Origin of the sequence: Acinetobacter sp. NS-4, assembly GCF_037402435.1 — a bacterium.
Lineage (GTDB): Bacteria > Pseudomonadota > Gammaproteobacteria > Pseudomonadales > Moraxellaceae > Acinetobacter.
In genome coordinates, this window is record NZ_JBBEUE010000003.1 from 57,672 (window position 1) to 115,342 (window position 57,671).

Sequence of the window (57,671 nt, forward strand, 5' to 3'; positions counted from 1 at the left end):
TGATATGGAGTGGATTTTTATTGATGGCTCTCACGTACGTGCTCATCAACATTCTGCCGGTATAGCAAATCAATCTATTTCTAAAAGTGTAGGAGGAAACTCCTCAAAAATACATTTGAATGTTGATGCACATGGCAATCCTATTGATTTCATGATTACCGATGGAACCACACATGATGTCAAAGTTGCACCTGATTTAATATCAACATTAGATTTAAAAGAGACAAAATTTGTATGCGCAGATAAAGGCTATGATTCAGAACCGCTGCGTGAACAGATCAGAAAAACAGGAACAAAAGCGAATATACCAAAGAGAATAAATAGCCAATCGAACAATGATCATATGGACTGGTATTTATATAAAATCAGGCATTTAGTTGAAAATATGTTTTGTAGATTAAAGCAATTTAGAGGAATAGCTACTCGATATGACAAGCTCAAAAGAAATTATCAAAGTTCTGTTGCTTTAGCCTGTATATTTTTATGGCTACCTTTATAGTTTTAATTATGAACAGTAAATGTCAACAGACCCTATTTATATATCAAAAAAGTCCGCATATTGCGGGCTTTTTTATTTAAAGCAGTGACTGAATCATTATTTTTTTCTTAATTTAATCCAATATCCGTTGCATCAACACCAGATCACGCCATTTACCAAACTTCTGCCCCACCTCAGGCATATAACCCGTCTGCTTAAAACCTAATTTTTCATGTAACACAATCGATGCCTGATTTTCATGATCAATCGCAGCCACCATCACATGAATATGATTTTGCCGTGCATGATCAATCAGCTTGAGCATTAAGGCTTTGCCTAGACCTTGTCCGATAAAGTCCGGATGAATAAAGACCGAATGTTCAACTGTATGTTTAAACCCGGTAATTTGACGGAAAGAAGAATAATCGGCATAGCCGGCGATGTGTTTAGTCTCTGAATGTTCAGCGACAAATAAAGGAAACTGTTGTTTAGTAAGGGTTTTAAACCAGCTCTGAAAATCCTCAATAGACTTTGGTGTGCTATTCCAGGTCGCAGTACCATTTAAAATTTCAGCATTGTAAATTTTCAGGATGTGTTCAAGGTCTTGTGGTTGAGCGGGACGAATCAAAAAACCCATGAGTGTATGCCGAACGAATCAATAGACTCTGGATTTTAGAAATAAACCTGATTTTCAGCAATAAAAAAAGCAAGACCGAAGCCTTGCTCTTTTCAACGTTCAAAACGTGGTGCTTAGAAGTGGTATTTGACCAAAGCACTGACATCATTTTGATCAACGCCTTGAATACCAAATTTGTTGTTCCAAACCGAGTGTTCGATACCAACATATAATTTAGTTTTAGGTGAAATATGCTTACCTACATTCCATTTGTACTGGCTGGTCCAGTTCAGCTCGCTTGCTTGAGCGCCTTTTTCAGCTGTTGACCAATCCAGGAAGGCATCTACAAGGAAATCTTCTGAACCCAATTTAAACGGAACAGCATAAGTGATCGTCATTTGATAATCATCTTTAGTTTTGTCGTTATCCGCTTTATAGAAGTTTACATTGGCATATTGGGTATATGGAATATCTAAAGAGAAACCCACACCATACAAGAAGTTGTTAAATTCTTGGTTTTGATCATATCCCGCATTGTGTTCCCAAGTTGTCGCAATAAGGACATCTTTAATTGGACCAAAAGAAAGATCTTTTCCAGATACTTCGCCTAAGCTTAAACGTGGCGCTAACTCGAAATATGTATTTTGTTCATCATTGCCATCCAATTGATGGTCAACGAAGAAGAATACATCAGAATATTTAAGTTTAGCTGCATATTCTGCAGTCACGGTCGTGCGGTCTTCAGTACCTACTTTATAGTGATCACCATAAAGACCAGTCAAGCTGAAGTCTTGCCATACTACAGGTGAAGCTTGAGTGAGCGCAGCAGTTGAAGCCAATGCGCATGTAGCAAAAATTTGTGTAAGTTTCATCAAAAAATATCTCCCCCGAGAAGCAAGCAAAGCATACAGATTCTTTAGCAAAAATAAAGCCAAAATTGATCAATGGTTAAAAAAATAGTCTGCTTTTCTCAGAGTACTCCTGATTAAAATCAAGACACCGCTTTGATACCTAAAAATACATATTGATAAAAAAAGTAAAGCAGTTTGAAGAAGGCATTTTATCCGCAAAGAAATAATGTGATATTTATCAAATTATTTAGAGGGGAAAGTCAAATTCCTTATACGTTATAGGGCATTTAAAAAAATATCAAAATACTACTTGCATAAGCTTCACCTAGACCCTTATATTCAAAGCATAAGGACACGAATCTGCAGAGTTAAAAGTGTTCATCATTCAATGTGGAGGAACTCGTTCCAAACTAGGTTGAAGATGCTCAGCGCTGTTGTTAACAGCAAGGTGAAACGTGCCAAGATAAGAAGTTTTGCACAAAAAGATTTGATGAATAAAGAGGATGAAATTATATGAACATTGAAATTCGTACCGATAAAAACATCCAAAATAGTGAGCGTTTAATTACTTATGTTCGTGCAGAACTGAATGCTGAATTCCAACGTTATAGCGAACGTATTACCCATTTCTCGGTTCATTTTAGCGATGAAAATGGTCCCAAAGGTGGTGCAGATGATATTCACTGCATGATCGAAGCACGCCCGGCAGGTTTGAAACCGGTAGTGGTGAACCATCATGGTCATAATATCGATACTGCCATACATGGAGCCATTGACCGCTTAAAACGCAGTTTGGAACATTTATTTGAGAAAATAGATGACCCTCGTGCCGCGGTGCCGGTACTTGCTGAAACTGCAGAAGTCAGTGATGTGGACGATGTAAATGATTAAGCAACATCTTGCTTAAAGAAAAAAGCTCTTCGGAGCTTTTTTTATGGGCGTTTTAATACGCTATTCGGGGCAGGGCAACAGAAATAAAAAATATACTCCTTATACATTTAGCTAAAACAAATGACAGTTTATTCGGCATAATAGTTAGAAAATGATTGAAGAGTATTTTCTCCATGTTAACAGCACAACAACAAGTCTTTGTACAGGCAATAGAAGAGCTGGATCTTGTTCTGGTACAACGTCTTTTGGCAGAAGGTCTCGATCCGAATTTTATTGATCTGGAAAAAGGTCCGGCCATTTCTGTCTGGTCCGATGGTTTGTTCAAATGGTGGGAGCATATTTGCGAAGCTTATGAAGCCGGTTCACCTTTATCTGAACAAGAAAAACAGCAGAATCTGGCAGTTCATCTTGAAATTTTAGAGGCGCTTATTCAAGCCAAAGTCAATTTACATTTGTGGGATGCCGAAGAACTGTATGGTCCATTATGGGATGCTGCCAGCTCCGCCTGCGTGCCTGCAGTGAAACGTTTACTGGATGAAAAAGTAGATCCCAATACCAAAGATGAAGATGGTCAGACCATACTATCTTCGATTAGTGATTTATTCTTTGATTGTGACTTTGATGAAATCAACTGGTCAGAAGCATTGGCCGAAGAAAAGCAAACTTTAGAATTGCTCCGTAGTTATGGGGCTAAAATGACTAAAGAATTAACATAATCAGTGAGACAATTCATGCCAGTCCTAAAAACAGTAAGTTTCATTTTTGCAGCAGGTTTTAGCATCAATGTGATGGCTGCCAACTTTTCTTTTGACCGTCCGGGTACAGGAATTGGTACAGGTATTACTCCAGTCGGTCAGCTGGCATGGGAACAGGGTTTACCAAGCCTAAACTACTCAGAAAGTACTGATGAAAACGGGCTAAAGGTTAAAAACACCAGCTTAAATGCCGACATGTTATTGCGTACCGGTTTAGCCAAAGATCTTGAAGTGCAATTGGGCTGGCAAGGACCATCCTGGTTAAAGACCAAAACGGCAGGCCAGTCCATTGAAGAAGACGGTCTGGGTGATGTCAGCATTGGGGTAAAAAAGGCCATTAATCTGGATGATGAAAAGCTTTCTATGGCTATTTTAGCTGAAGCTATTCTGGCGACTGGTAATGATGGTTTTAGTAATGAAGATGATATTTACAGCCTAACCTCGGCTGTGGCTTATGATTACAGCGATTTAATTGCTACTTCCATGACCATGCGCTATGAAGTCCAAAACAGCAACTGGGCAGTGACTGCAGTACCGACCATTGAATATAAAATCACTGACAAATTGTCAGGTTTTTCTGAACTGGTCTATCGCAAAGTCGAAAGTCAAGACTATGAATATGCACTGGGTTCAGGACTTGTTTATGCGCTGAATGAGCGCGTGCAAATGGATGCCAGTATTGGTGTGGACTTAAATGGTCGAGATAAAAGCTACCAATCAGGTTTGGGTGTTTCATTCCTATTTTAATTAAAAAATAAAAATTCATATGAAAAAGCATTTTCAAGACTTGGGCGTGTGGTTGTATTCCGCTATAAGCGGATTGATGTGTAGTGTTATTTTATTATGTTCCATGACACTACAGGCACAAGAGCAATTGCTTGCACCTGAGGATGCTTTTTCTTTTAGTGTTGAATCTAGCAGTACACATGAAGCCCGACTCAACTGGACAATTCCACAGGGTTATTATTTATATCAGCACAAATTTGAAGTCCGGCAAGGGGCACAAAAGCTGGCTTTGAAATTGCCGCAAGCCACCGATTTACATGATGAAAATTATGGTCGCACCCAGGTTTATTTTCATCAAGTGCAATTTAATATTGCTACCAAAGCCTCCCAAACCTACCGGGTGACGTGGCAGGGCTGTGCCCAAGACCGGATCTGCTACCCGCCACAAACTGTCGAATTCCAGACCGATATTGACGGCCTGGTGCTGCTGCAAAATCAGGCCAGAGCAAGTAAACGCCTGCTTGATCTTTCCTCATCTACAAACAGTTCTACCAATGGGAATCCAATATTAAGTGCTACGCAAAATAGCATCAAGGTGACTGAAAAACCTGTCCCATTAGATACTGCAAAAGATCAAATGTGGTCGGAAACATTAGCCGAAAGCTCTTTCGTTTATGGCTTATTGTTATTTTTCGGCTTGGGGATACTCTTGGCCTTTACTCCGTGTTCATTGCCGATGTTACCTATTTTGACCTCCTTAATTGTACGCGATAGCAAAGGCTTAAAAGCCTGGATGATTGCTTTGGTCTTTGTCTGTAGCATGGCGATGGTTTATGCCATTTTAGGTTTAATTGCATCCTCGGCAGGACTGAATTTTCAACGCTGGTTGCAACAGCCTTCTACCCTGATTGCTTTTAGTGTGCTGTTTGTGCTGTTTGCCCTGAATTTATTTGGGCTGTTTGAAATTAAATTACCGCATGCTTTGGTAAACCGTTTAGATCGGGTGCATTCACTGCAAAAAGGCGGGAGTCTGCTGGGTGCAGGTATCATGGGAATGATCTCTGCACTGTTGGTCGGCCCTTGCATGACCGCGCCGCTGGCTGGGGCACTATTATTTATTTCCCAGACCCAAAGTCAGTGGCAGGGGGCAATCTTGCTATTCACCTTGGGTTTTGGCATGGGAACCCCCTTACTTCTGGCCAGCGTATTAGGTTCCAGGGTGCTGCCTAAAGCAGGGCTGTGGATGCACCAGATTAAGGTGTTTTTTGCATTTATCATGTTGGCTCTGGCGCTGTATTTTATTCGTCCGTTAATTTCTGAAGCTTGGTTACAATGGTTAAGTTTGGGTTTAGGTCTCTTTTTTATTGGATATTTAAGCATTCGAATAATGCGGCAAACAGCTCCATTCAAATGGCTGTATATTTTGGCCTTGCTCGTGGTGGTTCCGTATTTGGCTTATACTCAATATCAGCATAGCCAGCGTTTCTTTATCACCCAGAGCAGTACCCAAGCCAGTTGGCATGTGGCGAAAACTGCCGATGAATTTCAGCATATCCTCGCCAATGTACCTGCTAACCAAGCCATTATTATTGATGTCTATGCAGATTGGTGTGTAGCCTGCCAGCCAATTGAACATCGTGTTTTAAAATCTGCACCGGTGCAGCAAGCCTTAGAACCTTATTTTCTGATTAAGCTGGATTTGAGTGACTACGATGCAACGCATCAGGCATTATTGAATCAATGGGATATTTTAGGGCCGCCGACCTATTTATTCTTAGATGCGAAGCGGCAGGAAATCCGTGGTTTACGTCTAACTGGAGCTTTTAGCGAAGCTGAATTACTGAAACAGCTCGATCTGTTTCAGCAGCATAGAGGACAATAATTTCATGTATCAGCTCTATATTGCCAATAAAAATTATTCCAGCTGGTCCATGCGCCCGTGGCTGGTGCTGAAAGCTTTCAATTTACCGTTTGAAGAAATTATGCTGCCATTTCCGCCGGAGCGTAATACCGGTACTTTTAAACAGGATGTTCTGGCGATTAACCCGAATGGTAAAGTGCCGGTATTGATCGATCATGACTTGATGCTATGGGATTCACTGGCGATTTGTGAATATCTGGCAGAACGGCATCCCGATCAGCATTTGTGGCCGAAAGATGTCAAGCAGCGTGCCCGTGCACGTTGCATTACAGCGGAAATGCACAGTGGATTTACCAGCTTGCGTAATGCCTGTGGCATGAATATCCGTGCCAGTTTGGCAGAGGTCGGCAAACGTTTGTGGCAGGACGATGCCGCATTGCGTGACGATGTGACCCGTATCGAGCAGATCTGGTCAGAACGTCAAGATGTGAACGGTTTTTTATGTGGTGAATTTTCAATTGCCGATGCATTTTATGCCCCGGTCGTAACGCGGCTGATGACCTATGCCTTACCGGTCAGTCAGTCGACACAGCAGTATATGCACACCATGCTGCGGCATCCTGCCATGAAACTGTGGATGGATGCTGCATTGCAAGAAGATGCCTGGGTGAATTATTTAGAGTCGTATCAACAGCAGTCGCTTTAGCAGACTTTGGGTTCAGCAAGACACTCTTCCTGATAGCATTTGACCTGATTGCGTCCGCAGGCTTTGGCTGCATAGAGTGCCTTATCTGCCTGGCTTAATAATTGTTGCGAATTCAGCATTTTGCTGGATAGCGCAATGCCAAAACTTGCGGTAATCGGAATGATCTGTCCCGATTCACTGCATAAATGAAGCTGTTGAATGGCCTGACGACAACGCTCGGCAATAATTTGTGCCTGTTCCAGAGAAGACTGATTCAGAATCAGAATAAATTCTTCCCCACCCAAGCGACCGACCACATCACTATCCCGAATAAGCTGTGACAGGATTTGGCTGACCTGAATCAGGGCTTCATCGTCTTTATCGTGCCCGTATTGGTCATTAATGCGCTTAAAATGATCCAGATCAATCAGAACCACTGCATAAGATTTACTTGGCTTGCGTTCCAGTTTTTCTAAACAGTAATTGATGCTGCGTCGGTTAAGCGCATTGGTTAGCGGGTCAACCTGATTTAAATGCTGAATCAACTTTTCTCGATGCCGCCACTGACTCAGTAAAATTTCAAATAAAATAAGGCAGGTAATTAAAATCGGCACGATGAAATACATCATCGTAAGCACCCAAAACATATTTTGGTAAGGCATGGTGTCCAGATGAAACAACGGACCGTAACTGATTTGACCTTGCAGACTTAAATAGCCACAAGCGAATAAAAATAATGTGGCTGGGATGAGAGCGCAATAAACGATTTTACGGGTAAACAGTACTAAGCCTACAGTGACCAGACTCATGTAAGTGATCATGGTGGCGGGACTGAGCACGCCCACGACATAACCATCACGACATAATGGAATGACCAAAATTCCCACGGATAAATAGGGTAACCATTGCTGTACCCAAGCTTTTTTACGCCATGCCGAACATGGGTAAATCAGTCCAATAAAGATGGTCAAAATCAGGATATTCAGTTCCAGCTGTAGTTTGAGCAAGGGTAAATTTACCCAGTGCCATACCTCGGGGGATAACAGCACGAAAACTTTCCAGATAATCCAGATCATATGCACCGCACTACCTAAAATCAGCATCAAAATGCATTTATTCAGGACACTCCAGTTCATTACCACGCCATCTTCTAACAGATATTTCGCAATTTTTTCTTTGAACGAGAAAGTGATATTCGGTGAATAGATTGGCTTCATTCGATAGAGATAATCCCGGGTTGGTAAAATTGTGAATTAATGTGAAGTAAGTCGATTTATTTTTATGAATTCACAACATAGCATGTTTTTTTAGCAATAGTAATGCCTGTTTTTTGTACTTTTTGGTCTCAAGATTAGTTAGGCTGAATTATTATTGTTTTAAATATGGAACGTTGTGTTGTGTATAAGCCTATTATTCTATTTTTGTTGGGAGATTAAAATGCCTACATTGAATAAATAGAGATGAAGGTAACAGGCATGAAAGTTTTACATATCGATTCCAGTATTTTAGGTGATGCTTCTGTTTCACGCCAATTGAGTCAGGCGATTGTCACTCAATTGCAAGCCAAGCATGCAGATGCAAGCGTAGAATATCTGGACTTGGCAAAACAGCCCATTCCACATTTAACCGCTGAAATTTTGATGGGGCAAGATGCTGAACAGACAGCCTTGGGTGAAAAAATTATTCAGCAGTATCTGGATGCAGACGTAGTCGTTGTGGGTGCGGCGATGTATAACTTTGGCTTGCCTTCTACTTTAAAAGCTTGGATTGACCGTATCAGTGTGGCAGGTAAAACCTTTAAATATACTGAAAATGGTCCTGTGGGTTTGGCCGGTGAGAAAAAAGCCTATATCGCCAGCAGCCGTGGCGGTGTGTATGGTGAAAATAGCCCGGCAGATTTCCAGGAAGGCTTTTTAAAAACTGTATTTAATTTTACCGGTGTGAATGATGTGGAAATTATTCGTGCTGAAGGTGTCAACATGGGTGCAGAGTTAAAAGATCAGGCAATTGCCAGCGCTTTAGCTCAGGTAAAAAGCCTGTAATTTGAAATTCTCCAATACATGATTCCTCTTTGGTCAGCTGCGGCTGACCTTTTTTATGGAAAATGTTTGATCGCGAATTAAATTTAACTTTGATCCAGGGTATGGGCAAATTCGGCCAGATCGGCCATGGCCTGCTTGGCTTCATCAAACCAGGCATGGAACATCTGAAAATTGTGCCACATGCCGGTATAAAGTTTAAATGTTACCTGTACGTTGGCCTGCTCTGCTTTTTCTTTAAAGCGCTGCGCATCATCCAGTAGAATTTCTTTCGATCCCACCTGTACCAGCGTTGGAGGTAATCCGGTCAAATCCGCAAACAGGGGAGAAATAGAAGGATGTGATTTATCCATAGCTTTCGGTACGTAATAATCAATCCCTGTTTCTAAGGTTTCAATAGACAATAGCGCATCATGTTTCTGGTTGAAGCGTAAGGATTCACTGGTCAGGGTTAAATCTAAAAAGGGTGACAACAGCATCAGACCACTGGCTTGAGGCAGCTGTTCATCACGAATTTTTAGCGCCAAGGCTAAAGCCAGATTGGCACCACAGGAGTCGCCGGACAAAATAATATCTTTGGCCTGTATACCTTGGTCGAGCAAAATATTGTAAACATCAAACAGTGCATCCAGGGCTTCAGGAAAGGGCTGTTCAGGTGCCAGAGGATAATCCACATGAATCACCTGCATTTGAGTGCGTGCCACCATGTCGGATAAAAATGCCCGATGGGTATTTAATGAACCTAAATAGAAGGCACCGCCGTGAACATATAAAATGAGTTGAGTGGCTTCATTTACTGGTTTGATTTCTTCTGCATGCAAGCCGGCAAGACGAAGAGGGCGAATACTGACATCTTTATTCTGTGGGAATAAGCGGCACATTTGTTCTATGGCAAAACGTGCCGTGCTTGGCGGTAAATTAAATTGACTTGGTGTGCGGATGGTTGTTTTTAAAAAGCTTTCAGTAATGAGTTGTTTCCATACAGGATCTATTTTCATATTCTTTCCATCTTGTTATTTATCGGAGCTTTAGTTTGCATATTTACCAACACAAGTTACAAGGTTACACTATATGGTCACATTCAAGAATTGCATTATTGTTGTGACTTTTTAATACTAAGGCTATCTATTACTAGATTAGGGAATGAAAAAAAAATGAAAAAAATTGCACTTGCATTAGGATTGCTCGGATTAACAGTTTTGGCAAATGCTGCTGATCCTTTAAATGGCACAGTTTGGAAAACGATTGACGACAAAACAAAACAACCAAAAGCAATCGTAAAATTTACTGAACAAAAAAATGGCACATTGTCTGCAAGCATTCAAAAAGTTTTGACACCGGGCGAAGAACAAGCATGTAAAAAATGTGAAGGTCCGTATCACAATAAATCTTTAAAAGGTTTAAAGATTGTTCATGGTCTTAAAAACGTAGGTGGCACAAACTATGAGGAAGGTACTATTCTTGACCCTTCTTCAGGCAAAACTTATAAATTAAAAGGCGAACTAGCGAATGGTGGTAAAACGTTAGAATTACGCGGCTTTATTGGCGTATCAGTTTTAGGTCGTAACCAAACCTGGATTCGCGCAAACTAAGTTTGCTGAGCCAAATGGATTAAACAAAAAAGCCTGACATTGTCAGGCTTTTTTAATCTGGGCGATGCAGTATGCATTATTTTAATGCTCGATACGCATCTTCATCAAAGCCCACGATATAACCTGAAGCTGTTTCAAGCACTGGACGTTTGATCAAGCTGTTATGGCTAGTCAGCGCTTCAATGAGGTTATTTTCACTGGCTAAAGCAGCTTGTTGTTCCGTTTCGCTCAGTTTGCGCCAGGTGGTACCTTTTTTATTGAGAATCACTTCCTGACCTTTGGCATCTAGCCATGTTTTTAGCGTTTCAGCGGCAATGCCGTGTTTCTTGTAATCGTGAAATTCATAAGCAAGCCCGAGTTCATTGAGCAGGTCGAAGGCTTTTTTCATTGAATTACAGTTTTTGATGCCATAAATTTTAAGCATAAGTGAATTATTCCATTTTCTATTCTGTAATAGCCTAGCGAAAATCCTCCACAAGCTCTAGAGCGAATTTAAACTATTCAGGATTAGAAAATAAATGCAGATGTCATCAAACTGACATTGAGATTTGCCAATAATAGTGGCATAGAAAATAATAAAGTGATTTTTGGTTGTTCTTGGGATTATAAAAAATAGCTAACTCAAAATAGAGAAAACCCGCATTTAATCATCCTGATCATGCGGGTCTCATTTCAACGTCCATTGTCACATCCTTGCAAAATAAGCTACCGAAGTGCTTTATTCTGTTTCATCCTACGGCGTCCTATCCTTTTTCAGTCATCCTGACTTATCCCTTTGCCGTGAAGCTATAATGCACTTAAAAGATGTATATAAAAAGCAACAAATTCGACATCTCTTGTAATCTATGTGCTTGTATTGAGTGAACGATTGTCCACTCAATACGGCATTATGGGCTATATTTTATAATCAATCACTACGGGTGCATGGTCGCTAAACCAGGTGTCTTTATAGACCCAGGCATTGATGGTACGGGCTTTCCAGTCCGGTGAGCAGGCCTGATAATCAATGCGCCAACCGACGTTTTTGGCACGCGCCTGGCCGCGGTTGGACCACCATGAATAAAGTTCCGCTTCCTTACGTACTTCACGGAAAGTATCAACATAACCCAGATCATCATAAATATGATCTAACCATGCACGTTCATGTGGTAAACAGCCTGAAGATTTCTGGTTGCCTGACCAGTTTTTAATATCAATGCGTTTATGCACAATATTGTAATCACCACAGACAATGATGGATTTATCTTCATCCCGCCATTGTTTTAAGATGTCTTGATATTGATCCAAAAAGTGATCTTTACGGGCCTGGGCTTCTTCACCGGATGAACCTGAAGGCAAATACAGCGAACAGATGTATACCGGTTTGTCTAACCCGAGATCAAATTCGGCAGCAATAAAGCGCCCTTGAGAGTCGGCCAGTTCAAAGCCTAAACCATCTTTTACGGAGACAAAAGGCAGGCGGCTATAAATGGCGGTGCCGGCATAGCCTGCACGTTCTGCCGGGAACAGGTGCGTGTACCAGCCTTCGGGTCTAAATTTTTCAGTCCACTGCGCATGGGTGATCCGACTTTCCTGCATACAAATAACATCGGCATCTGACTGTTCCAGCCATTCAAGCAAGCCTTTGGTCACTGATGAACGCAAGCCATTTACGTTAATTGAAACGACTCTTAGAATTTTTTGATCACTTGGATAGCTACTCTTTGGTATCATGCGCAAGTCTTACCTCTATTTATGAATTTTGGAGCACCTCATGACCTCGCCAGCTCAATTTAACCCTCAAGCTTTTATCGAACTTGCATTATCACGTGGTGTGCTTAAATTTGGTGAGTTTACTTTAAAATCAGGTCGTGTGAGTCCTTATTTTTTTAATGCGGGTTTACTCAATGATGGCGAAGCGCTAACACTATTGGCTTCAGGCTATGCGGACAAATTAACTGCATGTGACAACGTAGAAGTGATTTTTGGCCCTGCGTATAAAGGTATTCCGTTTGTAGCCGCGACTGCTGTGGCATTGTCACAAAATCATGGTGTGAGTGTGCCTTGGGGCTTTAACCGTAAAGAAGCCAAAGATCATGGTGAAGGCGGTGTACTGGTTGGTGCTTCAGTCGAAGGTAAAAAAGTCTGGATCATTGATGACGTGATTACTGCAGGTACTGCCATCCGTGAAGTGGTGACCATTCTTAAAAATGCTGGTGCGCAAATTGCTGGTGTATTGGTAGCTTTAGACCGTCAGGAAAAAGGTCAAGGCGAATTGTCTGCCATTCAGGAAGTGCAAAAAGAACTTGAAATTCCAGTTCATGCTTTAATTACCATGAAAGATTTAATGGATTTCCTTGATGCGAAAGGCGACAAAGAAGCTTTAGCGAAAATGGAAGCCTATCGTCTGAAATACGGCATCTGATGGGTCAATGCTTAAAAAGGGAAGCCATGTGCTTCCTTTTTTGTCATTTTTAAGAAAATGGGAGGTGACTAAAAAAATGACTGAAAAAAGTATCGAGGCCTTAAATAAACCTTTAGCGATATTCATCTTGTGTTTATCTTTAGGATGAAAGAAGAGGCAAATACACTCTGTTGAAGTTGAGCACCGTTTTTATCTATACAATCTAAACCGGTATTTATTCAGCTCTAAGCCTAGAAAGACTTAAGAGAAACTTCCTTTTACTCAGGCTCTGTATACGGATAGCTCGTTTAAATTTTGTGATCCAGAAAACTCGATTTTTCAGCGTAAAAATTCTGCTTTAAATTTCTTCTATATAAAGATATCTATTAAATTCATGATTATTTAACAAATTATATAAAATGCATATTGTAAGTCAGTACAAATAGATTATTTTTCCTTCATTTATTTAAATTCTGCAATTCTATACTCTAAAGGTATAAAATTTTTATGGATTAAAAATATTAAATTAAACAGTATTTTATTTTCATTAATAAATATAAAAAAATTTATAAACTGAATTTAAAATTATTTTAATAGACTAAAAATGGCAGAAATAGAGGATTTTTCCAAAATAAATTAGTGCTAACTTTGTCTCAATTTTTCACATTTGCAAAAATAAAATGGTATTTTTTGTGATAGATTATTTAACCATTAGATCTCTTTCATAAATCAAAAAATGTTCACTATTAGATTTTTTTAAATCAGCACGGCCTCATTTTATTGATTTAGTTTTTTTACCTTTTCGTAGGCAATCTCTCTACTTTTGAAAGGTCAAAAGTAGACAAAAACCTTTTGTTTCCCATACACGACTTCCTTGTCGTGATGGGAAACGTGTGGCATCCATGCCACACTCATGAATCCAATATTTGCTAAAAATCTATTTTCAATTTTGGTTTTAAGAACAATTTTTAGTTTCTAAAATGATTTATGAAAGAAATTTATTATTTAAAATGATAAAAAAACAAGCTATGCCATTTTAATTCAGGATTGATCTGCATATATAAAACATAAAAATCATAAATAAGGAAAAGAATTAAGTATTAAATTCTACTGAATTTTTAAACAGCTATAACGCAAAAATTTCTTTCTAAAGCATGATATTTATGCACTAAAGTAAAGTTGCTTAAAGATTTGTTCCCTTTTGCATATATATAGCGCCAAAGATTCGAGAATGCCTTAAATTAGAGGGTGCAAGATTACCACTATACAGGAGAGGTATGAAATGGCTACTATCAATGTAAATGACATTACTAAACATGCTGACGTAATTGCCGTAGATGGTAAAAAAGTAGGAACAGTAGATCACCTTCAAGGCACAGATCAAATCAAGTTAACAAGAAATGAAGAAGGTAGTCATCACCTTATTCCACTTTCATGGGTGAGTGAAATTAAAGAAAATCAGGTTATGCTCAATGTAGATGCTGAAGAAGTCAAAAGTCACTGGGTTGCGGCTTAAGCAAGGCACAACACTACCGTATAAGCCCTTTCTTCGATATGGAGGGGCTTATTTAAACTTGATAAGTTAAAATAATTTGTGCTGAATCATTCCATTTCATTACAACAAATACTAAATATTAAAAATACTAATTTTTATTTTAATGGCATTATTTTAGTTATATTCATTATGCTACATTTTATATTTAAAATTCTTATTCAACAGAACATACGCATCTATTTATTTAAAATGTTCTTTGCATACCCAAACTTCACCATCTATACGTACCCGATCCGGCCCGATCAGGTCTAATCTTTTACCATAATAATTGGTCAAATTTAGAAAGTTTCCATTCTTGTCATAATTTGCCCATATACCTCTCTGAATATCCGGGCTATCGAGTTTATAGAATGTCACTAATTTCTGTGGATATGTGGTTGCTGTATTCATTATTTATTTCACCTGACCTTGTTAATTAGCAAAATAAGGTACATCTTCTTCAATAAAAAATACCTCACCTGTAGAATTCAAAATCCATTGATTAGTACCCATAATTTTTGTCAATTGTTCTTGCAATGAGTTATATACATTTACCAAATGATTTTCCTCATCATATTCACCGGTATAAATCACGGTGGGCGATGTATCAAAATCCTCATTCATTTTATGAGCTTTTACAGGTCTGATATTCATACTTAACTCCTTTCCTGCTTAAAGGGGCTTCCCCCCCTTTAAACATCTTATACTGACCATAACAGTAAATCCTGTTTTATTTTTCATTTTGAGACTGCTTTCCAGAATCTTTTTGCTGATTATGTTTATGGTCTTGCTGTGGTAAATGATGGGGTTGTTTTATCGGTTGATTCCTTTGATTCATATCTGTTTGATTTTGAGGTTGAGACTTAGACATAACACTATTCCTTTTGACATTATTTAAAGATAATCAACAGCCTAATTATTAATAATATCAGCATATACCGAAGTTAACCAAATAAAAACAATCATGATGTATCAAAATATAATATTGAAATAAAATTATACTTATAAAATTCAACACCTTTATTAAATAAAACCCTAACCTCCTTATTAAATAAGTTCTTAATGTTTTATTTTTAGTAAAAAATTATATTTTATTCAAACATATACACTAGATTTAGTATTATTTTTACTCTTTAAATAATATTTATTTCACAAAATTTAAAATAATATGAATACATAAATAATACATATAAAGTAAATCAAACATATTCAACAGCTTATTTACAAGCAGATCTTATTATTGAGTTAAAAACAAAATATGACAAAAAAAAATCAATCTTTCCTTAATATATCCTGACTGCAAATTTCAATAATCTCATTATTAAGTACTTTTGATCAGAATATCTGCCTCTCCCCTTAAACATAGGCTAAAGGGCAATTCCAGTTTAAAAAATTAACTTTGTTCAATTGTAAAAAGCCCTATCTTGAGGATAGGGCTTTTTACGAGCAATAGTGTACTGAAAATGGCGTTGCTTAAGCAGGAACTGTGTCGGCAATGGCTTCGCGTGACCAGACCCGATGATGGCGGATCAGGGTTTTAAACTGTTCTTGCACAGATGCAAAATCCTCTGCATTTAAAGTCCCTTCATCATGCGGCAATTTAAGCTCATGTAAAAGTTTTTGCTTATCTCCTAACAATACAATTGGCTTCAGGTGCTTATAGGCCTCCAGAAGATAGTGTTTTGTCACCCCATCTTTTAGCGCTTGCGGGTAATTATCACCATCGACAATCACAACCGCATCATAAGCAATGGAAGGTTCTGCTTTTTGCATACCATTCGAGGCAACTTGAGCCTGTTGTTGATTCATCACAGGACCTGGCGTTGGAGTTAATATGTGAGCCATGGCTTTTTCAGCTGTAGCCCATTGTTGAATCGCATCGATACTGGCTTGATTAACCTGATCATGCACCAGTACGGCAATTTTTTTAGCTTTAATATCTTCAGGAACAAATGCTGTCATAGAAAGACGTGTCGATTTTTCTATCGAGGAAGATTTGGCCGGATTTTGTGGTGCAGTGACTTCTATACCCAAGTTTTTACCGACCTGTTGAGCCAGATCCAGATCTATATTGGCCAATACTTCTTGCACTTCACGTTGGCGGATATGTGGACGTTGTACTTTACTCAATTCGAAAGTATAGGCATCCACCACGTGCTTTTGTTCATACGCTGCCAAGCTATGATAATACAGGCGGGCTTGCGAGAAATGATCTGAAAAAGATTCACTGCGCTGGCGGATTTTTTTACCATCAATTCGTTCCTGATAGTTCTCAAATCCGCCATCTTGTGCAGCGGGTGGAGTTTCGACTGGCCAGTTATTATCAATCGAATTGGGTTGGTAAGATGCCTGACCCCGATGTATAGAAGTTTGATGCATGGCATCACGCTGGTTGTTATGAAAAGGACAAACCGGTTTATTAATCGGCAATTGATGAAAGTTCGGACCACCCAAGCGGCTCAACTGGGTATCGGTATAAGAAAATAAACGTGCCTGCAATAAAGGATCATTGGTAAAATCTATACCCGGTACAATATGGGCCGGGCAAAATGCCACCTGTTCAATTTCTGCAAAGAAATTATCGACATTCCGATTCAGAACAAACTTGCCAATGGGCGTGACTGGAACCAGTTCTTCCGGAATGATTTTTGTAGGATCAAGTAAATCGAACTCGAACTTCATTTCATCTTCTTCAGCGACAATTTGAATGCCGAGCTCCCATTCCGGATAATTCCCCGACTCAATCGCTTCATATAAATCTCGGCGATGAAAATCAGGGTCTTTACCTGACAGCTTTTGAGCTTCATCCCAAACCAGTTGGCTTAAACCTTGTTTCGGTGTCCAGTGAAATTTGACAAATATGGCTTTGCCTTGGGCATTAATCAAACGGAAGGTATGCACCCCAAAACCTTGAATTGAGCGTAAATTACGTGGAATGGCACGATCCGACATTGCCCACATCACCGTATGGGCGGACTCCGGTACCAAGGAGACAAAATCCCAGAAAGTATCATGGGCTGAACCTCCGGTTGGCACTTCAGTATGCGGTTCAGGTTTAACAGCATGCACAAAGTCTGGAAACTTAATGCCATCTTGCACAAAGAAAACCGGAACATTATTACCCACCAAATCGTAATTACCTTCCTGAGTATAAAATTTAATGGCAAAACCACGGATATCCCGCACGGTATCCGCAGAACCGCGTGGGCCTTGTACAGTGGAAAAACGTACAAAAATTGGCGTCTGTGTATTGGAATCGGTCAAAAAGCCGGCTTTGGTATATTGTTCATTACCCGGATAAGCCTGAAAATAACCATGTGCCCCGACACCTCGTGCATGCACAATTCGCTCTGGTATACGTTCATGATCAAAATGCGTGATTTTTTCTCTTAAGATAAAATCTTCCAGTAAGGTAGAACCCCTTACACCTGCCCTTAAACTGTTCTGATTATCTGAAATCTTAACGCCTTGATTGGTGGTCAGCGCCTGATCAGTAGCATCACTGCGTGAAGTATCTAACTGTTGTGTTTTTGCACTTTCATTGTTCTTGTCTAAAGTGTCAGTGCCTGCGACTTCACTTTTCTTATCTTGCTGATTCATGATTGCACCTCTTTTCTATTGAGTTAAAAATGTTGGATAAAATGGATGCGATGACCAATAGACATTAATCTTTATGGGGGAAATGATGATGTGACTTTCTGGGTACTTAAGAAGGGAAATAAAAAGTCGACAAAACGTTGCGTACACCAAAGTCCTATTTCACGATGATGAGCATGGGGTGCCAAGTAAGGCACTAGCTTATTGATTTTCATGGCAAGGTTTCCGGTTTCATAAATCTGGTGCTGAATATCTTCCAGCTCCCCATCCGATAAAAAACTGAACCAGAAATCATGTTGATTTTTATGGCCAAGATTGATTTTCCGTGCGCTTAAATCGGTATTTTGAGCAGATTCACCAGCGATCCAGTCATAAATAATCTGCTTTTCAGTAGAATTAAATACCCCGTACATTTTTCCATCTTCATGGCTAATTAATTTCCAGAAATGACTTTCTTCGGGGTCTCTACCCAGTTTGATCCATTTTTTATCAATTAATACATCCACAAAGGCTTCTACTGATTCAGGTGTTGCAAGCCATGAATTAATGGTTTTGCTATTAAACTGGCATTTTTCATTATGAATGACATTACCGACCAAGGCTTTACGCTTCAAAATTTTAACGACCAGAGCATCTAAATTAAGGTTTTTAATAATTTGCTTAGAAGACAATCCCTTATTGTTTAAAGCAAAGCCGATCTTTACTTTTTCGATAAAAGATTCTTTATCATTGTATTTACTATAGATTTTCTCGAAGGCCTTGAGTGATAAATTGGCATGGCCATTATCAATATTGTCGATGGTGATATGCACATTAAAATATTTCGAATCTATACCTAATTCTTGTAGCTCATAGTTGGTGATCAGCAGATGTAATGGAAGCTGTTCATATGCCAGGTTAAAACCAATAATTTCAGGAATATACTCGGGTGGTGCATAAGCCAGTGCCAGCTGAATTGCAGGTTGATGATAATATTCATCCTCCAGATCCAATACAAAATGCTCCAATCCTAAATTCAGAATAAGATCATCATATAGGCAAACATGATTAGATTTGGCCATTCCCAAGCCGAGTTCTTCTAAATATATTTGAATTAAGTCTCTGAAAACTTGATCATTCCAATAATGGGTCATGCTATATAACCAGGAACCATCTACCCGCTTTACCGGGGCAACTTTAATTAAAAATTCAAAGGCCTGACCGACATTTTTAAAATATTCGCGTTTTTCCCCGCTCTTCCTTCTTTCTAAATAGGCCTGATATTCAGTACATTGAGCCTTATTGTTGCTTAGCATCCAGTCCTTGATTTTGCCAATATCAGCCGGAAAGTCGACAGTGCTATAATTTAAAATTTGAATTTCTTTTTTTAAAAAATGTGATGCTTTTCTTTCCTTAGCACCAATAGAAACATCTGCATTGAGAAAAAAAGTGACTAAATCGCAATAATTTTGATGATTTTTATCAAGTAATTCTAGCAATTGCTTTTTTACTGCTACTGGCATTTTTTATTCTCCAAGCGGTAATTAGCATATGACCTTAATTCACTTATAATGCATGACAAAACCCTATAATTGTTATGATTCGTTTATATTATGTTTAATTCATTATTATCTATTTATAAAATTCAAACAGTTAAAATAAAATCACTTTAAAAAGTGTGACACAAATTGCATTAACATATTTTATATTATTAATATAAAATTTAAGATAATATCCAGCAATTTTAACAAAGGAATAAATATGACTACTAAATGTTGTGAACTTCTAGCGAAAAATAAATTCAATATCACTTTTATTGAAAGTGCATCGGCGGGTTATTTGGCTTACCGTTTTTCACTGTCACCATTTTCAGGTGATATCTTAAATGGAGGACTAGTGTGTTACGATTTAAAGATCAAAGAAAAAATACTTAAAATATCGCCCAAACTTATAAAAATGCACACCGCAGAATCTATTGAAATTACTGAGGAACTAGTAAAAAAATCAAAGAACATATTCAAATCGGATATATATGTAGGATGCACAGGACTACTCAAACGTGGTGGCTCTGAAACTCCAGAAAAACCCGTAGGAACTTTTTTTTATTCAATTTTATATAAAAACAAAATATATAGTTATCGATGCTTATGTAAAGGTAAAAAGAAAGACAAGCTCAATATACTTATTCAATACATATGTAAAAGTCTAATTAAAATTGTTAAATCTAAATAATTTAAATTTGTTAATAGTGTTTATCCTAATTTTCGATATATTTCATTAGTATAATTTAACAACAGATCATTATAATTACATTCCAAACATTATGTAACATCCATTCTATTTTTTAATAAAATATTCATGCTAATAATAATTATATCTGGTTATACAGATTTTATTAAAAGCATATATGAGGTGTAGAGATGACTAATCCAAATCAAACCCAACAACAAAATGATCAACAACGCCAACAGCAGCAACAGAACGACCAACAACGTCAACAACCGGGTCAACAACAGCAGCCTGGTCAGCAACAGCAACAAGATCAGCAACGCCAACAACCTGGTCAGCAGCAAGGCAACATGCCCCAACAGCAGCAACAAGATCAGCAACGCCAGCAAACTGGTCAGCAGCAAAGCAACCTGCAACAACAGCAGCAAAATGAGAATCAACGTCAGCAATCCGGTCAGCAGCAAGATTTTAGACAAAATCAGAATGACCAAAATAATCAACAGAAATAATGAGTTGATTAAGAATTCAATTTCGCACTCTAGACTGTGGAATGGTATTTAATTGCTTAGCGATTAATTCAAAAAAATTAGGAGCTCTACAGAATGACTGATCCCACTTTAGAAAATCAAAACCGTATCTCAAATAGTGAATCTGATCGGTATTGGCGTGAAAATTATACCAGTCGGCCTTATTATCAAGATTTACACCGTGATATTCCAGATATTGATTATGACAAGGATCTATCCTCTGCTTATGAATTTGGAAGAAATTCACGTTCTCAGTACGGCGAGAATGCCCGTTTTGAAGATTCGGAAAATGATCTTCAAAGCAAATGGGAACAGTTTAAAACTACCTCACGCTTAAAATGGGAACATGCAAAACATGCTGTAAAAGATGCATGGGACAGAATGTAGCGGAATAAAAAATTTCACTTCAATTTCCATTCATTAAAAAAGCACCCGAGGGTGCTTTTTTATACTGCTTTTTTATAGAATATTTTTCTGACTAATTGAACATTTGCCCAAATGCATAGATAACATACATCAGCATAAGCGCAGATGACGAAGTTACAAGGAGTTCTATCGCTTTCATAACCCACTCTCACTTCCTTATAGTGGAACACTCTTTATACACTGATAAATTTTGTCAGACAATAACAATTATTGACAATAATGTATCAAAAAATACCAAAAATATAAATATCACATTTTAAAATCAACATTTTCTCTTATCACAAATACAAAATTTTATTGCAAAATATGTCGCTTCATTTTTTAGTAGCATTTGATTTTAATATTTATATATTTTTCAATATTTTAAAAAATAATTCTTTAACTATTTTAACTTCTTTATCTTTGTTAAACTATGCAGATAGTGGATAGGGAAATTAACTTTCCTGTTATTTTTTGATACTCATTTTTGGGTGTGTTCGAGTCGGATTTAAAACTTTGCAACACTTGTCCGCTTCCTTCCCTCTAAACTCACTGCCGCCTACAGATCATCGGTTAGATATTTCATGACTTGCTCTATATGAACTGGAAAGTGAAATTTCAGGCATTAAAAAACCGCCTTAAAGACGGTTTTCCTTTTCCAAGCAGTTATATCTTATTTACGGGAGTATTAAAGCGGAACATCTCATTAATACCCGTATAGAAACTGCGGCCATCAAGGTTCAAATTAATTTCAATACCAGATTCAAGCAAGACTTTCTTGCCTACTTCAACCCATTTAAACCCGTCACGGGTATTTTGCATTTTTTTAACAGGAACCAGCGATACTACAATTTCACGACCATTTACAGATTTTGCGACTAAATTTTCAGTTTTATTCAACATTTACACCAATTTTTTAATACATACAGAAACGCCACCATTGGCATTTCAAAACAACAACCTTAACTTGGGATCACTCAAATGAGTAGAAGCGTCTCTAGCAATTATTAAAAGAGAACATTTTCATGTAAGTCTTATTGTGGAATTTATTATAACAGAAATACTGATTTAATTCTCAAATACATATCAACTATATTAATTATAATTGTATTTAAATATTTCAAGTTTCCTTGTTCTATCTTCACCTATCAACATGCATGTAAATTACTGATAAACCCGCAAATAATCGGCAATCAGGCGTGTCGCCCAAGACTCTGGCTGTTTTACACCTTCATAAAAAATACAGTGACTGCCCTTTTTAGTGGTCACCACTACAATATTGGGCATCTTTTGAATGGCGTCTTTATAAGGTTCCAGATTTCGAATATGACAGACAGGATCATCTTCCGCATTTAAAATCATCAAGGGAATTTTGACATTTTCAAACACATGGATCGGATTTGTAGCCTGATTATAGTCTTCAAAGCTGCTATAGCCCGCCAGTTCAAAATAATGATACTGAAACTCTAATAAATCCTTGGCAGCAAGCACTTTGGGCAAGGAAGGAATTTGTTGCCATGCTTCGCTATAAGGATGAATAAATGCCTCCAACAGCTTTTTCGTCATCAACCTACTATAAAAAGGATGTACATTTTTAAAGCCAAGTTCAGTATCATATCCGGGACATAATGCAAATGCCGCTTTAAATGGGGTGTTTTCACCTTCCTCCCCTAAATAGCGCACTAATAACCCAGTTCCGGCAGATGAGCCGACCGCATATAAAGCAGATTGTGAAAACCTGGTCTGAATATATTGAATCTGTTCACGCAAATCATCGGTAGACCCAAACATGGAAATTTTGGGTACAGGCATGGGTAAATTGGCATGACCACGGCGCAAACATAGGGCGATACGCCATCCGGTATGACGGTGTAAGTCACCCACCAGTTCTGCCATGCTTTCCGGTGTACCGGTGAGCGTATGCATTAACACAATGGTCGGGGTATCTGCTGGCAGATGAAGGCCGTACCAAGCAATGGCAGTCACTCCACCATCCGGCATCTGTAACTGTTCGATGGCATCATAGTGAAGCTGAATGTTTTTCTTTTTGATTAAATCGAAATACAGCAAATGTACATGCGTATTTGCTAACCATGGCGTAGGACGATATTTCTGTTGTAATTGCGGTAAGGCATCAAGCTTTTGCCGGACTTCACCTTGCGGATCACCATACAGTATGGGTAATTCCGCACCGGTAACCTGATCGACAATATCCTGCACAAATTGGCTAATTTTATTGGGCATAAACTTCATATTCGTTTTACCTCATAAAATGATGTAACTCAAAATACTTAGTACGTGTCGCTCCACTCAACCGTTTATATTTTTACTATACTCCTTATGCTTTGGGCATAAAAGCAGCCATACGTTGCCCCATCTGTGCTGCCAATGCTTCCAAGCCGCTCTTGGGACGTAACATCACTTCAAAATCAATAATTTGACCTTGTTCATTAAAACGAATCATGTCTATGCCTTTGAGTTTTTTTTCACCAACATTGGCGGAAAACTCCAGCACTACATTTAATCCATCTTCTGTATAGAATTCACGGTGATAAGTAAAATTTTCAAAGATCTGAATCACGTTGCTCAGAATAAAAAATACCACCTGCTTACCTGGATAAGGCTGATACGCCACAGGTGAACGAAACACCACATCTTCAGCCAGCAGCTCATTCAGAATAGACATATCACGTGTTTCCAGCATGGCATGCCAACGTTGTACCGCTGCTTGAGTCATTATTAAAGCCATTTTTATTTTCCTTATGCTTTTATTTATACAATCCCTCCCTTGCGAAACAATGTTTCTCACCCTTTAAAAAGGGAGGAATAAAGTCCCCCTTTATCAAAGGGGGATTTAGAGGGATTAAATCACGGCTGCCAAATCTGCACCTTGACGAATGGCACGTTTGGCATCCAGTTCACCAGCTTCTTTGGCACCACCAATCAAATGTACATTTTTGCCATCGGCTTGCAGCTGGTCAAACATTGCGGTAAAAGGTTCCTGACCGGCACAAATCACCACATGATCCACTTCCAACACGCTCGGTTGACCATCCACCACAATATGTAGGCCTTGATCATCAATCTTTTCATAACTCGCGCCAGCCACCATTTTTACATCGCGGTGTTTTAATCCGGTACGGTGAATCCAGCCTGTGGTTTTACCCAAACCTGCACCGACTGAGCTTGCCTTGCGTTGCAAGAGATAGATTTCACGCGTAGACGACTCTACCTGTGCCGTTTTCAAACCACCGACATTTTCATAAGTCGTGTCAATGCCCCATTCATTATAGAATTTTTGTGGATTCAGCGTGGCGCTCTCACCTTCATGGCTTAAATACTCTGCTGTATCAAAGCCAATACCGCCTGCGCCAATAATGGCAACACGTTGGCCTACAGCCTTGTGATCTTTTAATACTTCCAGATAAGTCAGTACTTTTGGATGATCAATGCCGTCAATTTCTAAATGACGCGGGCTTACCCCGGTTGCCACCACAATCTCGTCAAAGTCAGACTGGCTTAATGCTTCATAGGTCGCTGAATGATTTAAGAGCAATTTAATATTGGGTTGTAATTCAATTTTACGTTTGAAGTAACGCAAGGTCTCATAAAACTCTTCTTTGCCCGGAATGGTTTTGGCAATATTAAACTGCCCGCCAATCTGGTTAGATGCTTCGAAAACAGTAATTTGATGTCCACGCTCGGCGGCATAAGTGGCAAAACTTAAACCTGCCGGACCCGCACCAATCACCGCAATCTTTTTAGCCTGTGTCGTTTCCTTGAATATCAGTTCCGTTTCATAACAGGCACGCGGATTGACCAGACAAGTGGCAATTTTCATCGAGAAAATATGATCCAGGCAGGCCTGATTACAACCGATACAGGTATTGATTTCATCACTGCGGCCCTGTTCTGCCTTTTGCACAAAGAATGCATCGGCAAGCATGGGGCGTGCCATCGAAATCATGTCTGCATGACCCGAAGCCAACACGTGTTCTGCCATTTCAGGGGTATTGATACGGTTTGAGGTAATCAATGGAATTTTGACCAAACCTTTTAATTTTTCAGTGACCCAGGTAAATGCAGCGCGTGGCACTTTGGTTGCAATAGTCGGAATACGCGCTTCATGCCAGCCAATCCCGGTATTAATAATAGTTGCACCAGCTTTTTCAATTTCTTTGGCCAGTTGCACCACCTCTTCAAAGGTAGAACCACCATCGACCAGATCCAGCATGGATAAACGATAAATGATGATAAAGTTTTCACCCACGGTTTCACGGGTACGCTTAACGATTTCAATCGGGAAACGAATACGGTTTTCATAACTGCCGCCCCACTCATCATCCCGATGGTTAGTGCGTGCAGCAATAAACTCATTAATCAGATAGCCTTCCGAGCCCATGATTTCTACACCGTCATAACCGGCGTATTGCGCCATCTTTGCACAATGGGCAAAGTCATCAATGGTCTGTTGTACCTCAGCAGCGCTTAAGGCATGGGGCTTGCTTGGATTGATCGGTGCCTGAATAGCAGACGGCGCAACCAGCTCAGCCTGATAGGAATAACGTCCGGTATGTAAAATCTGCATGGCAATTTTGCCACCCGCGTCATGCACCGCCTGAGTAATGACTTTATGTTTTTCAGCTTCTTCTACAGAGTCTAATTTCGCCCCGCCCGCAAAGGTCAAACCTGCATCATTCGGTGCAATCCCACCTGTAACAATTAGCCCTACACCGCCTTGTGCCCGTTCTGCATAAAATGCAGCCATGCGTTCATAGCCACGTGGCGCTTCTTCCAGACCTACGTGCATAGATCCCATCAAGACACGGTTTTTGAGTGTGGTAAAGCCTAAATCTAAAGGGGCCAACAAATGAGGGTAATTCGACATATGATCTCCTTGGCGTGCTTTCTCAGCTAGCTATTCGGGGTGCTTAATGCAACTTGTTGCATAATTTATATTCCAGATTTGATTTTTATGCAACATGTTGCATAATGTTCTGGTAAATTTTTACTGACTGAGCCGTTTATGTCCTTAGCCCATGTTTTATTGACCAGCCTGATTGAAAAACCCAGTACCGGGATTGATTTGGCTCGTCGCTTTGACCGTTCTATGGGCTTTTTCTGGAATGCGACCCATCAGCAAATTTATCGTGAACTCAGCGCCATGCAGCAAAAGAACTGGATATCCACGCTTGAAGATCACAGTTCCAATACCCGTAAAAAAACCTATCAGGTTGAAGCGCTGGGACGTGCCGAACTGGCAGACTGGATGCTCAAACAAAGCGCTCCGGCGCAATTACGCGATGATTTAATGGTGCGGCTGCGTGCTGAAGCACAATTGGGTGGCAATACCATACTGCCTGAATTAGAACGGCATTTGCTGTTACACCAAGAAAATTTAAAAATTTACCAAACGATTTTTGCCAAAGACTTTGCCGATGGGCCTGATCAAGACCGTACCCAATTTATTCATAAAATGATTCTGCAACTCGGCATTGATCTGGAAATAGGCTGGATCAAGTGGCTCGAAACTGTTATTCCGCAATTAAAAGCCTTTGAAGATAAGACCTAAATAAAGGATAAGCGTATGCCACACTACCGCATGCTTGATAATGAGCAACTGTTTGTTCGTGAATTTGGACAAGGACAGCCTGTATTGGTCCTGTCAGGTTTAGGCATGCAGAGTTGGCAATGGCTACCTTTTTTATATCCCCATGCCAAAAATCATAAATTTATTATCCCTGAATGGCGTGGTTTTGGCGCGTCTAGTAATTGCCGTATTCCAGATATGGATGCCATTTCCAGTCACTGGCAAGATGTACAATCCGTTATGGCCCAGTTACAACTGGACAAAGTGATTGTGATTGCCTATTCCATGGGTGCAACCACGGCGATGCATGGCATGCAATATGGCAACTTTGCCGAACATATCACAGCCTATTTGCATATTGACCAGACCCCTAAAATTCCGGTGGATGACAGCTGGGCTTATGGACTGTTTGGCGAGCATCATCCGGTCTTTATTTCTATTCTGACTGAGCTATCGCAGTTGCTATCTCAATACCAAAACATCAAATATTTAAAAGATCTGGATAGTAAAGCCCGCCGGCAAATTGCCAAACTCTGGCTACAGTTTATGAGCCTGCAAAATAGCAATAAATACAGTTTAAAGGCCTTTGAATGGGTGTTAAATCAGCCGCGATTACAAAGTTTATTACTACCCTCTAAGCGGCTCGACTATACGGCCTGGTATATCAACAATTATCTGTATCATCAGGAAGATTACCGCGAGGCGATTCAAAAACTGCAATGCCCGGTAACTTTCCTCAGCGGTACTCAATCCAAGCTTTATCCTGTAGAAGGCCAAACCTTGATTGCACAAAGTATTCCACATGCCAAACAGGTTCATTTTGAAAAATCCGGGCACACGCCATTGCTGAGTGAACCGGTTAAATTCGGTCGTGAAATTGCCCAGTTTCTTAAACAGTCCAGGTAAATCGTGATGCATCCTAAAAGTAGCAGCATTAAAAAATGATGCGGTCATATTTAATGGCTTCCAGATCATAGACCTGATAAACACTATCGATTAATGCACGGATATAGTCACTTTCATCATTGTTACGCAGAATTAAAAATACTGGACTGACAGCTGCATCATCAATGATCGGCACATAATCTAAGTGTTTAAATTGCATGGTTGTAGCACTCTCCGGGACAATACAGAGACCTTCACCAGCAGCCACCATACCCAAGGCCAACTGGATATCTTCCACCACAGTTAAATTTTGGGGATTAAGACCATATTCAGAAAACAGGCCTTTCATTTGGGTCGAAAAACTGGGTTTGGGCAAATTGGGATATAGAATTAAAGTTTCATCGACAATATCTGCAAGTCTCAGCCCTTCTTTATGCTGTGCAATAGCATGACTTGAATGCACCGCAACCATTAAAGGTTCTTCACGCAGTAAAATCCGTTTTATATCCGGGTCTGATATACGCACCCGGCCAAAGCAAGCATCAATACGCCCTTCTTTCAGCGCATCGATTTGCTGCATGGCATTCATCTTGACCATTTTGATTTTCAAATGTGGGTGCTGCTGACGAAATAAATAAACCACTCGAGGCAACAGTCCAAACAATAAGGAACCACCAAAGGCAATGGTCAGCGTTCTTTCAATCATGCCTTCACGCATGGTCATGGATTTAAGCTGCTCAGCATTGGCTAACAGCTTGAGCGCCTGCTGATAAAAAAAACGCCCGATTACAGTCGGTTGCAATGGTCGGCTGCCTCGTTCAAACAGCTGAGCACCGAGTTCTGTTTCAAGATTTTGAATTTGACGGCTTAATGGAGGCTGAGCAATAAATAATTTTTCTGCCGCTTTGGTAAAACTCTGTTCTTCTACTACCGCAACAAAATAGCGTAAATGTCTTAATTCCATGACATTTTTCCTTTATTGATCTCTATACATCCAGCCCAAAACCAGCAAGGCAATTCACCGTAGCCAATTCAAAGCACTGAAATTGAACCATAAAGAAAAGCGCTGTTACTGACTATTCCACTTTAGCCTTGCTCTTTCGCTTGCTCTTTTGATAGTCAGATAGAAGAAGATGATTTTATTTTTCAGATATTTATGATTTTCAAATCTTCAATAAAGCAAAGCGGATAACAGCTGATCACGGCGCAGAATAAAAATATAAACCCTGAAGATTGAGCAAATTTGAAATTGACAAATTGCAACGATACCTCTTTAATCTTAGATATTGTTGCATAAATGGAATTCTTAAATGCTGTCTGATCTTGATGATTTTTATTGCTTTGCATTGGTGGTTGAACATGGCGGTTTTAGTGCAGCAGAACGTGCCACGGATATTCCAAAATCAAAATTAAGCCGTCGCGTTTACAATCTTGAAGAACATTTAGGCGTTCGCTTAATCCAGCGCAGTTCCCGCCATTTTGCCGTGACTGAAATTGGCATGAATGTTTATCGCCATGCGCAAGTGATGATGAATGCTGCTCAAGCTGCCCATGATCTGGTGGATCATTTAAGTATTCAGCCGCGTGGAGTAATTAAAGTCAGTCTGCCGGTTTCCATAGCGCAAAATGAAATCGCCAAGATTCTGCCAAAATTTCTGAAAACCTATCCCGAAATTAAAGTACAGCTGATTGTCAGCAATCGCCGTGTCGACATTATCAATGAAGGGATAGATGTGGCATTACGGGTACGTTCCAATTTAGATGATGACCCGAACCTGGTTTTACGCCAATTTGAAAATATCGAACAGCATTTATTTGCCAGTCAAGCCTACCTGAATGAATTTGGGGACTTAAAACAGCCGGAAGATTTAAGCCAGCATCATATTCTTAGCATGTCGGATGAACATTTAGACCAGTATATCGTTGTACATGATGATAAAAACCAGCAGAAAAAAATTAAGGTCAACCCTATGGTAATGGGTTCTGACTTGATGATGCTGGCACAACTGGCACGACAAAATTGCGGTATTGTCTTGTTGCCCGACACCATTGTTCAAGATTATGTTCAAAGTGGTGAATTGGTGCGTGTACTGCCGGACTGGAAAGCACCACACGGTATTTTCCATGCAGTTTATCCTTCACGCCGTGGCTTATTACCCGCTGTCCGTGTCTTTATCGACTATTTGGTGGAACAGCTCAGTAAGCATTAATACTTATGCCTCTGCTTAGAAAAGCAATAAGGCTATCTTTAAACAATTGGAAGATGCCTTTGAATTTTTGATTGCCTTACCATAAAACTACCAACCTTGTCACAAAAATATAAAATTCACTTGAGTAATACAAAATTTTAGGCAAAAAAAAGCTTATCCGAGGTGGATAAGCTTATAAACTTTAAATAAGAAACTACAGCTAGAATCTATAGTTGTATAGTACAAAAAAAAAATATATAAATCTAATATCTAAAATATATTATGAAAAAATAATAAAAATAAGTTTTCATTTAAAATCATAAAATTAGTCTTTAAAGTAATAGATTTTAAAACTTTGTTTGAACATAAAATCAACAATTCTATACCAAAGTATAAAACTATCTATTTCATTTAACTCTTCTCACTTAAATTGCAGGATATGTACCTGTACCTTCTGGCCAAGGAGATAGAAGTTCAAAGCCGGTATCTGTTACTGCAACCATGTGTTCCCATTGCGCTGTCAATGAACGGTCAGCAGTCACTACAGTCCAGCCATCTTTAAGCTCTTTGACACGTGCCTTGCCTGCATTGATCATCGGTTCAATGGTAAAAACCATGCCTTTTTTAAGGATAAGACCTTGTCCTGACTGTCCATAATGTAGAACATTCGGTTGTTCGTGATAGACCTTGCCAATGCCGTGACCGCAGTATTCACGGACGATGCTATAACCTTCGCGGTGCGCAACCGACTGGATGGCAAATCCGACATCCCCCAAAGTTGCGCCCGGTTTCACTGCATGAATACCGGCAACCATCGCTTCATAAGTAGTTTCAACCAGTTTTTTGGCTTCAGGCTTCACCGTACCGACATAATACATGCGACTGGTATCACCAAAATAACCATCTTTAATGATCGCCACATCAATATTGATAATGTCACCATCTTGCAAAATGGTATTTGCAGATGGAATACCATGGCACACTACTTCATTTGGGGAAATACAGGTGGTTTTGGTATAGCCGTAATAACCGACATTGGCCGGAATCACTTTTAAGGTGTTCACAATGAAGTCGTTACAGATGTCATCCAGATATTCTGTGCTTACTCCCGGCTTGATATACTTCCCTATCATTTCTAAAACCTGAGCAGCCAAACGCCCGGAAATACGGAGTTTTTCTAAATCTTGCTCAGTTTTGATGGTAATAGTTGAAGCTTTCATTGCATCATCCTCAAGAATAAGGCTTATGATTATAGTCCTTTTACTTTTATTTTGTTTAATTAGAACAGATAAACAGGATCGTTTTGACCATTTTTTGCAAGTTGGGTGATTGATTTACATACATTTAACCAATCATTATAAAAAAATTAAAATCTACTTAAATAATTAAAAAAGAATAATATTTTATATTTTTATTTTTTTTACCAATTAATCATATATATAATTAAACTTAATTTTTTCCAATTGTTCATTTAGGTAGGTTTTTAAATCACTAAAGTTCATAACCTTCATAAGATAATCTACAAAAAAACGTTCATATCCTCTAAAATTGCCTCTTTTGATCAATCTATCTCCCCTCTATGACAAGTCTCCGTACAAGAGATATTGTTGCCTTAGGTTTTATGACCTTTGCACTTTTTATTGGTGCGGGCAATATTATCTTTCCACCTATTGTGGCTCAACAAGCCGGTGAACATGTATGGCTAGCTGCTTTAGGTTTTCTTATTACCGCAGTTGGTCTGCCTGTTATCACCATTATGGCGTTATCACGTGTAGAAGGATCCATCCAAAATTTAAGTTCCCCTTTAGGTAAAATCGCAAGTCTGATTTTAACTATCGTGTGTTACTTAGCTGTTGGTCCTTTATTTGCAACTCCGCGTACCGCAACGGTTTCTTATGAAATCGGTTTTTCTTCTTATTTTGGTACATCAAGTAGCAGCCTGCTCATTTACAGTGCGATTTATTTTGCGCTGGTGACGGCTATTTCTTTATACCCAAATAAACTCTTAGATACTGTTGGTCATTTCCTTGCACCGTTAAAGATTGTTTCTTTAGCTGTACTGGGTATTGCTGCATTTATGATTCCAGCCGGATTTATTCCGCCTGCAATTAACAACTATGTAACTGCCCCGGTTTCCGAAGGTTTTGTCAATGGTTACTTAACCATGGACACCTTAGGTGCTTTGGTATTCGGTATTGTGATCATTAACGCGATTCATTCACGTGGAGTAATAGATAAAAAACTGGTCACCAAATACGCCGTGATTGCGAGTTTAATCTCGGGTGTCGGTTTAACCCTGGTTTATTTAAGTCTGTTCAAACTTGGTTTAGGTAGCCACGAAGTTGCACCAAATGCTGCCAATGGTGCAGTGATCCTGCATGCATATGTACAACATGCTTTTGGTGATATTGGCTCTCTATTCTTGACTGGCATGATTTTTCTTGCCTGTATGGTGACAGCGATTGGCTTAACCTGTGCATGTGCAGAATACTTCTCAGAACTGACTAAAATTCCTTATAAAATTTTCGTTTTTGTTTTGGTAGGCTTCTCTTTCATCATTTCAAACCTTGGCTTAACCAAACTGATTGCCGTATCTGTGCCTGTGTTGAGTGCCATTTACCCACCAGCCATTGTGGTGATCCTGCTCAGTTTCTTGTGGAAGTATTTCAATAAACCTGCCTATGTTGTTGCCCCGGTAACCGCGATTGCATTCTTATTTGGCGTGCTTGATGGACTTAAAGTTGCAGGTTTTAACTTACCTGAAATCATTCAACATTTACCTTTAAATGCGCAAAATTTAGCCTGGCTTATTCCATCTACTATTGTGCTGATTATGGCTATTTTGATCGACAAAGTTAAAAAATAACCTCAAGTTGATGTCATTAAAATTACGTTTTATCCAAACCTGATTTTAAGCGTAATCAATAAAATGTCATGTTTTACCCAAACAGAATTTTATTGTTTACATTCACATCGGCTTGATATGTTTTGTAACAACTTAAAATTAAATAAAATCAATCACTCCCTTTTTAATTTCTCTCCGTCTGAGCTATAGCAGATTTTTTGCTTAAAGCTTGGCATCAATATTGCTGTTTTTATATCGACTATTGTTGAATATCTTCAATTTTTTTCATTTTGATAATATGTATGAACAGTACAATATTTGATCAAAAAATAGCTCATATTCATATTTTGAATAAGATAAGCATATAGTTTTATGTAATAGCATTGTTTTATGACAAAATAATGACATTGCCTATTGAAATGAGATGAAATTCGAAGTAAAACATTAGAAACTAATCTGACTAAAACAATTAGGTTTAGGTCATAAAATAACCGGAGGGGTGGGGATGTTAACATTACATTTCAATAAGGAAATCTTCATTAACGCTCTAAAAGCAAACAAGAACATGGTCACTTATCTAAGTACCTCAATAGCTTTAGTGGTGACACTCATTATCCATGGATTAATTCAGGGTAATTTAAAGCCTGAATTCTTTATGTATGCTTTTATTGTCTCGGTTGCCTTTTATATTTGGGCGGTGGTCGACCAAAAATATCGTTACCAGAAGCAGAGTAATTCCACAGAATAAAAGATGGGTGAACCCTCACCCATCTTAAAAAAGAACAATAATAAATATTAATCAAATACTTATTTAAAAAATAAAAATCATTAAATTAAAATTTCCCTAATCCCCGCATAGTTCCAAGTAACAATCCTGCTGTCGCACCCAACTCCCCGATCACCAAAAAAATCATCGCACTGCTCAGCATCCATTTTGGCAAATGCCAGCGCCCCATTTGGTGTGGTTGTTTAAATTGATTGGTGGTATCTTTAAGCCAGCCATGTAAGACATAACTTAAAATTGAAAAACTAAAAAAGAACAGATTGATCAGCACAAAAATTAGATTAAGTCCCTCACTCCAAACTGAAAAATAAGCTAAAACTGCAATAATCAGGCTGGCTGGTGCATAGAGCAAGCTACTTCTATGAGCAATATCGACATAATAATGTGCACGTGCCTGTGGAGAATGCCGGATTTGATAATATTTCCATACGCCTGTAAGCATGCCTACCCACAGAAATACCCCACTAAAGATGATTGCCCAGGCAACCGACTGATTTAACATTCCTGTTTCCATTCATATATATCCTTATTTTTAGAGCACTATTTGACTTTAAAGTCATACATTTTACAAGTTTCTTTTTGGAACTTAGATAAAGTAAAACAATGACTTTATGACATTGCCCACTGGAAAATCATGTCTCGATACGAAAATTTAGAAATCCAATGTCAGGATGGCTATACACTACATGCCCGCTTTTATTCACATCAAACTGCGCATGCAAAGTCCTTACCGGTTTTAATTTGTCCAGCAACCGGCATTACCAAACAGTTTTACCATGCCTATGCAACATGGCTGGCAGAGCAAGGTCATGATGTTTTAGTCTTTGATTTTCGCGGGATTGGGGATTCACTGACAGGCCCACTGAAAAAATCCAAGGCCAGTATAGTGCAATGGGGACAACTGGACATTCCTGCTGCCATTGATACCTTACTTACCAAAACAACGGCCCAAAAAGTGATTTTATTAGGTCATAGTGCGGGTGGTCAGCTTTTGGGCATTGTACCTAATTATGAAAAAGTGGCTAAAGTTGTCGCGGTTTCAGGTTCAACTGGACATGTGAAAGGACTCAAAGGTAAAACCAAACTGCTTGCACCAGTAATGTTCCGCGGCATTTTCCCACTTTCCCGTTACACCTTAGGTTATGGCCCGACTCAAGCTATTGGCATGGGTGAAAACCTGCCTAAAGATGTCGCCAAGCAATGGGCACAATTTTGTAGCAAACCGGGTTATGTCATCAATGCGATGGGTAAAACGGTATTTGAAGATTATCATGCAGAAATTAAATGTCCGATTACGGTACTGTGGTCTTCAGACGATGAAATTGCAACCGAAGCTAACGTAAAGGATTTATTACGTTTGTACCCAAATGCAGCGACTGAAATGATTGAATTAAAGCCTAAAAGCTATGAACATAAAGCCATTGGCCATATGCTGATGTTTAAAAAATCGCATCAAAATTTATGGCGGGTGATTGAAAAAGAACTCTCAGCTTAAGCATTTAGACATCGCTAGTTTGATAAATTTGTGTTTTAATACGCTTAGTATGAGATGAGCCTCTTACAGTATGTGCCTTAGATGTGCATACGACTAGCCCCTAACCATGGGGCTTTTTAATGTCTGAAATCAATAGCTTAAAATTAATCGGCGTAAAACTGGCGTAAATACAAAGTTATCCACAGGTAATAACTGCTTATTAGTGTTAATTATATCATCTGCTTTATGAGCGAAATATAGAATTATAAAAATGAAAACATACCTATATTCTCACATTGAACACTGCATGAAATTTGCTGAGCCCTGGAATAAAAAATCTGGTTGGCGGTGTGGCATAGTTGTTTTGATTTTGAGTGGGGTGTGGAGTTAATCTCGATTAATTTAAATCACAGGGATAATTATGAAAATTAATACGAAATACCTTTTAGAATGTTATTTTTAAAATCCCACAGACATTGTAATTATTTTATGTATTAAATAAGTCTAAAGAATTTCACACTATCAGGCTAAAAATTAAAAATGATTCCAGCTTTATAGCAAGGAGACAATCAATGCCGAACTTTATAAGACCTGTATATTTGGGTCTACTTTTCCACCCCATGATGGCAATAAGTATTTGTACTGCTGTACATGCTAATGCGTCCCCTATGGCTCTTAGCTCTCCCAAAGATAATATCTACCCAAATATAGATCGGGGTTTAAGTGAAAGTCTTTATCCTAATGAAACAACCACAGCTGAAAAAATCGCAGACATCATTGAAATGTCGATCCGGAAAGAGTATTCCACAGGGATAGCGCTACGTGATGCACACCCCAAAGCACACGGCTGCGTACGTGCAGAATTTAAGATAGATGAAACACTCCCAAAAAACTTGGCTCAAGGCATTTTTCTTCCTGGAAAAACATATCAGGCCTGGATTCGTTTCTCTAATGGATCTAGTGATGCAAAACAGGCGGATATTAAAAGAGATGCTCGGGGTATGGCGATAAAACTTTTAGATGATGCAGCATCCACACAAGATTTTATTATGATCAATCATCCTGTCTTTTTTGTGAATGATCCATCTCGTTATATGTCATTTATGCAGGATATAAATAGTGACAGATTTCTTAAAAAACTCCATATTCCTTTTGCATTAGGAGCTAAAGGAACTTGGATTGCATTAAATTCTAGAAATAAAATTTCAAATCCCCTGCAAACTCGATATTGGTCCATGGTTCCCTACCAGTTAGGACTAGGTTCTGATCGCCAGGCGGTAAAATACTCTGCTAGAGCTTGCTCAACAGTAATAGACCCTATGCCAGAAAAACCGAGTCATGATTTTCTGAGAGATGCCCTACGAAATAGCCTGCAAAAGGACGATGCATGTATGGAGTTTTTAATACAACCTAGAACATCAAGTACCATGTCAGTCGAGGATTCCATGACCGAATGGAAAGAAAGCCAAGCACCTTTCTATAAGGTAGCAACTATTCGTATTCCCCAACAAGTTTTTGATACGCCTGACCAAAATAAGTTTTGTGAAAACCTCTCCTTTACACCATGGCATACACTACCTGAACATAAGCCGCTTGGAGCAATAAACCGAATGCGTAAAGTGATTTATGATCGTATTAGTCAAGTTAGACACGAGATGAATTCTACCAACAGATTAGAACCGCATTGATACCTAAATAGTACTTATAAGAAAAGCCCTCACTTGAGGGCTTTCATTCTATCCAATATTATTTTTGTTGTTTTTGGGGGTTTTGAGATTGTTCATTTTGTTGCTTTTTAGGGTCTGATTGTTGTTGCTGTTGTTTCTGATCGTTCTGTTGGTTTTGCTGTTGCTGTTGATCAGATTGTTGGTTTGGTTGTTGATTAGCCATTTTAGTTTCCATCCTATAGTTTTGGAATACGCTGCTTTAATAGCAACCTTATCAGGCTACTCTTTAAATTTGCTTATCCAATACCTTGTCTGTATCAATTTGCGTGAATGTAAGTTGAATAAATATAGTGGACTGATCTTTAACAAAACTTTTTCGATGAGGTTAACAATAATTACCTGAATCTCTTATTTTAAAAGCTCCTTTTCTGGCCAAACGTTACTCAATCTTTCGACATCAATTGCGTGGCCATCTGCTTTTTCTGCCAAGCTTCGATTGATGTGTGCTGAATTAACAGGATACTTCCACTTGGTAGATTCTATGCAGCCAACTTGTAAAAGTCTGCTGCCATTTGATTTGGTGTTTTAAAATCTAATCCTTTTTGAATTCTCTGCTGATTATAAAATAGCTCAATATATTTAGTAATATCTGCTTTAACTTCTTCTCGTGTTTTATAATTACGATGATGAACCAATTCATTCTTCAGTATGCCCCAAAAGCTTTCAATAGGGGCATTGTCGTAGCAATCTCCTTTTTTGCTCATTGAACCTTGAAAACCATATTTTTCAAGCATAGTTCGATACTCATGACTGCAATACTGACTTCCTCTATCTGAGTGAACGATTAAACCTTGTCTTAGCTTTTGATTACGAATAGCCATACTTAGAGCATTGCAAACAAGCTCTGCTGTCATACGTTCATTTAAACTATAGCCAACGACCTGTTTCGTATAAAGATCTTTTAAAGCAACTAAATATAGCCATCCTTCACTTGTCCAAATGTAGGTAATGTCACTTACCCACGCTTGATTTGGAACACTCATGTTGAATTCTTGCTCTAACAGATTGCTGTACACAGCACTATTGTGATTACTATTCGTCGTTCTTTTAAAGCGTTTATAGCGCTTACAATAAAGTTGTGTAAGTTTCTTTATGCTACGTACTGCATACTGACTAATTTCAATGCCTTGAGCATGCAAGTACTTGGTCAACCGAATATAACCATAGCTTTCATTGGTTTCTTCATGAGCTATTTTGACCAATAGCGTCTGTTGGTTTCTTTGAATAGCACTTTTGCTCAAGCCACACTTCAACCAGTCATAAAATCTTGAAACTGAAACATGAAGTAGACGAGCCATCATAGCTATTGGGTATACATGTCTTTGCAGTTTCATATATGCGTACCTTACTGACTTTCTTTTGCAAAGTACGCTGCTGCTTTTTTTAGAAATGCTTTTTCCATTTCAGCATTTTGAGTTGTTGCTTCAGCTTCTTGTTTTCTTCAAGCAGGGCTACAAGATCTGGAGAATATTGTTGTGTACCAACTAATGTTCCAGATTTAGCTTTATTGTACCAATTTGAAAGTGTTTGCATGGATATGCGAGCTGCCTTGCTGTTTCTGAGACATTGCCCTTATTTTCTTCAATTACTTTTATGGCTTCAGCTTTAAATTCTGACGTGTAAAAATTTTGCTTTTTTCTCATGGTAAACTCCTGATGAGTAAGTATAGTTTACCAAGTTAAAGTCTCCGCTTTTTTCAGCACATATCAATCATAGTTTCTTTCTTTTATATATCGATCTAAATCACTTCTAATATTACGTAAATCAAAATATGTAGAGCTAATAAAAATTCTTGGTTTTGTCATTTTTATTTTAAAATCAAAGTATTAAGTTAAGCTTAATTTACATTTTATATACCTTAAAAACAATAAAATTAAAAAATAAGGGCTGATTAATCAGCCCTTATTTTTTATTGCTTAACGCTTAATTTTCAAGTAAATCAAAAACTTACTCTTGTGCTAGGGAAAAGCCTTTCGGCTTTTCTTTATCCTAGCTCATTAAGACAATTGAGCAGCAGCAATTTTCTTGGTATCAACATCTTTAGCAGCGTCAGTATAGTCGCCCATTTTGTCGAAGCTTAAGTATTGATAGATGTCAGCAGACATGCTGTCAATTTGAGCTGCATACTGTTGGTATTCTTCTGGAGTTGGTAATTTACCAAGTACAGCAGCAACAGATGCAAGTTCAGCAGAAGCTAAGTAAACGTTAGCGCCTTGACCTAAACGGTTCGGGAAGTTACGAGTAGAAGTCGATACACAAGTTGTATTCGGAGCTACACGTGCCTGGTTACCCATACACAATGAACAACCTGGCATTTCTGTACGAGCGCCAGCTTTACCATAGATGTTATAGAAACCTTCTTCCATCAATTGACGTTCGTCCATACGCGTTGGTGGAGCGATCCACAAACGAGTTGAAAGCACGCCACCAGGAACTTTCTCAAGTAACTTACCAGTTGCACGGAAGTGACCGATGTTCGTCATACATGAACCAACGAATACTTCGTCAATTTTCACGCCTTGAACGTCAGAAAGTAATTTCGCGTCATCTGGATCGTTCGGGCAGCACAGAACAGGTTCAGTGATGGTAGAAAGGTCGATTTCATACACTTTAGTGTATTCAGCATCAGCATCAGCTTTAAGAAGTGATGGGTTAGCCAACCATTTTTCCATGTTCTCAACACGACGAGCCATAGTACGCGCATCGCCATAACCTTCAGAAATCATCCATTTCAACATAGTAATGTTTGATTTAAGGTATTCAGCAACTTTCTCTTCAGAAAGAGTGATTGAACAACCAGCAGCTGAACGCTCAGCAGAAGCATCAGACAATTCGAACGCTTGCTCAACAGTTAAGTCAGTTTCCATTTCTGTTAAGTCGATCTCAAGGATACGACCAGAGAAGATGTTTTTCTTACCTTTCTTCTCTACAGTTAAGTCACCTTGCTGAATCGCAACATAAGGAATTGCATGTACTAGGTCTCGTAGAGTGATACCAGGTTGCATTTTACCTTTGAACTTAACAAGAACAGATTCAGGCATATCAAGTGGCATAACACCAGTCGCTGCAGCGAACGCTACAAGGCCAGAACCCGCTGGGAATGAAATACCAATTGGGAAACGAGTATGCGAGTCACCACCAGTACCAACAGTATCTGGAAGAAGCATACGGTTTAACCAAGAGTGAATAATACCGTCACCTGGGCGTAAAGACACACCACCACGGTTCATGATGAAATCAGGAAGCGAGTGCTGCATTTGAACGTCAACTGGTTTTGGATACGCAGCTGTATGACAGAAAGATTGCATAACAAGGTCAGCAGAGAAACCTAGGCAAGCCAAGTCTTTCAATTCGTCACGAGTCATAGGACCAGTTGTATCTTGCGAACCAACAGTCGTCATCTTAGGTTCACAGTAAGTACCTGGAAGTACACCTTGACCTTCAGGAAGACCACAAGCGCGACCAACCATTTTCTGTGCTTGAGTGAAGCCTTTGCCAGTAGCAGCAGGTTGAACTGGAGTACGGAACAAAGTAGATACAGGAAGACCTAAAGCTTCACGCGCTTTAGTAGTCAAACCACGACCAACGATCAGGTTGATACGACCACCCGCACGAACTTCGTCAAGAAGAACTGGAGTTTTAAGTTCAGCTTCAGCAATAACCGCACCGTCTTTAGACGCAGTCACTTTTGCAGCAGCATGATCGATGTTAAGAACGATTTCATCGCCCATATTCATGTTAGCAACGTCGATCTCGATCGGTAACGCACCAGCATCTTCCATTGTGTTGAAGAAGATCGGAGCGATTTTAGAACCTAAGCAGTAACCACCGTCTTTTTTGTTCGGGATGTGAGCGATGTCGTCACCAAAGAACCAAAGAACAGAGTTAGTTGCAGATTTACGAGATGAACCAGTACCAACAACGTCACCTACGTAAGCAACTTGGTTGCCTTTCGCGATAAGTGCTTTAATTTGGTTTAATGGACCAACTTCACCTGGTTTTTCAGGATTGATACCGTCACGTTCGTTTTTCAACATCGCATTTGCGTGTAACGGGATGTCTGGACGGCTCCAAGCGTCTTGTGCAGGAGACAAGTCATCTGTATTTGTTTCGCCAGTTACTTTGAAAACTGTCAATTTAATTTCAGATGGAACGTCTGGACGTGTAGTGAACCATTCAGCATCAGCCCAAGACTGCATAACAGCTTGTGCATTTGCATTACCTGCTTTTGCTTTATCAGCAACGTCATGGAATGCATCAAATACAAGAAGAGTTTTCTTAAGCGCTTCAGCAGCAAGTTCTGCAAGTTCAGCGTCATCAAGAAGTGCAACTAAAGGTGCAACGTTGTAACCACCAAGCATAGTACCTAGTAAGTAAACAGCACGTTCTTTAGTGATTAAAGGAGATGTTGCTTCGCCTTTTGCCAATGCAGCCAAGAATGCAGCTTTTACATAAGCAGCTTGGTCAACACCTGCAGGAACACGGTTTTCTAGCAAATCAACTAAAAATGCTTCTTCTCCAGCCGGTGGATTTTTTAATAGTTCAACCAAGTCAGCTGTTTGAGCATCGTCAAGTGGCTTCGGTGGGACTCCGAGTGCGGCACGTTCTTCAACGTGTTGGCGGTAAGCTTCTAGCACGGTGTTATTCCTCTTTTTAAAAAATTATCTACGAATTCCAGCTTATTCAAAGCTTCGCAAATAATATGGACTGCTAAATTTTACTAAAATTCCAGTTAAAAGTTAATGCAACTAAAGTGTTTCTTTGTGATGTCCATTATTTTGTAGCTAAATGATGTTCATATTGGTTACACATTAGGCAAACACTTCACTTTCAAGGCTTTTTAATAGCAAAAAACTGAGTTTTACCGGAACATTAAACATAAAAAAGACAACCTAATGTTGCCTTTTTTTCTTCTATAAAAATATTCAACCTTAGTGGACTGTGGTTTCAGACAAATATTGCTGTAATTCTGCACGATTACCTGAAAATTTAAGCATGCATTGGTCTTCAAATAAGTCATTGTGATTAGAACTGGCAAATGAAATATCCACCATATAGCATGGATTGTTTTCCCCATCAATTTTTCTGCGCAGAAATACTTTATCACCTACGCTAAGCACATAATTTCCACCACCAATAATAGCCATGCCTTGCTCATCTTCCAAAAGCAAATCTGCATGATGTAAGTAGCCGATCACATCCATTTTCCTGCTCCTACGTTATTGTTGTAAAGTTCATTATTCAATAATAAGATAAGCTTTTCTATATTTTTGATTAAGCAAATGTCACAATTTATTTTTTAACTTTGCTTAGGCTATTTTTATTATTCAGGGATAAAAAAACCGTTCCTTAGAACGGTTTGTAATTTGGCATTTTGTCATGCGGTGTAGAAATACATTTTTCAGTAATTTTTTGCTTGAACTGATTACGGCTTGCTTCCGGATCTTTCGTTATTTCTTCTAACGGTAATGCATAAACCTGCTCAATAATATCCAAAATAAAGGTTTTGGTGATTTCATCTTCAATTTTGTTGGCATGTTCTATGGCAGCTGCTTTGGTAATGGTATTTTGACGATCATACATAATGTTGTTCGCAGCATTACCCATACTTGTACAATAGCCTTTCCACTGTTCTTCAGACGTTAACGGCTTTTTTTCAGCACATCCAACCAAGGCAACCAATACCGTCAAAGCAAATAATTTTTTCATCAATGTTCTCCTGTTGCCCCCTATGATAATCAAAGTTAAAGAAAATACGAAATCTCCTGGCCCGAGATCTGACCAACCACTTCAAAATAAACCTAATACATCAAAATACTGATTGATGATTGATACACCCCTATGTACGCTTATTGAATATGCTTATTTTTCATAACAAATTGATTGCTTTTATAAAGAAACGATTAATTACGAGTGAAATGAATAACTACAGAACTTATCTCGTTTATTATTTGTACAAGCTTACACCCTATTATAAATATTAAATTATTGTTTTTATTAAAGTTATTTATATAATTACAAATTATAGAAGATAAAAACCCGAATAAATAGATATTCGGTTGCATAAAATGAAACATCGCTATATACTTAATCCCAACTAGAAAAATAGTTTGTTCTGGTAAATCTTTTAGTATTTCGCAGTTTTAGTCATAATCCTTCGTTTTTTCAGATTTAAAGTTCCATTCTTCTTTTCAAGTTAAATCATCAAGCTTTTCAATAAGCTAAAAAATATTTTCATAGGATTTATATTATGTCTAACACTGTAAAAGGTACTGTAAAGTGGTTTAACGAAACTAAAGGTTTCGGTTTCATTCAACAAGAAAATGGTCCTGACGTTTTCGCTCATTTCAGCGAAATCACTGGTAACGGCTTCAAAACTTTAGCTGAAGGCCAACAAGTTGAATTCAGCATCGCTCAAGGTCAAAAAGGCCCAAATGCTGTAAACATCGTAGCACTATAATTTTATAATCACGCTTACAGCAGTAAGCCGGATTAGAAAAAAGCGAGAGTTAAACTCTCGCTTTTTTGTATTTAGGTTCAATAAAAACTGAACCTATTTTCAAGGTGTTTTATTTAATAATTGATCCACCAGCTCATTGATTTTAGTCTCGGTACTTCTCCATTTATTCAAAGCCAAACCTCCATTGCCTTTTAATCTAAAGGAAGCTTCAGATACCTGACGACCATCTTGAATCAGATTAAACCGTGCCGACACCATATATGGAGCCATATCCCAAGCTCTTAGCGCCGTATAATGCAATGTGGTTTGACAGAAATTTAAATTATCCGTCTCTTTATAGGTTTGTGCCTGAATGTGATAACGCGCAAAACTCTTTGCAACCAATTGATCAAAATCCTGAATGATGACTTTTGGATTATGAACAATACACACCTGTTTAATTGACTCCGGATGAAATCCTATGCTGTTATTCACCTGAATAGCCGTACAACCAGTCAATCCAATCGCTACTATTCCCACCATTAATAATTTTTTCATTCTAGCTCCCCTTTATAATTAATAATAAACCAGCAAAAACAATATTTTATATCACAAAAAACCGCCCGAAGGCGGTCAGTGATCAAAAGAAGATCGCATCGCTAAATTTAGAAGCGCCAATTGTAAAATACGTCTATGGCACGTTCTAGTGACTGACTCGCTTCCAGATATAAACGCTTATTCATTTGATAACGTAAGGTCAATTTATTCACTGGTGTAAATACCCCAACACCATAACGGATAAACAGATCCGGGGTAATATAACCCGTCACACTCACTTGAGTATCATCCCCTGTTCCTTGAGCATCCAGAGCCAAGCCACTTAGACCAAAAGTACGTCCAATCTGGTTGGTTAGCGCACGGGTACCGCCTAAGCCCATACTGATTCCGGCAGCAGCAATGGTATTATTTACATCGGACTTGAAGCCTTCGGCCTGACTAATACCGCTAGTACCTTCATTAATACGACCAGTAATTAAGGCGTTCAATGCTTCTTGCTCAGATAATCCAGCATCGTTATAGACCTGAATATTTGGACTGGTTGCTGTACCGGTGACCCGCACCCCAACCAAGCTACCTTGTACACTCTTATTGGCATCAATATCTAAAGTTGGATTATATAAAGGCCCGTTAAAACGTGCAATCGCACGATTTAAATCCAGACTTTGTCCATAAGCTTCAATTTTTACCCGCTGGCTCACACCTATAGCACCATTGGCACGCATAGCCGTTTCAAGCCCGCGTTGTGAGAGGTACAAACGCCCTGCCAGTGGAATACGACTATCAAAACCTTGGAAAATCACCTGATTACCCAAATTTACCAAGACATCGGCACGAATATCCCAAGGTCGGGCAGCTCTTAATATGGCCAGCTGATCCTGTCCTTCACGCACAATCCGTACATCTGAAGATACATTGACCACCGGTGCTGAAGCTTCAGGCATAGAAATTAAGGCACGTGGCACATCCACCTTACCGTTTAAGGTCAATTTTTTCTTAAATGGCAACACATCCAAAGTCAAATCTGGCGTAACCACGGCGGTAATTAACGGTGCCTGTCGAACAAGCAGGTTTTCACCTTTTAAATGCAATTGAATACGCGGATCATCTTTCCAGTTTACGCTGCCAGTTAATGCACCCGCACCTTGTCCACTATTAAATGCTCCATTAATGGTGGCGTGATCTTGGCGTATAGAAGAATAAACTTGAATATTGGTCAAATTCACCGGCAATGAAATCATGCTGATTGCCCCATCTTTTAGACGCATTTCACCATTCACTAAAGGCTGCGTTAATGTACCGCTAATTTTTCCGGCAAATGACAAGTTACCAGCCAAAGAACGGACATCTTGAATAAAGGGTTTAAAGACTTTCAGCTGCACCTGATCGAAGGCAATCTCACCACGCATTGGCATATTGTCTTTATAAGGATCAATAATTACATTGGCATAACCGGTACCAATTTCAGGTGTTTTAACATCTAGACGAACTTGTAAACCTGTAGCCACACTTTTTGCCACTACCGCAATTTCATTATAATTCAGCGTAGAACCGGTATCTTGTGGATCTTCGGCCGCAAGCCCAATCACGCCATTACGTGTCACTAGTCTGGCATCAATTTTTGGCTTGCCACCTTGTACCCAGGCAGCTTTGGCATAACCATTGACTTTACCGGTAATTTCCAGACCTTCAGGCATAAAGGCAGCAAAATCATTTAAGTCGACATTTTTGGTAATAAAGGAAACATTACCCTTAGTTTTGCTCACCCGAATCGGTTGGTCAAAACACAACTGGCTTTGCTGGCTCGACCAGCAATGTGCGCCTACAAATACTTCACCTTTTGCCGAGCTATAAATCACAGAGGCATTTTGACGTTGCACCAAACGTGCACGCAAAGAGTCAAAGTCACCATTCTGGATTTGTCCCAACCAATCATTCTGTGCATTAAAACCACCGGCCAATTGCACATAGAATTTGGAAATTCGGTTTTGTGCCTGTACTTTCAAGATATGAGCTTTGCGGGTACCGGCCAGTGAAATTTCACCCTGCTGAATCTCACGCTTACCACTGCGCAAGTTTTCCATTTTCGCAGTCATCAGCGTCGGGGTTGATTCCGAAGTCGGCAGCTCGCCCTGTACACGCAATTTTTTTACACTAAATAACTGGTTAAAACCGAAATCATCTACTGCCAGATTTGCAGTTGCTTGCAAGCGGGGCTGTGATTGCACATTCAAATAGCCATAAGCACGACCACGCAGACCGCTGTAAATTTCATACAAGGCTGGCGCATTGATTTTCAGTCTTAAGTTCTGTGCATTGCCTGTGGCTTGAACCTGGTTTTTAGCATAGGAAAGAAAGAGATTATTAGCTTCAAACTGTTGGGGCAGGAAGCCTTTTTGATTTGAATCGATCACCACAGCCAGATTACCGGTTCCCCGTACAGGTTTATTGTTGATGATCCCCGCGAGATTCAATTTCTGGATATTGATACGCTTTAAGGTTTCTGACCAGACTCCTTCAGTTTTCACATTACCGGAGAGTTCACCACGTAAAGAGGAGACAAAATAATGCGGTTTAAAGCGTACCAGGGAGGCATTGATATTCCAGCCAAAGCCATTTTTAAGATAAACCAGACCACTGGCATAAATTTTCCCGGCAATGCCTGAATGTTTCAGTTCATCCACTTTAATTAGTTCCGGCGTACCGGAGATTTTAAACTTGAGCATGCCTTCGCTGGCAGGCAGCTGACTGGCATTCAGTGCTCCATCATAATTCACGGCAAAACTTTTAAACGCACCACCCGCTTTCTGATCATTAAACAAAATCGCTGCGGTACTACGACCGGTTAAGCGTACAGTTTCATTGTTATTTTGCTGTACTAGACGACCGGTTAAATTAATCGCATCCAGATGGATAATTTGCTGATTCGGTTTGGCAAAACCATTGGCTTTGACCTGACCATTAAGCAAATTAACTGGTGCAGCCACCGCAACTGTTTGCGGATTAAAATCTTTGGCATTAACAATGGCATTCCATTTCAATTGACGTTTTTTAGTCGGCAATTCTATTTTTGCATTACCTGTTAAGCTGCCTTTGCCCGCCACATAACTAAAACTTGGAATATTTAAATTATCATTTTTTAGATTGAGCTGTGCGGTATACAGGCCTTCAGGCAACATGCCTTTATCATGTTTTGACACCGCTGTGGCAACATGAATATCCTGCTTGCCTTCAACCAGCGCGAGTTTAACATCACCCGATTTACTGCTTAACCAGCCCACGTAAGGCACGGCACGATCAATATTTTGCCAGGCCACATTTAGCAGCATCGGATTGGGTTTTTTGCCTTTCTGCTCCGCCTGATCGAGCTTTAAGTTCCATGTTTCATAACGGTCAAAATCCACCAAGGCCGTCAGATGCATGCCATCTTGCAAACGACCTTTAGAGGCAATTTTAGCATCCAGACTTGGCGGCAAAAAGTCCTGAATGATTTGCGGAATCAGTTTGTCTTTGGGATTGATTTTATCGACACGGCCATTCATATCCCAAGTCACATGATCTTTCCAGCTCACTACACCAGCCACATTCACCGCACCATTCATCAGCTGGCCATTTAGATTGCTAATGTCGAGCTGATGTACCAAGTCAGTATGCATGCTGCCGTTATATTGACCTTGCGGAATATTCTTGCCGCTTATGTCCGTAATCGCATCAATATTTAAACGCTGAATATCACCATTAAATTTCGCCACACCATTCTTGGTATATAGTTTTTGTTCAGTCAGTAATGGCCAATGGTATTTTTTAAGCTTCAACTCACCAAACATGGGAACATGCTTACGCACTGGATGCAACACCACCCAACCGGTCAACAAGTCTGGAGTATTGGTGGCTACACCGGCCTGAATGGTATCCAGTGAACCTTGCGCCACGACTTTAATATCATGAATATTCAGATTTTTATGAAGTGCAGGAATATTCAGGTCACCCACGGCATTTAAAGGATATTTCCCTTCAAACTTCATGTTTCCGCTGGCATTTTTCACAGAAAGATAGCCCATATCCATCCGGGAATCTTCAAACTTCAGTTCAGTCCCCGACCACAGGGCTTTATTCAGGTGAATATCGTGAAACTTTACACTTGCCGTAGCAGTCTTAATCAGCAGATGATCGACATCTGCGGTGTCTAGACGTAACACAAAGGGCAAGCGAATTTCATTAAATTTAAATGGTTCATCGCTGGGTGGATGCTTGCTAATAATTTGCAGATTACGCACATCGGCACGATTCAGGTGAATTTCTTTTTTAAGGATGGCACGCCAGCCCAAAGTGACATCTGCTCGGTCAATTTTAACGTCTACAGGTTTGAGTGTGACTAAAATATTTTTTAGGATAATGCCGCTTAACAGATTGCCGCCTTCATATTCATAATGAATAATGTGCTGACGCTCTAAAACACGATCCAGCAAAAACTTGCTGCCTTTATCGGTACTAAACATTACAGCGAAAGAAGCAATCAGCAACACAAACACAATAAGCAGTGTGAACAGCACACTCCTTAGAATACGACGCTTTTTTGGTCTAGGTGTTTCGGTCTCTGGTTGCTGTTCTACTTCAGCCATAATACTCTCTAAAAACTAAGATTTATAAAAACCAAGATTTATAATTGTGAACCAATAAAGAAATGCAGACGTATTGGATGGTTGTCATCAGAAATGCCTGAAGCCATATCTACGCGAATAGGGCCAATGGGCGATGCCCAACGCAGCCCCAAGCCCACACTATATGCTGTAGGCGTATTAAGGGTTTTGTCGTAAGCATTGCCGACATCACTAAAAATGGCTGCACGCCATCCTTCTTTAAACTGATAGTTATATTCCAGTGATCCCACAGCCAAAGCCTGGCCACCGATTTTAAATCCATTTTCTTCTGGCGATAAACTTTTATAATCAAAACCGCGTATAGTCTGGTCACCACCAGTAAAGTAACGCAGATTATAAGGCACCTTGCTAAAGTCTTGGGTCAAGATATAACCTAAATCACCGCGTCCTACAAACTGATGATTGTCATTTTCACCCAAAGAGTAAATAAAACGCCAGCCTGCATTGAGAATGGCCATATCTGCATCGGACAATAGCGATTCACTGCCGAGTTCCACTTTATAGGTCTGCTTAAAGCCTTTACCCGGGTTAACACGTTTGTCACTGGTGGTACGCGACGCTTCATAGCCAAACAATAAAGATTGTTGCTGTTCATTGGAGTTCGCCAGGAATGTATCCGGAATTTCACTCGCGGCAATTTCACCATTTTGAGTCAGCTGGTCCAAACGGTAACGAAGACCAAAAGTATGTTGCCAGCTACCGCGCGGTTTTTTAATAATTCTGTCCACACCAGCCACGGCAGATTCAATCTGCAAGCTATTGCCTTGGGCAACATTATCACGTTGCTCATGCTCATAACCACCCACAATACTGATATAGTCATTGATTGGATGGTGATAAGGAATATTATAATGCCCGTCTATAGACTGACGAATTTGAGAGAGTTCGACGTTGGCATCAAAGGAATGTCCACGGCGGTTGACAATGGCACGGCGGTACTGACCACGTAAACGCGTACCTGTATCTGTACCATAACCCGCCCCCAGCTCTGCACTATTCAAACGGTCTGCATTTAAAGTCACAATAACCGGAATTTTTTTCTCTTCACGCGCCTGAACTTTTAAACGTTCTTCTTCAGAATCTTTCATTTCCTGCTCTGCACGCATTTGACGCAGATTTTCATCCCCTTCAGTTTCACCTTTACCGGCAAATTGGGTTTCATCTGCTACCGATTGCGTTACTTCTTTTGCAGAAGCGACCCGTTTTTTATCCTGCACAGCCGCTTCGCTTTCAGATATTTTTTGCTGATCGACCAAGGCCTGAATATCTGGTGGTAATTCCAGCGATTTTTCAATTGGATCTGGGTGTACTGCATTCACCAAGGTGTAATTAAAATAGCGCGAGTTGGTGAGGTTATTGGCTAAGCCATTGACACGCCAGAAGGTATAATCCGCACCATCTTCCCAAGAGACCATGCTTTGCAACACATCCATATCGATTGGAAGTGGTTGTGTCGGATCACTCATACGAAACTCAACAGGGCCTAACTTATAACGTTCGCCTGTTTCATAACGTAAATTCACATCTGCCGTGTTTTGTGGTTGGGCCACTTTAACATCATGCAAACGCCAGTAACCATCAAAGAAACCGTTATTGGATGCGGCATCGTTAATACGGGTTTTGGTTTGTTCATATAGACCATGATTGAAAATATCGCCCACATCCTGATCAGGTAAAAGCCGGATCACCTGGAACTGGGGCTGATTTTCCCCTGCACCACTCAATTCAATATTCTGCTCTTTAATTTGTACCGGTGCATTTGCCGTCACTCTGACCCGAACACGGTTTTCACTGAGTTTCTCGAATTTAAATTCAGCATTATAAAAACCCATAGCCTGTGCAGCCTGATTGGACAAGGTTCTCAACTGTGGCAATGCAGATGGAAAATCGCTAAATGATTCCTGAGTAAAACTGGAAAGTTTAGCTTTGAGATTTGTTTTCAGATTATCCAGTGCCTGAGCATAAGCTTTAGCTGAAACATCGCTGCTGTTTGGCGTAGCCACCACAATCACATCCGCACTGATACGATCTACCTTGGCAGTATTGAATTGACGCGGCGGGCGTATTTTGTAGAACCAGCGTTTAAAAAAGTTGGGTTCTTCGACTTCATCTGCCGGGGCAAGTTCAGGCAAGGTTTTACCCGCTTCATTGGCTTCAACCACAATCTGGCTGTCGGCCTGAATAGTTGACATCAGCTGATCGATATTCACCGGTGCCTGATTAATTTCAACCAGTTCCTGTTGTGTGGCATCAGAAACTACCGCTTCTGTGCGCTGACCTGCACGGTATTGCTGGGCTTCTTTTTTCGCCTCTTCAGCGACACGAAAAATTTCATTTGCCATGTCTGCACTGACAGGTGTAATCGGCAGTTCTTCCAGATCCTCAAATTCAATCGGTTTGAATTCTTCCAGAGGCTGTGTTGCCTGTTCTTGCTGCTCCAGCATTTGCAGGCTATCAGGTTCAGTTTGGTTTTGGATACTTTCTAATTTTTTCAGCTCTTCACTGCTGCCCACACCCTGTTTAACAGCTTCATTCTTGAGCTGTTGTTGAAATTCTGCTTCAGTGATTGGGGTATTTGGCTGAGTGACTTGTGCAAAACTGTGTTGAGCCAGTAACATGAATACCAGACTGAGTCCGAATCGTTTATGCTCATTGTTCCACTGTAAAATGGAATTAACACTTAAACTAAGTGTCGACTTTTGAAAATTCAGTTTTGAAAGCATAAAAAACTCTAAACTCATATAATATTTGTAATGGAAATGCCTGATGAAAGCTTGCTAACAAACTCAAATCTATTGGAATTTTCCCAAAAGTATAGGTTGAAAACATCATACATGATTTTTATTGTGTTTTACCAAATGCTCACATTTCTTAATAAAACTTAATGAAGTCCAGAAACCATGGAAAAAAATGAACATCTTCTAGGCACACGTCGATTCTTACCGATGTTTGTCACTCAATTTTTTGGTGCCCTGAATGACAACGTCTATAAACAGGCCTTGTTGCTGGTCATTACCTATGGTTGGATCAATCAGCAAAGTGCCAGTATAAGTACACTCAACAATCTCGCGGCCTTGTTGTTTATTTTACCCTATTTCATTTTCTCTGCGACAGCCGGACAGATTGCCGACAAATACGAACGCTCACAACTTGTACGGGGAATCAAAATTCTCGAAATTGTGATTATGCTGATTGGCTCTGCTGGCTTTTTACTGGGTCATTTGTGGCTTTTATTGGTGGCTTTATTTTTAATGGGTACTCACTCTACCTTTTTCGGGCCAATCAAATACGCTATTTTGCCGGAAATTTTAAAACCGAATGAACTGATGTCGGGCAATGCCTTATTTCAGTCAGGAACTTCAATTGCCATTTTAGTCGGGATGATTTTAGGTGGCGCAGTAATTTCCGCATCTGACGGTAATTTGATCTGGATTAGTCTTACTATAGTGAGCATTGCAGTTTTTGGTTATTTCTCCAGTCGTTTTGTATTAGAGCAAAAAGTGACTGCAGCTGATGTACACATTGACTGGAACTTTTTTAGAACCAGCTTTCAAACCCTGGGCTATGCCAAAAGTTTACCGGTCGTGTTCCTGATTTTACTGGGCAATTCCTGGTACTGGTTTTATGGAGCAACCTATCTCACCCAAATTCCACAACTGACTAAACAGAACCTGCACGCCTCTGAAAACGTAGTCAGTTTGCTATTAACTTTCTTTTCTGTAGGGATTGGGGTGGGCTCATTATTGTGCCGCAGAATTGGCGGTGCAGAAATTAATTTGAAGATGGTTCCGATTGGGGCGATTGGCTTAACCGTATTTGCTTTTTATCTGGCCGCAAGTTTGGCTTTTGTGCCTGAACGTACTGGCGAGATGCTCGGCTTGAAAGATGTCTTTACCCAAGGCTGGAGCTATTACCATGTCATGCTTGCTGTGACATTACTCGGCATGAGTGGCGGCTTTTATATCGTACCGCTTTATGCCATGATGCAGGCCTTTTCGCCACAATCACATCGCGCACGTGTAGTTGCTGCAAACAACATTCTCAATGCCGTATTCATGGTATCCTCTGCAATATTCTCCATTATCATCTTAAGTGTACTTAAGATTGATATTAAAATACTTTTTAGTATCACAGCAATTCTAAGCGCCATTTTCACTACATGGCTCTTGTTTAAGCTCAAGCCCATGCTTGCAGCACAGCAACAAGATGCTTTAGAGGATTAATTTTATGCGCCAATATACCGGTATCGACAAATTTATTCATTCGTTTGACCAGGCACTACGCAGTCTGGTTCCCGGAACGACCTCTGCACATCGTGAAAACCCAGGCCATGATGTAGAAACCCAATTAGGGGTCAGTGAAGCACGCCATGTTGCAGGTTTAATGCGGGTAAATCATAGTGGTGAAGTCTGTGCCCAGGCGCTTTATCATGGTCAGGCGTTAACAGCAAAATTGCCAAATGTACGCCGTGAAATGGAGCAGGCTGCAATTGAAGAACAGGATCATCTGGCTTGGTGTGAAGACCGCTTAAAAGAACTGGATAGCCATACCAGTTTGCTCAATCCGGTGTGGTATGGCCTGTCTTTTGGCATGGGTGCGATTGCCGGTATTGCCGGTGATAAATATAGTCTGGGCTTTGTGGCAGAAACAGAACGTCAGGTCAGCTTACATTTGCAGCATCACATCAGCCAGTTGCCTGAACAGGATGATCGTTCACGTAAAATATTAGTGCAAATGAATGAAGATGAGTTGCACCATAGAGATACCGCGTTAAATGCCGGAGGTGTAGATTTGCCTGCACCGGTACGGATTACCATGACCGCAATTTCCAAACTGATGACCAAGACCAGTTATTATATTTAATCAACATATTCATGTTTTAAGCCTACTTTCAAAGTGGGCTTTTTTATGCCTATTCATCGCATTTTTTTTATATCGGATGACAATGGCATACATGATCCGAATCAATAAAATGCAGACCACCACAGCAAGAACAATATAAAGATCATGATGATAAGGCAGTATTTTTGCCCAAAATATATGTAACCAGTGGCTAATCTGCAATCCCACACTCACAACAACAAAGGCCCAGATTAAACAGGCCAGCAGATTAATCAGCATATATTTCCACAGCGGATAAGCTTTAATCCCTATGGATATGGGCAGAATAGTTCTAAGCCCCCATGCAAATCGCATCAATAAAATGGTCAGCACCGGATAATGATCGATGATGCTACTGGCCTGGGTAAATTTTTGCGCCAATTGCGGCTTGCTTTGGATGATTTTCTGACCATAGCGCACACCTATTTGATAGTAAAATTGATCGCCAATAAAACCGCCTGCCATCGCGACCAAAATAAGTAACCAAAAATGGAAAATATGCTGATGCACCGCATAAGCTCCCAATATCAGGACGGTTTCACCTTCTAACAGAGTTCCAATAAAAATGGCAAAATAACCATAATGTTGCAGCAGATCAGTCCAGTTCATTTTTTTAATGTGTCTGATTACAGTTTTACTATCTTCACCAGATCGCTATTCATTGCAAAGACCAGTCTGGTTGCTTTTTTAAGCATTTATATTTCATCAGTAAAATAAAGTGATTTCTCGGCCGATATCATCTCATCCATATTTGTTGTTTTTAGCTTTGTCTAGGGCATGGCATTATTTATATATTTGTTATTCATCTGCAATAAACTGTTTTTAAAAAGCTTTTTTCATTCAAAAAATGAATCCAAAAATATAAGAGATAGACCTGTTTCTTTGTAAGTTTTAGCTTACAACACTTGTCTAAAATTTTATTGGAATAAATAAGCTTTTATAGCGCCGTATGAAGCTTTTATTCTTGTAAAATTTATACAATACGATGACCAAAACATATAAAAAAATTGATTCGTATACTTTATAAAAATAAATATTAGCTGCACAAACAACAAAAAAAACCAACAACAAAAATAATTTAAGGAGCAAGGTATGTCTACTCAGTTCAATTTTGTCTCTGTCAAAAAAAAATCAAACATTCATTTTGATGGCTGTTCTGTAAGTCATGTGATTGAGTTGAAAGATGGAACCAAAAAAACCATAGGTGTAATTCTTCCCACAGAACGCCCTCTTGTTTTTGAAACTCTGGTTGCTGAACGCATAGAAATCGTTTCAGGCAAGTGTCTGGTTCAAATTGGTAAAAGTCGAGAGAGTCAAACCTATCATGCAGGTGAATCTTTTTATGTACCTAAAAACACTCAATTTAAAATCATCACTGATAATATAATCGATTATGTTTGCCATCTGGAAGATCGCTAGGAATATCTGCAACCTGCATTACACAGTAATTGATCAACAATAAAAAAAGCCCGACATCCTGTCGGGCTGTTTCGTATTGGTTCGCTCGGTATAACTCCTGTCATACCTTACTGTCCTTGTGCTTGTCTATTGTTATTCTTGTGTGGAACTTCCTGTTCCTGATGAGTTCATCATTGAAATTTCCACTATTCCAACCAGAAGCTATAACCTTGAATTCATGTGAGCAAATGCGTACAAAGCCGATTAAAAATTGTCCCAGGTTTATCCGCAGAAATTGGGGATAACTTTTGCCTTGGAAAGGCCGGAAATATTGAAAAAAGTTTCAATTTGATTAAAAAGTGACCTTTTTTATTGGCAAAAGATTCCACTTTTGACTAAAAAGAAACCGACTTGTTTCCAATCCGGTTTTATTAGAAATTTCATATTTACTTAAGTATTTGAAATTTAATATTTAAATTAATTTCGTTTCGTATAAGCACCATTATGTTAAATGGAAAGAAAAGTTGTAATTTTACAATTAAAATTTAGAATAAATAACAATACGTTATAAATAAAAAATAACTGAATTAGTATGGTGGGGATTTAAAATATGTCATTTATTTATGAAAAATTAACTGAAGATCGAAAAAAAGATTTTCCAGAGTTAGAAGGAAAATATCCAAATGGCTGGTATGTAGATTTAGATAATAATATTTGTATTTGGGGAGGATTAGCAGCTGGGCATTGGATGCCAATTTGTGAAGGTGACTATCGTTGGATGTTTCATTTAGGCGTTAATCATGAATGGTTTGACTTTGTTTTAGAACCAGGGTTAGGTTCTAAAAAATTTGAAGAAAATCCATATGTAATAAAATGGGATAAAGTAATTTCAATTCAATATCATTCAAAAAATTCGATTATATATAAAGAGAATAATTTGATTGAATATCTTAAGGTTGCTCTTACAGCATGGGGAGCAGGACATTCAGCCAATAAATATATATTAAGGTCTGTAGTCGAATTCAACTTTTAATAAATATCCAGCTAAAAGACATAATTTTTATTTAAACAATAAAAACTCTTCGTATCCTGCCAATTTTTCATATTGGAAAGAATGTGTTGTTCAATTAACTGAATTTCTAAAATTAACATAATACACGTTATGCGAAGTTCAAAATTTATTTTTATAAATCATTAATTTAACATAAATCAAAAAATCCAATCCTTATAGAATCGTCTTTTTGATTGATTTTTAACGTCCCACGCCTAATATTTGATCATTTTTTCATAATTTAAATAACTTAGACTTTATAAGCACTCACCTTTTGTCCTATGTTTATTGCTTGATTAAACAAATTAACTGTTTAGGTTAATCTTATTTAGCTTAGGCTATTTAATAAAAAAGACTATACTTGATTCATCGAATAAAAGTTATTTCATCCAATTTACCACTGGAAATTGATGTTTTTCGTGCTGAAAGTCGTTACTTTGCCAAATATCCCACATTGGAATTTTGACATCTAAAGCCAAAGGCAATTTTTTTGGATTAAACTGCATGTGCTGTAAATCACTGCCCCAGGCAATTAAATCGACATCCAAAGAAATTTGATGTGAAGGTCGTACACGGCCAGAATCCGCTTCCATTTTTTTTAATAATGCGATGATGTCATTCACCGACATAGCGGCTTTTAACAAACATGCCGCATTCCAATAGTCTGCACCTACTGCATCCCGGCACGGGATCACATAAATGTTCGAGAATTGAACTTGTCCAATTTCAGCAATCTGGGCAAATGCCTGCTTAAAATGAAGTTCAGGATTACAATTACTCGCCAGAGCTAAGGCGAATATCGTTTCGGTGGCGTTCAAGACGAATTCCTACAGAATTTGCTTGCGCGATAATGGCAGGCTTACGGATAGTAATCATAATCGATTCTATGGCCGGAAAGGTAGTAAAAAGCGCATTGAGCACAAGTTTTGCCGCATGTTCGATCAATTTTGGCTGGGCATGCTGAATGACCTTTGCTGAAATCTCGCAAATTTCCGCATAATTCAGGGTATGTTCCAATTCATCCGAACTAGCAGCTTGCTCCAGACTGGTCTGAATGGTCATATCCAGCATTAAAGGCTGCATGATTTGACGCTCCCAAGCGAAACATCCCACTACAGTATCAACCCTTAAACCTTCAATGATAATTGCGTCCATGTTTAACCTTTCATTAATTTATAATCCCTCCCAACCTCCCTTTAAAAAGGAAAAGTCCCCCTTCTTGCACTTCGGCTTAAAGCAGTGCTTAAGCCTTGTTCAGGGGGATTTAGGGGGATTTTCTTAAAAATACTTTAATGCTTTAACAGCAAATTCGGATCCAGAGTTTGCACCATTTGCAGTCTCTGGTCTGCATAAATATCGGTATACGGTGCCAGAATGCGCATAAAGCGATCGAAATACAGCATTTGCTTAAACAGCAAGGCAAAGTCACGCGGGAAACGGATACCGTGACGCTCCCCTACACCCACCATATCCATCATGATGTCATTTAAATCAGCAGGATTGGAAGTCAACAATTCTTGAGGATCGGCCATAAGCACGCCACTAAATAAACGCTCTAAATCCTCTGCCAGAACTTGAGTATCAATTTTCTTGTCAGTCATGCCCATTTTCAGCATGTTTTCTGCCATCAAGGTGTAATCGGTGTTTTGCAATGCATCCATAAAGGCAATACATGCGGTCCAAACTTCAGGTTTCAGCTGACCGACGATTCCAAAATCGATAAAACCAACACGACCATCTTCAAGCAGCATCAGGTTTCCGGCATGTAAATCGGCATGGAAGCTGTTACACATCATCAGGCTACCGAACCATGTATTCATGGCGGTAATCAGCACTTGAGATGGATCTTTAGCCACCTTTTTTACCACTTCAAAATCGGTCAATGGCACGCCATACAAACGCTGCATGGTTAAAACACGGCGGGTTGAATATTGATGATAAACCTTTGGTGCTGTGGCTTTCTGATTTTGCGTCACATTGAGATAATTGACAAAATCATCCAGGTTTTGTGCTTCTTCAATAAAATCGACTTCACGGACCA

At 39.3% G+C, this 57,671-nt stretch carries 54 protein-coding genes and 1 pseudogene (2 of these 55 cut by a window edge); 25 read left to right on the forward strand and 30 right to left on the reverse strand.

Annotated features, from left to right (window positions below):
• Positions 1-499 carry the 3' portion of an IS5 family transposase gene (locus WAE57_RS03140; RefSeq protein ID WP_337708144.1) on the forward strand. It extends 248 nt beyond the left edge of the window, so 499 of the gene's 747 nt are visible here — the last part of the coding sequence; its start codon lies off the left edge, out of view; it ends in the stop codon at positions 497-499.
• Between the two features lie 112 nt (positions 500-611).
• Here the strand turns inward: WAE57_RS03140 and WAE57_RS03145 are convergent, their stop codons facing one another.
• Together WAE57_RS03145 and WAE57_RS03150 are read right to left on the reverse strand one after the other, a co-directional pair.
• Positions 612-1,115 carry an N-acetyltransferase family protein gene (locus WAE57_RS03145; protein ID WP_337708147.1) on the reverse strand — a complete coding sequence of 168 codons (504 nt, stop codon included), beginning with the start codon at positions 1,113-1,115 and terminating at the stop codon, positions 612-614.
• Positions 1,116-1,228: 113 nt separating this feature from the next.
• Positions 1,229-1,966 carry an outer membrane protein OmpK gene (locus WAE57_RS03150; RefSeq protein WP_337708149.1) on the reverse strand — a complete coding sequence of 246 codons (738 nt, stop codon included), beginning with the start codon at positions 1,964-1,966 and terminating at the stop codon, positions 1,229-1,231.
• 492 nt (positions 1,967-2,458) lie between these two features.
• On the opposite strand from WAE57_RS03150, the gene WAE57_RS03155 reads away from it, so the two are divergent.
• From WAE57_RS03155 to WAE57_RS03175, 5 genes are all read left to right on the forward strand, one after another.
• Positions 2,459-2,836 (forward strand): HPF/RaiA family ribosome-associated protein, encoded by a 378-nt coding sequence (locus WAE57_RS03155; protein WP_337708151.1) that lies wholly within the window; start codon positions 2,459-2,461, stop codon positions 2,834-2,836.
• Positions 2,837-3,009: 173 nt separating this feature from the next.
• On the forward strand, positions 3,010-3,552 hold the full coding sequence (locus tag WAE57_RS03160; protein ID WP_337708153.1) for an ankyrin repeat domain-containing protein: 543 nt from the start codon (positions 3,010-3,012) through the stop codon (positions 3,550-3,552).
• 15 nt (positions 3,553-3,567) lie between these two features.
• Positions 3,568-4,338 (forward strand): transporter, encoded by a 771-nt coding sequence (locus WAE57_RS03165; protein ID WP_337708156.1) that lies wholly within the window; start codon positions 3,568-3,570, stop codon positions 4,336-4,338.
• A gap of 76 nt (positions 4,339-4,414) precedes the next feature.
• Positions 4,415-6,199 carry a protein-disulfide reductase DsbD gene (gene dsbD, locus WAE57_RS03170; RefSeq protein WP_337708484.1) on the forward strand — a complete coding sequence of 595 codons (1,785 nt, stop codon included), beginning with the start codon at positions 4,415-4,417 and terminating at the stop codon, positions 6,197-6,199.
• Between the two features lie 4 nt (positions 6,200-6,203).
• Positions 6,204-6,884, forward strand: coding sequence for a glutathione S-transferase family protein (locus tag WAE57_RS03175; protein ID WP_337708158.1), 681 nt, complete (start codon positions 6,204-6,206; stop codon positions 6,882-6,884).
• Here the strand turns inward: WAE57_RS03175 and WAE57_RS03180 are convergent.
• Entirely contained in the window at positions 6,881-8,080 is a 1,200-nt protein-coding gene (locus WAE57_RS03180) for a GGDEF domain-containing protein (protein ID WP_337708160.1), read from the reverse strand. The two genes, WAE57_RS03175 and WAE57_RS03180, sit on opposite strands and share 4 nt — an antisense overlap.
• 258 nt (positions 8,081-8,338) lie before the next feature.
• Between WAE57_RS03180 and WAE57_RS03185 the strand changes: the two genes are divergently transcribed.
• Positions 8,339-8,905 (forward strand): NAD(P)H-dependent oxidoreductase, encoded by a 567-nt coding sequence (locus tag WAE57_RS03185; RefSeq protein ID WP_086176386.1) that lies wholly within the window; start codon positions 8,339-8,341, stop codon positions 8,903-8,905.
• Between the two features lie 83 nt (positions 8,906-8,988).
• Here WAE57_RS03185 and WAE57_RS03190 read toward each other — a convergent pair whose 3' ends face one another.
• Positions 8,989-9,900, reverse strand: coding sequence for an alpha/beta hydrolase (locus tag WAE57_RS03190; protein ID WP_337708163.1), 912 nt, complete (start codon positions 9,898-9,900; stop codon positions 8,989-8,991).
• Between the two features lie 156 nt (positions 9,901-10,056).
• On the opposite strand from WAE57_RS03190, the gene WAE57_RS03195 reads away from it, so the two are divergent.
• Positions 10,057-10,494, forward strand: a complete 438-nt coding sequence (locus tag WAE57_RS03195; RefSeq protein WP_086176384.1) for a DUF2147 domain-containing protein — start codon at positions 10,057-10,059, stop codon at positions 10,492-10,494.
• A gap of 76 nt (positions 10,495-10,570) precedes the next feature.
• Here the strand turns inward: WAE57_RS03195 and WAE57_RS03200 are convergent, their stop codons facing one another.
• A complete protein-coding gene (locus WAE57_RS03200) occupies positions 10,571-10,918 on the reverse strand; it encodes a Spx/MgsR family RNA polymerase-binding regulatory protein (protein ID WP_301432771.1) in 348 nt (115 codons plus the stop codon).
• Between the two features lie 470 nt (positions 10,919-11,388).
• Positions 11,389-12,207, reverse strand: a complete 819-nt coding sequence (locus WAE57_RS03205) for an exodeoxyribonuclease III (protein WP_337708168.1) — start codon at positions 12,205-12,207, stop codon at positions 11,389-11,391.
• 40 nt (positions 12,208-12,247) lie between these two features.
• On the opposite strand from WAE57_RS03205, the gene pyrE reads away from it, so the two are divergent.
• Together pyrE and WAE57_RS03215 are read left to right on the forward strand one after the other, a co-directional pair.
• The gene (pyrE, locus tag WAE57_RS03210; protein WP_337708170.1) at positions 12,248-12,898 is read left to right on the forward strand and encodes an orotate phosphoribosyltransferase; all 651 of its coding nucleotides are present in this window, start codon (positions 12,248-12,250) and stop codon (positions 12,896-12,898) included.
• Between the two features lie 1,261 nt (positions 12,899-14,159).
• Positions 14,160-14,393, forward strand: coding sequence for a DUF2171 domain-containing protein (locus WAE57_RS03215; RefSeq protein ID WP_237788504.1), 234 nt, complete (start codon positions 14,160-14,162; stop codon positions 14,391-14,393).
• Positions 14,394-14,612: 219 nt separating this feature from the next.
• On the opposite strand, the gene WAE57_RS03220 is transcribed toward WAE57_RS03215, so the two are convergent.
• The 5 genes from WAE57_RS03220 to WAE57_RS03240 form a co-directional block, all read right to left on the reverse strand.
• A complete protein-coding gene (locus WAE57_RS03220) occupies positions 14,613-14,822 on the reverse strand; it encodes a hypothetical protein (protein ID WP_086175161.1) in 210 nt (69 codons plus the stop codon).
• 21 nt (positions 14,823-14,843) lie between these two features.
• Positions 14,844-15,065 carry a hypothetical protein gene (locus WAE57_RS03225; protein WP_237788503.1) on the reverse strand — a complete coding sequence of 74 codons (222 nt, stop codon included), beginning with the start codon at positions 15,063-15,065 and terminating at the stop codon, positions 14,844-14,846.
• Positions 15,066-15,141: 76 nt separating this feature from the next.
• Positions 15,142-15,282, reverse strand: coding sequence for a hypothetical protein (locus tag WAE57_RS03230; protein WP_171262910.1), 141 nt, complete (start codon positions 15,280-15,282; stop codon positions 15,142-15,144).
• Positions 15,283-15,884: 602 nt separating this feature from the next.
• Positions 15,885-18,011, reverse strand: coding sequence for a catalase HPII (gene katE, locus WAE57_RS03235; protein ID WP_337708180.1), 2,127 nt, complete (start codon positions 18,009-18,011; stop codon positions 15,885-15,887).
• Between the two features lie 71 nt (positions 18,012-18,082).
• Positions 18,083-19,510: an iron-containing redox enzyme family protein gene (locus WAE57_RS03240; protein ID WP_337708181.1), complete on the reverse strand. Its 1,428-nt coding sequence runs from the start codon at positions 19,508-19,510 to the stop codon at positions 18,083-18,085.
• Between the two features lie 238 nt (positions 19,511-19,748).
• Between WAE57_RS03240 and WAE57_RS03245 the strand changes: the two genes are divergently transcribed.
• From WAE57_RS03245 to WAE57_RS03255, 3 genes are all read left to right on the forward strand, one after another.
• Positions 19,749-20,219: a CinA family protein gene (locus WAE57_RS03245; RefSeq protein WP_337708184.1), complete on the forward strand. Its 471-nt coding sequence runs from the start codon at positions 19,749-19,751 to the stop codon at positions 20,217-20,219.
• Positions 20,220-20,407: 188 nt separating this feature from the next.
• Positions 20,408-20,725: a hypothetical protein gene (locus tag WAE57_RS03250; protein WP_337708185.1), complete on the forward strand. Its 318-nt coding sequence runs from the start codon at positions 20,408-20,410 to the stop codon at positions 20,723-20,725.
• Between the two features lie 93 nt (positions 20,726-20,818).
• Positions 20,819-21,130, forward strand: a complete 312-nt coding sequence (locus WAE57_RS03255) for a hypothetical protein (RefSeq protein ID WP_237787283.1) — start codon at positions 20,819-20,821, stop codon at positions 21,128-21,130.
• Between the two features lie 684 nt (positions 21,131-21,814).
• Here the strand turns inward: WAE57_RS03255 and WAE57_RS03260 are convergent.
• The 4 genes from WAE57_RS03260 to WAE57_RS03275 form a co-directional block, all read right to left on the reverse strand.
• The gene (locus WAE57_RS03260) at positions 21,815-22,048 is read right to left on the reverse strand and encodes a hypothetical protein (protein WP_086175168.1); all 234 of its coding nucleotides are present in this window, start codon (positions 22,046-22,048) and stop codon (positions 21,815-21,817) included.
• Positions 22,049-22,312: 264 nt separating this feature from the next.
• Positions 22,313-23,401: an alpha/beta fold hydrolase gene (locus tag WAE57_RS03265; protein WP_337708188.1), complete on the reverse strand. Its 1,089-nt coding sequence runs from the start codon at positions 23,399-23,401 to the stop codon at positions 22,313-22,315.
• Positions 23,402-23,486: 85 nt separating this feature from the next.
• Positions 23,487-23,897: a nuclear transport factor 2 family protein gene (locus WAE57_RS03270; RefSeq protein WP_337708190.1), complete on the reverse strand. Its 411-nt coding sequence runs from the start codon at positions 23,895-23,897 to the stop codon at positions 23,487-23,489.
• A gap of 114 nt (positions 23,898-24,011) precedes the next feature.
• Positions 24,012-26,036, reverse strand: coding sequence for an NADPH-dependent 2,4-dienoyl-CoA reductase (locus WAE57_RS03275; protein ID WP_337708192.1), 2,025 nt, complete (start codon positions 26,034-26,036; stop codon positions 24,012-24,014).
• Between the two features lie 138 nt (positions 26,037-26,174).
• Between WAE57_RS03275 and WAE57_RS03280 the strand changes: the two genes are divergently transcribed.
• Entirely contained in the window at positions 26,175-26,720 is a 546-nt protein-coding gene (locus WAE57_RS03280) for a PadR family transcriptional regulator (protein WP_237787279.1), read from the forward strand.
• A gap of 15 nt (positions 26,721-26,735) precedes the next feature.
• Positions 26,736-27,644 carry an alpha/beta hydrolase gene (locus tag WAE57_RS03285; RefSeq protein WP_337708195.1) on the forward strand — a complete coding sequence of 303 codons (909 nt, stop codon included), beginning with the start codon at positions 26,736-26,738 and terminating at the stop codon, positions 27,642-27,644.
• Between the two features lie 28 nt (positions 27,645-27,672).
• On the opposite strand, the gene WAE57_RS03290 is transcribed toward WAE57_RS03285, so the two are convergent.
• Complete coding sequence (locus WAE57_RS03290) at positions 27,673-28,587, reverse strand: LysR family transcriptional regulator (protein WP_086175149.1); 915 nt, start codon at positions 28,585-28,587, stop codon at positions 27,673-27,675.
• Between the two features lie 346 nt (positions 28,588-28,933).
• Here WAE57_RS03290 and WAE57_RS03295 point away from each other — a divergent pair, with 346 nt between their 5' ends.
• The gene (locus WAE57_RS03295; RefSeq protein WP_337708198.1) at positions 28,934-29,833 is read left to right on the forward strand and encodes a LysR substrate-binding domain-containing protein; all 900 of its coding nucleotides are present in this window, start codon (positions 28,934-28,936) and stop codon (positions 29,831-29,833) included.
• 404 nt (positions 29,834-30,237) lie between these two features.
• Here WAE57_RS03295 and map read toward each other — a convergent pair whose 3' ends face one another.
• Entirely contained in the window at positions 30,238-31,032 is a 795-nt protein-coding gene (gene map / locus WAE57_RS03300; RefSeq protein ID WP_337708200.1) for a type I methionyl aminopeptidase, read from the reverse strand.
• A gap of 359 nt (positions 31,033-31,391) precedes the next feature.
• Here map and brnQ point away from each other — a divergent pair, with 359 nt between their 5' ends.
• Positions 31,392-32,678, forward strand: a complete 1,287-nt coding sequence (gene brnQ / locus WAE57_RS03305) for a branched-chain amino acid transport system II carrier protein (protein WP_337708202.1) — start codon at positions 31,392-31,394, stop codon at positions 32,676-32,678.
• A gap of 484 nt (positions 32,679-33,162) precedes the next feature.
• Positions 33,163-33,405 (forward strand): hypothetical protein, encoded by a 243-nt coding sequence (locus tag WAE57_RS03310; RefSeq protein WP_086175145.1) that lies wholly within the window; start codon positions 33,163-33,165, stop codon positions 33,403-33,405.
• Positions 33,406-33,490: 85 nt separating this feature from the next.
• Here WAE57_RS03310 and WAE57_RS03315 read toward each other — a convergent pair whose 3' ends face one another.
• The gene (locus WAE57_RS03315; protein ID WP_337708205.1) at positions 33,491-33,955 is read right to left on the reverse strand and encodes a hypothetical protein; all 465 of its coding nucleotides are present in this window, start codon (positions 33,953-33,955) and stop codon (positions 33,491-33,493) included.
• Positions 33,956-34,075: 120 nt separating this feature from the next.
• On the opposite strand from WAE57_RS03315, the gene WAE57_RS03320 reads away from it, so the two are divergent.
• Both WAE57_RS03320 and WAE57_RS03325 read left to right on the forward strand, forming a co-directional pair.
• Entirely contained in the window at positions 34,076-34,936 is an 861-nt protein-coding gene (locus WAE57_RS03320; protein ID WP_337708207.1) for an alpha/beta fold hydrolase, read from the forward strand.
• A 551-nt stretch (positions 34,937-35,487) separates the two neighbouring features.
• A complete protein-coding gene (locus WAE57_RS03325) occupies positions 35,488-36,603 on the forward strand; it encodes a catalase family protein (RefSeq protein WP_337708208.1) in 1,116 nt (371 codons plus the stop codon).
• Positions 36,604-36,661: 58 nt separating this feature from the next.
• Here WAE57_RS03325 and WAE57_RS03330 read toward each other — a convergent pair whose 3' ends face one another.
• The 5 genes and pseudogenes from WAE57_RS03330 to WAE57_RS03350 all read right to left on the reverse strand — a co-directional run bounded on the left by WAE57_RS03330 (position 36,662) and on the right by WAE57_RS03350 (position 42,351).
• Positions 36,662-36,805 carry a hypothetical protein gene (locus WAE57_RS03330; RefSeq protein WP_237787272.1) on the reverse strand — a complete coding sequence of 48 codons (144 nt, stop codon included), beginning with the start codon at positions 36,803-36,805 and terminating at the stop codon, positions 36,662-36,664.
• Between the two features lie 316 nt (positions 36,806-37,121).
• A pseudogene (locus WAE57_RS03335) lies at positions 37,122-38,285 on the reverse strand (IS3 family transposase).
• 354 nt (positions 38,286-38,639) lie between these two features.
• Positions 38,640-41,279 (reverse strand): bifunctional aconitate hydratase 2/2-methylisocitrate dehydratase, encoded by a 2,640-nt coding sequence (locus WAE57_RS03340; RefSeq protein ID WP_337708210.1) that lies wholly within the window; start codon positions 41,277-41,279, stop codon positions 38,640-38,642.
• Positions 41,280-41,573: 294 nt separating this feature from the next.
• Positions 41,574-41,846, reverse strand: coding sequence for a hypothetical protein (locus tag WAE57_RS03345; protein WP_337708212.1), 273 nt, complete (start codon positions 41,844-41,846; stop codon positions 41,574-41,576).
• 145 nt (positions 41,847-41,991) lie between these two features.
• Positions 41,992-42,351 (reverse strand): hypothetical protein, encoded by a 360-nt coding sequence (locus WAE57_RS03350; RefSeq protein WP_337708214.1) that lies wholly within the window; start codon positions 42,349-42,351, stop codon positions 41,992-41,994.
• 541 nt (positions 42,352-42,892) lie between these two features.
• On the opposite strand from WAE57_RS03350, the gene WAE57_RS03355 reads away from it, so the two are divergent.
• Positions 42,893-43,102 carry a cold-shock protein gene (locus tag WAE57_RS03355; protein WP_086175076.1) on the forward strand — a complete coding sequence of 70 codons (210 nt, stop codon included), beginning with the start codon at positions 42,893-42,895 and terminating at the stop codon, positions 43,100-43,102.
• 99 nt (positions 43,103-43,201) lie between these two features.
• Here WAE57_RS03355 and WAE57_RS03360 read toward each other — a convergent pair whose 3' ends face one another.
• The 3 genes from WAE57_RS03360 to WAE57_RS03370 form a co-directional block, all read right to left on the reverse strand.
• A complete protein-coding gene (locus WAE57_RS03360) occupies positions 43,202-43,639 on the reverse strand; it encodes an Sbal_3080 family lipoprotein (protein WP_337708217.1) in 438 nt (145 codons plus the stop codon).
• 107 nt (positions 43,640-43,746) lie between these two features.
• Positions 43,747-48,261 carry a translocation/assembly module TamB domain-containing protein gene (locus tag WAE57_RS03365; RefSeq protein WP_337708219.1) on the reverse strand — a complete coding sequence of 1,505 codons (4,515 nt, stop codon included), beginning with the start codon at positions 48,259-48,261 and terminating at the stop codon, positions 43,747-43,749.
• 38 nt (positions 48,262-48,299) lie between these two features.
• Positions 48,300-51,023: a BamA/TamA family outer membrane protein gene (locus WAE57_RS03370; protein ID WP_337708221.1), complete on the reverse strand. Its 2,724-nt coding sequence runs from the start codon at positions 51,021-51,023 to the stop codon at positions 48,300-48,302.
• 177 nt (positions 51,024-51,200) lie between these two features.
• On the opposite strand from WAE57_RS03370, the gene WAE57_RS03375 reads away from it, so the two are divergent.
• Together WAE57_RS03375 and coq7 are read left to right on the forward strand one after the other, a co-directional pair.
• Positions 51,201-52,523, forward strand: coding sequence for an MFS transporter (locus WAE57_RS03375; protein ID WP_337708223.1), 1,323 nt, complete (start codon positions 51,201-51,203; stop codon positions 52,521-52,523).
• A 4-nt stretch (positions 52,524-52,527) separates the two neighbouring features.
• Positions 52,528-53,163: a 2-polyprenyl-3-methyl-6-methoxy-1,4-benzoquinone monooxygenase gene (coq7, locus tag WAE57_RS03380; RefSeq protein WP_337708225.1), complete on the forward strand. Its 636-nt coding sequence runs from the start codon at positions 52,528-52,530 to the stop codon at positions 53,161-53,163.
• A 9-nt stretch (positions 53,164-53,172) separates the two neighbouring features.
• Here coq7 and WAE57_RS03385 read toward each other — a convergent pair whose 3' ends face one another.
• Complete coding sequence (locus WAE57_RS03385) at positions 53,173-53,790, reverse strand: DedA family protein (protein WP_337708228.1); 618 nt, start codon at positions 53,788-53,790, stop codon at positions 53,173-53,175.
• 483 nt (positions 53,791-54,273) lie between these two features.
• Between WAE57_RS03385 and WAE57_RS03390 the strand changes: the two genes are divergently transcribed.
• Positions 54,274-54,600, forward strand: coding sequence for a pyrimidine/purine nucleoside phosphorylase (locus WAE57_RS03390; protein WP_337708230.1), 327 nt, complete (start codon positions 54,274-54,276; stop codon positions 54,598-54,600).
• Positions 54,601-55,189: 589 nt separating this feature from the next.
• Positions 55,190-55,612 carry a hypothetical protein gene (locus WAE57_RS03395; protein WP_337708232.1) on the forward strand — a complete coding sequence of 141 codons (423 nt, stop codon included), beginning with the start codon at positions 55,190-55,192 and terminating at the stop codon, positions 55,610-55,612.
• Between the two features lie 398 nt (positions 55,613-56,010).
• Here WAE57_RS03395 and WAE57_RS03400 read toward each other — a convergent pair whose 3' ends face one another.
• From WAE57_RS03400 to WAE57_RS03410, 3 genes are all read right to left on the reverse strand, one after another.
• Positions 56,011-56,448 carry a 2-amino-4-hydroxy-6-hydroxymethyldihydropteridine diphosphokinase gene (locus WAE57_RS03400; protein WP_337708234.1) on the reverse strand — a complete coding sequence of 146 codons (438 nt, stop codon included), beginning with the start codon at positions 56,446-56,448 and terminating at the stop codon, positions 56,011-56,013.
• Complete coding sequence (gene folB, locus WAE57_RS03405; protein WP_337708236.1) at positions 56,405-56,785, reverse strand: dihydroneopterin aldolase; 381 nt, start codon at positions 56,783-56,785, stop codon at positions 56,405-56,407. Before folB ends, WAE57_RS03400 begins: the two co-directional genes overlap by 44 nt.
• A gap of 134 nt (positions 56,786-56,919) precedes the next feature.
• Positions 56,920-57,671 carry the 3' portion of an AarF/UbiB family protein gene (locus tag WAE57_RS03410; protein ID WP_337708239.1) on the reverse strand. Its footprint extends 547 nt past the window's final position, so the window shows 752 of its 1,299 coding nt (coding positions 548-1,299); the start codon falls outside the window, past its right edge — the gene reads right to left on this strand; the stop codon is at positions 56,920-56,922.

Bases quoted from the DNA above. Each gene is read 5' to 3' on its own strand.
- WAE57_RS03295 (WP_337708198.1), top strand. From the start codon at position 28,934: ATGCTGTCTGATCTTGATGATTTTTATTGCTTTGCATTGGTGGTTGAA.
- WAE57_RS03315 (WP_337708205.1), bottom strand. From the start codon at position 33,955: ATGGAAACAGGAATGTTAAATCAGTCGGTTGCCTGGGCAATCATCTTT.
- folB (WP_337708236.1), bottom strand. From the start codon at position 56,785: ATGGACGCAATTATCATTGAAGGTTTAAGGGTTGATACTGTAGTGGGA.
- WAE57_RS03290 (WP_086175149.1), bottom strand. From the start codon at position 28,587: ATGGAATTAAGACATTTACGCTATTTTGTTGCGGTAGTAGAAGAACAG.
- WAE57_RS03175 (WP_337708158.1), top strand. From the start codon at position 6,204: ATGTATCAGCTCTATATTGCCAATAAAAATTATTCCAGCTGGTCCATG.
- coq7 (WP_337708225.1), top strand. From the start codon at position 52,528: ATGCGCCAATATACCGGTATCGACAAATTTATTCATTCGTTTGACCAG.
- WAE57_RS03165 (WP_337708156.1), top strand. From the start codon at position 3,568: ATGCCAGTCCTAAAAACAGTAAGTTTCATTTTTGCAGCAGGTTTTAGC.
- WAE57_RS03285 (WP_337708195.1), top strand. From the start codon at position 26,736: ATGCCACACTACCGCATGCTTGATAATGAGCAACTGTTTGTTCGTGAA.
- WAE57_RS03190 (WP_337708163.1), bottom strand. From the start codon at position 9,900: ATGAAAATAGATCCTGTATGGAAACAACTCATTACTGAAAGCTTTTTA.
- WAE57_RS03215 (WP_237788504.1), top strand. From the start codon at position 14,160: ATGGCTACTATCAATGTAAATGACATTACTAAACATGCTGACGTAATT.
- WAE57_RS03265 (WP_337708188.1), bottom strand. From the start codon at position 23,401: ATGAAGTTTATGCCCAATAAAATTAGCCAATTTGTGCAGGATATTGTC.
- WAE57_RS03270 (WP_337708190.1), bottom strand. From the start codon at position 23,897: ATGGCTTTAATAATGACTCAAGCAGCGGTACAACGTTGGCATGCCATG.
- WAE57_RS03280 (WP_237787279.1), top strand. From the start codon at position 26,175: ATGTCCTTAGCCCATGTTTTATTGACCAGCCTGATTGAAAAACCCAGT.
- WAE57_RS03325 (WP_337708208.1), top strand. From the start codon at position 35,488: ATGCCGAACTTTATAAGACCTGTATATTTGGGTCTACTTTTCCACCCC.
- katE (WP_337708180.1), bottom strand. From the start codon at position 18,011: ATGAATCAGCAAGATAAGAAAAGTGAAGTCGCAGGCACTGACACTTTA.
- WAE57_RS03180 (WP_337708160.1), bottom strand. From the start codon at position 8,080: ATGAAGCCAATCTATTCACCGAATATCACTTTCTCGTTCAAAGAAAAA.
- brnQ (WP_337708202.1), top strand. From the start codon at position 31,392: ATGACAAGTCTCCGTACAAGAGATATTGTTGCCTTAGGTTTTATGACC.
- WAE57_RS03330 (WP_237787272.1), bottom strand. From the start codon at position 36,805: ATGGCTAATCAACAACCAAACCAACAATCTGATCAACAGCAACAGCAA.
- WAE57_RS03255 (WP_237787283.1), top strand. From the start codon at position 20,819: ATGACTGATCCCACTTTAGAAAATCAAAACCGTATCTCAAATAGTGAA.
- WAE57_RS03145 (WP_337708147.1), bottom strand. From the start codon at position 1,115: ATGGGTTTTTTGATTCGTCCCGCTCAACCACAAGACCTTGAACACATC.
- WAE57_RS03185 (WP_086176386.1), top strand. From the start codon at position 8,339: ATGAAAGTTTTACATATCGATTCCAGTATTTTAGGTGATGCTTCTGTT.
- WAE57_RS03395 (WP_337708232.1), top strand. From the start codon at position 55,190: ATGTCATTTATTTATGAAAAATTAACTGAAGATCGAAAAAAAGATTTT.
- WAE57_RS03150 (WP_337708149.1), bottom strand. From the start codon at position 1,966: ATGAAACTTACACAAATTTTTGCTACATGCGCATTGGCTTCAACTGCT.
- WAE57_RS03385 (WP_337708228.1), bottom strand. From the start codon at position 53,790: ATGAACTGGACTGATCTGCTGCAACATTATGGTTATTTTGCCATTTTT.
- WAE57_RS03195 (WP_086176384.1), top strand. From the start codon at position 10,057: ATGAAAAAAATTGCACTTGCATTAGGATTGCTCGGATTAACAGTTTTG.
- WAE57_RS03220 (WP_086175161.1), bottom strand. From the start codon at position 14,822: ATGAATACAGCAACCACATATCCACAGAAATTAGTGACATTCTATAAA.
- WAE57_RS03240 (WP_337708181.1), bottom strand. From the start codon at position 19,510: ATGCCAGTAGCAGTAAAAAAGCAATTGCTAGAATTACTTGATAAAAAT.
- WAE57_RS03200 (WP_301432771.1), bottom strand. From the start codon at position 10,918: ATGCTTAAAATTTATGGCATCAAAAACTGTAATTCAATGAAAAAAGCC.
- dsbD (WP_337708484.1), top strand. From the start codon at position 4,415: ATGTGTAGTGTTATTTTATTATGTTCCATGACACTACAGGCACAAGAG.
- WAE57_RS03320 (WP_337708207.1), top strand. From the start codon at position 34,076: ATGTCTCGATACGAAAATTTAGAAATCCAATGTCAGGATGGCTATACA.
- WAE57_RS03205 (WP_337708168.1), bottom strand. From the start codon at position 12,207: ATGATACCAAAGAGTAGCTATCCAAGTGATCAAAAAATTCTAAGAGTC.
- map (WP_337708200.1), bottom strand. From the start codon at position 31,032: ATGAAAGCTTCAACTATTACCATCAAAACTGAGCAAGATTTAGAAAAA.
- WAE57_RS03370 (WP_337708221.1), bottom strand. From the start codon at position 51,023: ATGCTTTCAAAACTGAATTTTCAAAAGTCGACACTTAGTTTAAGTGTT.
- WAE57_RS03225 (WP_237788503.1), bottom strand. From the start codon at position 15,065: ATGAATATCAGACCTGTAAAAGCTCATAAAATGAATGAGGATTTTGAT.
- WAE57_RS03350 (WP_337708214.1), bottom strand. From the start codon at position 42,351: ATGAAAAAATTATTTGCTTTGACGGTATTGGTTGCCTTGGTTGGATGT.
- WAE57_RS03245 (WP_337708184.1), top strand. From the start codon at position 19,749: ATGACTACTAAATGTTGTGAACTTCTAGCGAAAAATAAATTCAATATC.
- WAE57_RS03355 (WP_086175076.1), top strand. From the start codon at position 42,893: ATGTCTAACACTGTAAAAGGTACTGTAAAGTGGTTTAACGAAACTAAA.
- WAE57_RS03375 (WP_337708223.1), top strand. From the start codon at position 51,201: ATGGAAAAAAATGAACATCTTCTAGGCACACGTCGATTCTTACCGATG.
- WAE57_RS03160 (WP_337708153.1), top strand. From the start codon at position 3,010: ATGTTAACAGCACAACAACAAGTCTTTGTACAGGCAATAGAAGAGCTG.
- WAE57_RS03310 (WP_086175145.1), top strand. From the start codon at position 33,163: ATGTTAACATTACATTTCAATAAGGAAATCTTCATTAACGCTCTAAAA.
- WAE57_RS03155 (WP_337708151.1), top strand. From the start codon at position 2,459: ATGAACATTGAAATTCGTACCGATAAAAACATCCAAAATAGTGAGCGT.
- WAE57_RS03250 (WP_337708185.1), top strand. From the start codon at position 20,408: ATGACTAATCCAAATCAAACCCAACAACAAAATGATCAACAACGCCAA.
- WAE57_RS03365 (WP_337708219.1), bottom strand. From the start codon at position 48,261: ATGGCTGAAGTAGAACAGCAACCAGAGACCGAAACACCTAGACCAAAA.
- WAE57_RS03275 (WP_337708192.1), bottom strand. From the start codon at position 26,036: ATGTCGAATTACCCTCATTTGTTGGCCCCTTTAGATTTAGGCTTTACC.
- WAE57_RS03345 (WP_337708212.1), bottom strand. From the start codon at position 41,846: ATGGATGTGATCGGCTACTTACATCATGCAGATTTGCTTTTGGAAGAT.
- WAE57_RS03230 (WP_171262910.1), bottom strand. From the start codon at position 15,282: ATGTCTAAGTCTCAACCTCAAAATCAAACAGATATGAATCAAAGGAAT.
- WAE57_RS03360 (WP_337708217.1), bottom strand. From the start codon at position 43,639: ATGAAAAAATTATTAATGGTGGGAATAGTAGCGATTGGATTGACTGGT.
- pyrE (WP_337708170.1), top strand. From the start codon at position 12,248: ATGACCTCGCCAGCTCAATTTAACCCTCAAGCTTTTATCGAACTTGCA.
- WAE57_RS03390 (WP_337708230.1), top strand. From the start codon at position 54,274: ATGTCTACTCAGTTCAATTTTGTCTCTGTCAAAAAAAAATCAAACATT.